We start from the raw sequence: 49,466 nt of genomic DNA, 5'->3' as shown, positions 1-49,466 counted from the left end.
CGACAGGGGCGGGTGGGCGGTGCGGGCCGACGCGATTGAACCGAGGCGGGGACCGGGAAGCACGAGCCGCGACATCCTCACGATCGCAGGAGGCAGTGTGGCCGAGCAGTCCGAGTTCACGATCCGTCAGCTTCTCGATCTCGCCGAGCGCTTCGACGTTCCCGAGGTGCAGCGTGAGCTCGTCGCCAGCGCCCGGTGGTGCGCGGGAATCATCGACTCGCTGTTCCAGGAGATCCCGTTCGGCGCCCCGCTGCTCTACGAGGTGGACGCCCGCTCTTCGCGTCCGGCCAGCCGCTACCAGTCGTCCTCCCACGCCGACTGGTGGATCATCAACGGGCAGCAGCGTCTGACCGCGGTGTTGGCCGCCTTTGGTCGGCGCCCGCCGTGGATCCCGCAGCGCAGATGGCTCATGCTCGGCGGCCCGGACCGGGAGGTAGCGGTGCGGTTCACGCTCATCGGCCAGTTCTCCTTCCACCCCTACAAGCCGGGCACGCCGCTGCAGATTCGGTTGGCCGACCTGCTGCAGGCCGCGGAAACCAGCACGGTGCAACGGCTGATCGTGGGCACGGGGGTGTACGACCCGCACCGGTACGTCGAACGCTTCGCCGCGCTGGCCCAACGGCTACTGGCGGTGCGCGTGAGGGTGGACTGGCTACGCGGGGACATGGACAAGGCTGTCACGGCGTTCATCCGGCACAACCAGGCCAGCGCCTCCAAGCGCCTGACCCCGGAGGAGTACAGGCTGGTGGCGCTGAGCATGACCTGCCCGGGACTGCAACGCGACATCATCGACCCTGCGGTGCACGCCGCCGCCCAGGCGGGGTTTCCGGCCGCGATCGGCCGCCCACGCATCGTCACCGTGATGGAGCACTTGCTGCCCCCGGGGGCGACGCGGGTTGCCAACCGCCGCCGCATCGACCCGGCGCGCATCGCCGACGCGGCCGCGCTGGCGGCGCAGGGGTGCGCCGCCACGGCCGACCTCTTGCACGCGTGCGGGATCACCGGCGATGAGCTGCTCTGCTCTCCCAGCGCGGTGGAGGTGCTGGGAGTGCTGTTCGCCCGGTTTTGCGACGAGGCGGCATGCGACGACTTCGCCGGGCGCTGGCTGGTGCACATCGCGGCCCGCGGCACCTACCACACGCTCGGCTCCAGGCATCGCGCCGATGCCCGTGCCGTCGCCGGCGCGGCGAATTACCGTGATGCGGTCGGTGCCCTCGCCTTGCAGGTTCCGGCTGGACCAATCCCGCCGTGGGACGAGAGCACGCTCCAACTCGGGGGGCGGGCTCGGGCCACCTGGGGTCAGCCGGGGACGCTATTCGCGCTGGCCAGCCATGCTGGTGTCGCGGGCAAGGTAACGGACCTCGGCGACCCCCATGTCACGATGAGCGATCCGCGGATGCGGCTGCGCCCCCTGTGGGCGGCTGAACCAGGGCGTCACCGGACGGTGGCCTGGTTGGCCTGGATGACCCCAGACACCGCGGCGGTTGTGGAGGGCGCGCGCGGGTGGGGGCGCGACGCCTACGACGCACTGGACTGTCCGGATGCAGCACTGGCTGCTCAATGCCTGGCCAGGCCCGTCCCGGCGCTGGACGTCGACGCCGAAATCGTGCGGCGCAGCGCCGCCATCCTTGAGATGGTCAACACCTTCCTGCGTGAGACCGAGCCGCTGCGCCGCGACGCGCGCGAAGCAGTTCCCGCGCAGCTGGCGGTCGCGTGACTGGCACCCGGCCCTGGCCCGCCCCGCTGATTCTGGTTAACGGCGGCGGCGCGACGATCGGGCGCAGGCTGGATGCTTGGCTTCGGGCGGTGGCCGCTGATCCACACGGGGCGGTCGCGACCCTGGCCGCAGGCTATGTCAGCTTCCATGGGCTTATGGTGCTGGGCGAGGCGGTGCAGGTCCTGATCGCGCGGGGCGTGCCGGTGCGCCTGCTGCTAGGCGTCGCCCCGACCGCCACCGCGCAGATCACGCTCGACGGGAGCGCCGATCCCGAACAGTTGGACCGCCTGCTGGCCGAGGGGCATCTCGCCCTACACGCTGAACTGGACGGCATCCCGGTGGACAAGGCGACGCGCGCGAAGCTGTCCCGTCTTCGCGCATGGCTATCCGACCCTCTGGTGACAACACGCCGCTACGAAGCAGAGTTTTTCCATTCCAAGGCCGTCGTGATCGAACCGGTCGACCGGCCGGTGGAGGCCGTGGTCGGCTCCTTCAACCTGACACGGGCGGGACTGCGCTCGAATGTCGAACTCGGAGTCAGCGCAGGGCGCGAGCAGGCGGCGGGGACGGCCAGGTGGGTGCGCGACTGGTGGAAGGCCGCTGCGCCGTACGACCTGGCGGGAATGATCAGCGAACGATTCGCGTATCTGCCCCCGGAACTGGTGTACCTGCGGATGCTGGCCGAGCGGTTCTGCGGGGAGATTGACGCGGGCGACTCGCGCCTGGGCCTGACCTGGTTCCAGTCTCTGGGAGTCGCCAAGGCGGCAGCCGTGATCGAGCGGCGCGGCGGCGTCCTGGTCGCCGACGAGGTCGGTCTCGGCAAGACCTACATCGCAGGCGAGCTGATCGACCGCGCCCAGCGCGCCGGGGAGGGCCCGGTCCTGGTGCTGTGCCCCGCGCATCTGAAGCGCAATGTGTGGCGGGCGAAGACCAACGAGTGGGGCCTCAAGGTGGAGCTTCTCAGTTACCACCAACTGCTGTGGCGGGGCATGAAGACGCTGCGATCAGGCGCCGCGTTCCCGACGTACGCGATGGTCGTGTGCGATGAGGCGCACTTCCTGCGCAACCGCCGCAACCTGACGCGCAAATGCTTCGACAAGCTGATGGGCGACCAGGAACACCGGCCGCGCACGGTGCTGCTGTCCGGAACTCCGGTCAACAACAAGGGCGCCGACTTGGCCGAGCTGATGCACCTGGCCGCGCCGGCTCCCATCGAGGACCGGGTGTACACCCCCGGATGGGCGCCGTGGCCGGGGCGGCGACTCTCGCAGCGCCAGATCCGTGAGCGCTGCTCCAAGGCGCTGACCTTGCAGCAACGCGAACTGCGCGAGCTGCACGAGGAGATCAACGACCTGGTGGTACGCCGCACCCGGCAATATGTGCGCGACGCGTGCCACGAAGGGATCGAGCGTCCGGCGTTCCCCGTGGTCAACTCCAAGCCTGTGATCTACGAGCTAGCCGACGCGGGCACGAACCTGTACTCCGCGGTGCTCGACGCGGCGGCGACATCCAAGGCTCTGAGCGACCCGCGCTTCGCAGAGGCAATGCGCGCCCTGCGCGGCCCGCAGGCTCTGTCCGCCCCGCTGGCACTGGCGGCTTACGCGCCGGGGCAGTACGCGCTCGACCCCCTGCAGGTGCCGTGGTGGGTCGAGGTGCTGTTGTGCCTGCTGCGCTGCACGCTGCTCAAACGCCTGGAGTCCTCGCCGGCGGCGCTGGCCGATACCGCCCGCAACATGGCCCGGCGCACGAAGAGCGCCTTGGTCGACCTGGATCGGGGTCGGGTACGCATCAGCGTGTCAATGAAGGAGATGCGGTTGCTGCGTGACCTGGTGCGCACGTGGATCGACGGGGCCGGGGACGAGCTGGACGGGCAGATCGGGCGCGACGAACTGGACGCACGCCTAAGCGACTTCCTTGGAGGCCAGGCCCGCTGCGGTCCCCAAGGCGGAATCCCCAAGGCCCGCTTCCAGCTGGCCACCCAGTATGACGTCCCTGCCCTGCGCCAGGCCCTGCAGCGCGATGCCGAGGCGCTCGAGCGGATCGTCGCGCTGGCTGAACAGGCCTGCCGCGATGACCCGAAGGCCGCCGCGTTCCTCAACCTGTTCGACGAGCTCGGCGGCAAGGTCGTGGTCTTCGCCAGCTCCCGGATCACCAGCGCGGACCTTACCGCCCGCATCGAGGCACACATCGCGGCGAGAGGCACGGTGCACCGCTACGCCGGACGCATCGCCAGTGTCGGGCGCACCGAACCAGTCTCGAAGAAGGAGCTGGCCACCGTGCTCGGCCACTTCTGCCCAGACACCGCTGCCGGAGTCCCGACCCGTCTTGGGCAGACCAAGCCGAAAGACCTCTACGACGTGCTGATCACCACCGACATCCTGTCCGAAGGGGTCAACCTCCAGCAGGCCAACGTGATCGTCAACTACGACCTGCCGTGGAACCCGACCCGGCTGGAACAGCGGCTTGGGCGTTTGGACCGGATCGGCTCGCCGCACGCTGTCATCGACTGCCATACCTTCCTGCCTGACCGGGCGTTGGACGCGTGGTTGTGCCTCATGGACAAGCTGCTGGAGAAGACTGCGGTCGCGGCCAAGCTGATCGGAGTGACTGCGGCGCTGTTGCCCGACGCCACCGTCAACATCATGAATTTCACGACCCTCATCGGATGGATTTACACGCCGCGCACCGAGAAGGCTTCCCGACCGCTGCCCATGATCGAGATGCAGCGGATGTGGCTGCAACGCGCCCGCATGATTCCCGCCCTCGCCGCCCGCCTTGAGCACCTGACCCCGTGGGCCTGCGCTGTGCACCCGCAGCCCGCCGACGAGCCGTTGGTGGTCTACTGTTTCAGCGTCGTCGGCACCGAGGCCGGGCCGACGATCACACTTTTCTGCCGGGTCTACGGCGGCGCACGGCGAGGGGCCACCCTCCTGGACACCGTCCGGTGTCTGGAAGCGATCCACATCGAGCCCGGCGACTGGATCGATGCCCACGCGGCAGGCACTGCACCCGCCGATACGCCACGACCGATCTCGGCAGCCGACCAGCAACTCGTCGACGACCTGCTCGAAGTGGCCCGCGACACCGTCGCGGGCACCTACCACGTGCCCGACCACGAGGCGTGCGAACGCATCAAGCTGGTCGCGTGGATCATGCGTCCCGGGAGGGATGCGTAGTGCCCCGTGGCTCTGCTCCTACAGGTCAGGTCGCGCGCCGTCGCCGCTAGCGGGCTCCAACTCGTACTCGAGCAACTGCGAGGGCCGCAGCCCCAGCCCGTCGGCGAGCTTGAACACGGTGAGCAGCCCGGCATTACGCCTGCCGTGCTCGATGTAGATCAAGCCGCGGAAACTGAGCTCAGCCCGCTCGGCCAACTCCTCAAGGCTCAAACCCCGCTCTTCGCGCAGCCTGCGGATATTCAGGCCGAATGCGTGAAGACGGGAGTCGGGAGGCGGGCTGTTCGACGGCACTTAGCGACTTGAACAGCCACAGAACACGCAAACCATGAACAGTTGTGCATAATCGCGATCACCAGTGAAGTGTGAAGGCTCAGATGCAGGCGCGACTCCGGATCGACGCAACGCGGTCTGTGGGCCTCGACCACACACTCCACGCACCGAATCCTCGAAGAAGTTCCCAGGGAGGTGCAAGCGTCATCGACGTTCTTGTGCCGCGTGCCGCTTTACTGGCCGCGGGGCCCTGGCCAGCGGCCCAGCGGGAGCCCGGGAGCGCTGTGAGAGACTTGCCGCCGTGGCGCAAGATTCTTTCGATATCGCGGTCATCGGCGCTGGTCCCGCCGGGTCCGTCACGGCGTACGCTGCCGCGCGGCGGGGCCTGCGCGTCGCGCTGGTGGACCGGGCGGTCTTCCCGCGGGACAAGACGTGCGGCGATGGAATCGGACCGGGCGCGGTGGAGGTGGTCTACCGCCTCGGCCTGGACGCGGTGTTCGAAGGCTGCACGCCCATCAAGGCCGTCACTATCTTCGGTCCGCGCGGCGAGCGCCTGGAGAGCGCCATCTCTCGCGGCGACGGGCACGCGGCCTACGGGCACGTCATCTCCCGCCTGGAGTTGGACGACCGGCTGGTGCGCGAGGCACTGGCGGCCGGGGCCGAGGACTTCACTGGGATGCGTTATATGTCCATGGTCACCACGCCGGATGCGCGAGAGGTCGAGCTGCGCGCCGCGGACGGGACGCTGCGCACGATTAGCGCCAGCCTGGTGGTGGGCGCGGATGGCGCGTACTCGCCGGTCCGCAAGGCCCTGACGGCCGGCGCGGATGACGGCGGGGCGAAGAAGAACCTGAGCTTCGCGATGCGCGCCTACGCCGAAAGTGAAGACTTCCGTCCGGGAGGCGCGTTCGGGCCGCGGCTGCTGTTCGAGTTCAGCCGGGACCTGCTGCCCAACTACGGGTGGCTGTTCCCGCTCGATGACGGGCGGGTCAACCTCGGGGTCGGCGGCCCGCTGGAGGTCCTGCAGAGCCGCGGCCTGGACCTTAAGGTGCTCATCGCGATGTTCGCCGACAAGCTGCGCGACCGCGGCATCCACCTCGGCGACCTGCACGACCAGCGCGCCCACCACCTGCCGCACATCGGCGGCCTGCCGAAGCTGACCTACCCGCGCGCGGTCCTGCTCGGCGACGCCGCCTCAATGATCAACCCGGTCAGCGGCGAGGGCATCGCCTACGCCGTGACCGCGGCCGAGCAGTTCGTAAACGCCCTGCCCTCGACGCTGGGCGACCGGGCGCAGCTCGCCGCCGCCCTGGCCGGGTTCGAGAGCGACTTCCGCCGACGCTACCGGGCCCACTTCGTCTCCAGCCGCATCTCGCTGCGCCTGCTGCGCAGCGAGCGGTGGGCCTCGATGCTGCTGAAAGCAGCCGAGCGCGACCCGCATATGCTGCAAGACGGCGTGGAGCTGCTGTTCGGCTTCGGCCGCATCCGCGCCTCCACCGTGGGACGCATCCTGCGCAACGGGCTGATCTGATATCAGGGTTTGACGACAGCAGGCACCGGTCACTTAAATAGCCGAGTGCTGATACAGGGGGTAGCCGGGGAGTCCGAGCAGCATCCGTCCGCCGCGCCGCTGGTCGGCTTCAGCCCGTTGGTGCGCGTCGCCCGCGCGATTCCGTGGGCACGTGTGGGGCGGGGCCGGCAGCGCGTGGCCACGTTCGCCGTGTTCGCGCTCGGCCCGGGCGCCGCGTTCTGGATCTGGTTCCTGCTCGAGGTGCGCCATAGCGTCGGCCACAACTCCCACGCCCTGGTCTACACGATGCCGCTGGCCTCGCTGTGGATCCTGCTCGGCCCGATGCTCATGCAGCAATGGGAGTTCGACCTCGAGGACCTGGTGGGCAGGCTGCGGGCGACCGCGGAAGCCGGCGGTTGGGACCTGAAAGCTGTGGAGAGCGCGGCACGCGGCGCCGATCGCGGTTACTACTGGTTCGTAGTACCCGCAACGCTCGCCGCGCCGGCGGCGTTCTGGATCGCCTATCCGCTGTATGAGTCAAGTCTGGCTTTGCGCGGGTTCGCGGAGCAGGCCACTGGTCTGGCGGTGATGCTGATCGTGGGCTTCATCAACAGCAACGGCATGTGGGCTGCATACAAATCGATTTCCGTCGTTCGGGCAGCGACCGGCAGCGCGGCGCCTGAGTGGCATCCGTTCGGCCCAAGCCGCGCGAATGGCTTGCCGGAGCTCAACCGGTTCTGCTGGTCGACGGCGGTGAAATTCAGCGTCGGCAGCGTGTTGCTGCCCTCGCTCTATGTCGTCCAGAGCCAGGTGCCGGTCGCCGCACAGGTGATCATTCTTGTGTTCGTCGCCCTGCTCGCAACTGGCGGCCTGGTGCTCTTCACTGTGCCCACCACTTGGCTGCGGAGGCTCGGGCGGGCACAGCGCCAGCGCGCCCTCGACACCCTGGCCCCGCTGCTTCAGCGCACCATGTCCGAAGCCGACGGCCTCGACGCGCAGACTCGCGCCGAACTGCAGCGCCGTTGGTACGCGCTCGACATCGCACTGCGGCTGCGCGCGGAGATAGCCGCCTTGGACCCGGTGCCGCTGCCCGGCTTAGTCACTCGCGCGGCCACCACCCTCATCCTGCCCGCACTGCTCACCGTCATGCAGATCGCTCTGACGACGGCGCTGTAATGCGGGACTGCCGAACGGATGAAAGGTTGCCGCTGCAGGCGCCCGCAAACCCCGAGTTTCACCACACCGGGCGGCCGTGCTCCTATCGTCCTACTAGTGTCGGTGCGTAGCGGTACAGTCGACACCCAGTCAGGGGTCAAACACAGGGTGGGGACGATCGATGCGCGCGGGCGAAACAACCTTGGCCGGGCTGCTGGAAGGCAAGAAGCAGTTCCAGGTGCCGCTATTCCAGCGTCCGTACTCGTGGAAGGAGCAGCAGCTCACCCAGCTCTGGAGCGACATTCTTGAACAGGCTGACCTCATTGCAGAGGGCTCCGCGGGCTCTGCCCACTTCCTCGGTTCCGTGGTGCACGCGCCCTCACCACAGCATTCGATGGGCTTTCCACATGCGCTGGTCGTCGATGGCCAGCAGCGGCTCACCACGCTCTCGCTGGCTCTCGCCGCTATCCGAGACCATGTCGCAAAGGCTGACGCCGCGTGGGCCCACGACATCTCGAACCGCTTCCTTGTCAACTCCCGTACCCAGGGATCTAACCTATTGCGCCTGGTCCCGACCCAGGTCGACCGCGCCGTGTACTCCGCGCACATCAACGGTATAGCCGCGCTCGACGACGATTCCCGAGTCGGCGCCGCCTATCGCTTCTTCCGCGCAGCGCTCGCCGCCACTGAGGACCCTGCAGACACGCACTCGATCCAGCACATTGAGGAAGCGATCACATCGCGCCTCACGCTCGTCGAGATCGCCGCAGGCACGGGGGACAACGTCTATCGGATCTTCCAGTCACTCAATAATACTGGCCTCGAACTTAGCCAGACCGACCTCGTGCGCAACTACGTGTTCATGCACCTGCCCACCCGTGGCGAGCATGTTTACGAGACACTGTGGACTCCGCTCCAGAAGAGCGTGAACGATCCGAAGCTGCTTGAAGACCTGATCTGGCTCGAACTCATCCTCTCAGGAGCCAACCGGGTGCGGCGCCAGGACGTGTACCGGGAACGGCAAGTTCGATTCGAACAGCAACCCGACACCGAAGACACATACGAGGATTGGGTCCGAGAACTGCGCAGGCGTTCCGTACACTACCTGACGCTGATCGATCCGAATCGTGAATCCGACGCCGCGGTGCGCGGCGCGCTCTGGCGCCTCCGTGCATGGGACGCGGACACTCCTGCGCCCGCGATCATGTTGTTGCTGGATCGCCGGGAGCGTGGCGAGGCAACCAGCGAGCAGGTAGCGAAGGCGCTCACGTACATCGAGAGCTTCCTGGTGCGCCGGATGATCTGCCGGGTGCCGCCCAACGGCCTCAACCGGATTTTCCAGGACCTGCCAGGTCAACTGCCTGCCGACATGCTGGTGGATGAGGGCGTGCGCAAGGTGCTCTCGGGTGAGCGGCGTTCATGGCCGGACGACGCGGAACTGCTCGACGCGATCCGCACAAAGCCGTTCTACCTGTACGGCCGCGGCCACCAGCGGCAGTTCGTGCTGCGCCGCCTGGAGGAGTCCTACGACCACCCGGAGCCGGTGGACTTCGTGACGGCGAAGCTGACCGTCGAGCATGTGCTTCCGCAGGGGGCGAGCAAGGAGTGGCTCGCAGTTCTCGCCGAGGATGCAATCGATGGGGAGACGCCGGCTGAGACCCACCGCAGGCTGGTGCACACACTCGGCAACCTGACCCTGACGGCACAGAACAGCGAGTTGTCCAACCATCCCTTCCAGCGCAAGCAGGACCTGTTCAAGGCCAGTCATCTGGAGATGAACCGGCGGATTGCGGAAGCACCCCGCTGGGGCGCCACCGAGATCGAGCAGCGGGCCAAGGTCCTGGCGCAAACCGCCTCGATCCTGTGGCCCTCGCCGGTCGCCGGAGTTGGGCGGGTAGAGCGCGGGCGTGACTGGTCGCTGCTGCATCAGGCGCTCGCGATCTTGCCACCTGGTGCATGGACCAGTTACGGCGATCTGGCCGCGCTTATCGGCTCGGCCGCGCAGCCCGTCGGAGCCCACCTTGCCCAGACGACCGGTGTCGCGAATGCGCATCGTGTCCTGACGTCCGACGGCAGGGTGTCTCCCGGGTTCCGGTGGATGGGTGAGGATCGTGGGAACGTCCTGGACATCCTGCGTGACGAGGGTGTGCGCTTCAACGGCAACGACGCCGCCGAGCCGAAGCAGCGACTCTCTGCGCCTGCGCTCGCGGCGTTGCTTGACCTGGGTGACGAGTCAATAAGTGAAAAGATGTCCTGATCAGTGTCCGGGGCGCGGGAGCGGGAGTTGACGCAGGTGAGCGCTGAACTGCTCGACGAGGCAGACGTGTTCTCGAACGATTCCAGCGTGCCGGCCGTCGGCCAGCTGGTGACGGTCCGTAATCGACAGTGGGTCGCGACCGCCGTGGAACGATCGTCGATCACGGCCGAAAAGCCGGGCAGCCCGCTGATCGCCGAGGCCCAGCACCTTGTTTCGCTGGTCAGTGTCGACAGCGATACGGGCGATGAGGAGCTGCGGGTTCTGTGGGAGCTGGAACCCGGCGCGGTGGCCCGCGAGCAGCATGTGCTGCCCTCCCCCGTCCAAGGATTCGACGACCCGGCGAAGCTCGATGCCTTCCTGGACGCGGTGCGGTGGGGTGCGGTCGCAACTGCCGACAAGACGGTCCTACAGGCGCCGTTCCGCTCCGGTGTGAAGCCTGAGGACTATCAGCTCGACCCGGTCGTGCGGGCGCTGCGGATGCCCAGGACAAATCTGCTGATCGCGGACGACGTCGGCCTCGGCAAAACGATCGAAGCCGGATTAGTGATACAGGAGCTGATGCTGCGCCATCGGGCCCGCACCATGCTGATTGTCTGTCCGGCGTCGCTAACCCTCCAGTGGCGCGACGAGATGCGCGACAAATTCGGCCTGGCTTTCCGTATTGTCGATGCGACGCTGCTCAAAGAACTACGCCGGTCACGGGGCCTGTACGCAAACCCATGGACGCATTATCCGCGGCTGATCGTGTCGATCGACTGGCTCAAACGGGACCGCCCGCTCGCGCTGCTGCGCTCGATCCTGCCCGCCACGCCCGAGTACCCGCGCGTCTTCGATCTCATGGTCGTCGACGAGGTGCACACCTGCGCTCCGTCAGGTATCGGCCAGTATGCCGTCGACTCGCAGCGCACCAGGGCGATCCGGGAGCTGGCCCCGCACACTGAACACAGGCTGTTCCTCTCGGCGACTCCGCACAATGGCTACCTAGAATCGTTCACCGCGTTGCTCGAGTTGCTCGACAACCAGCGATTCGCGCGCAACGTGCCGCCCTCGGAGGAGGCGAAGGCGCACGTCATGGTGCGTCGCCTCAAGCGGGATCTGCCGCCGGACTGGGCGGGCCGGCCCCGCTTCCCGGAACGGGACCTCGACCATCCGCTGGAGGTTTCCTACGGCGCTGATGCGCAGGCGGCGTATGCGGAACTCACCCACTACGCGCAGCTGCGCAAAGAGAGCGCCGGCACGGACAAAGCCGAGCAGGCGGCCACCGACTTCGTCGTCAAGCTGCTCAAACGCCGTTTCCTGTCGAGCCCGAAGGCGTTCGCGGAAACGGTCCAGGCGCATCTGGACACGATGACCGCACGTGAGACGCAGGAGGCCGACCAGCAGTACTCGCGCGGAGTGCGATCCATCGGTGAGCAGGTCCTCAGAACTTTGATCGAGCGTTTGGAAGAGACCGCTGAGGACGACGTGGCCTACTCCGAGGCCGCGGCTGAGGCGTTGACAGCTGCACGTCGGGTCGCGCCGCCTCTATCCGCTGCCGAGCGCGCGCTGCTGGAGAAGCTGCGTGACTGGGGCCTGAAGAACGCGGACAAGGCCGACGATAAGTTCGCGGCGTTCCTCGGCTGGCTGCGCGGAATCGTCCAGCCAGATGGAGAGCACTGGGACGGCGACCGTGTCATCGTTTTCACCGAGTACCGCGACACCCAGCGGTGGCTCTACGACCGGCTGGTCAACACCGCGCGCGTGCCGACCAATGTGATCGCACAACTCTACGGTGGCCAGGAACTCGAAGACCGTGAGGCCGTCAAGAACGTCTTCCAGGAGCCGCTGGACGCGGATCCGGTGCGGATCCTGCTCGCGACCGATTCAGCGAGCGAAGGTATCAACCTACAGAATTACTGCCATCGGGTGCTGCACTGGGAGATCCCGTGGAATCCGAACCGTCTGGAGCAGCGAAATGGACGCGTCGACCGCCACGGCCAGCGCGCCTCGAAGGTCGAAATCGTGCACTTCGTGCCCAGGAGCTGGGACCAAAACGGTGACGGTGAGGACACCGGCTTCGAGGACGGCACGATCGAGGACGCACTTGCGTTCCTCGGCGTAGCGGTGCGCAAAGTGGACCAGATCCGCACCGACCTCGGCAGCGCCGGTGAGGTGATCGCCTCGCAGGTCGAGCAGAAGATGCTCGGCCGCCGCACGAGCTGGCAGACCACCGACAAGGAGATCGCGGCCCGAGCCGGGAAGGCCGTGCTTAGGATCGAGCGAGACCTCGCGCACGATCTAGCGCAGGCACAGCAGCAACTAACCGAGTCGCGCACAGATCTACACCTGTCACCGGAGACGATCGAACGCGTCGTGCGCACGGCGCTGCGCCTCGCCCACAAGAAGGACCTGACCGACGCTGCAGCGCCGCGTGACGTGTCGGCACGCTGCTTCAAGCTTCCAGAGCTTCCCGCTTCGTGGGCGCAGGCCCGCAACGACGGCCTGCGCCACCCGGTCACCGGCAAGGAGCGACCTGTCACTTTTGACCAAGACTACGCTGGCCGCACTGACGTCGTCCTGCTTCACCTGGGCCATCGCCTCGTGGACATGTGCCTGCGACTGCTTCGCGCGGAACTATGGTCCCAGCACGGCCGCGGCGCTCGTCTGACGCGTGTCACTGCGCGCATCGTCCCCGGCGACCTACTTCGCACACCTGCTGTCATCGCACATGGCCGTGTTGTGATCACCGGCAACCGCGGCGTGCGTCTACATGAGCAGATCGTGCTCGCCGGTGGCCCCATAGAACTGGGCAGGCTCACCCAGAAGGACTCTGACACACTCGAACGATGGCTCTCCGCAGCGAATCAGTCCGTACCACCTGAACAGCTGCTCTCCCAGTTCGTCGACCTATGGCCGGTGCTGGAAAAACCGCTCGGCAAAGCACTCGCCACAGAGTCCAATCGCGTCGTCCGCAAGGAGAGCAAGATCCTCGACAGGCGATGCGAGGAGGACGTCACCGCCATGCGCGCAGTACTCACCGAACTGGAACGCTCCATCAGGGCCAAGCTCGACGATCGTCCGTACTGGGAGCAGGGCAGCCTCTTCACCGTCGACGACCAGCGCGAGCAGCTCAAGAGCGACCGAGTTGAGCTCGCCAAACGGCTGGATGCGATCCCGGCGCAACTGGAGACCGAGACCGCCGCGCTACGTCACCGCTACGCCGACCCGGTCGCTCGCCGTTTCCCCGTCGCGGTCACGTTCCTCGTCCCCGCTTCCCTTGCCACGCACGGAGCCGCCTGATGCCCCCGCGCGCCCGCGCCACCGTGTCGACGCTGCAGAACACCATCGACCAGCACGCCGAGTGGCTGAACCTACTGCGCCCTGACGGCCCCTTCATCTCCGCGAAATTCCTCGCGGACGCTTTCCCACAGGGTCTCGACACCGTCGAGACGCCATTGCGTACTCGGCTGCGGCAGGCGTGGGCGGAGCTTGAGGCTGACCCGGCGACGCTGAACCGCGCTTGGCAGCACCTGGTTCTCGACGAAGTGCTTGGCTACCGAGGCCAGGCGCTTCGCCAAGGCTCGATGCTTCCCCGGGAACTCACCGCCGGTGCCAACGCAGACGGCGGAACGGCTCCCGACGCGGTCCTCATGGGGCCGGCCGACCCGGCCACGGGTATGTCCGGACTGGCCGAACGGGCACTGATCTACCGCCGCCCCTGGAACGAGTCACTGACCCGCGCCGCCAAGGGCCTGCCGTCGCTCGCAGAGCAGGCCGCGCAGCTGTGCCGACGCCGCGCCATCCCGATTGCGCTGCTCACCAACGGCCGACTGTGGACCCTCGTGCATGCCCGCTCGAAGGAGCCGGCCACGGTCGCCGAGTTCGACGCTGACACATGGTTCGACGAGCCGATGATCCTACGCGCGTTCGTCTCATTGCTCGGCAGTAGGCATGCCGCCGCTTCCCCGAGAAATCGCGACGGCACGGACACAGACTCGCTCGCCGCGCTCTTCGCCAAGACCGCCGAAGACACCACCAGCGTCACCAAGACCCTCGGGCGCCAGGTCCGCGAAGCCGTCCAACTGCTGGTCGCGGAACTCTCCCGTCTTGACCGGGATTCATATGGCCAGATGCTCGCGGGCGTCGAGCCGCGCACCATCTACCGAGGCGCGCTGACCGTCATGATGCGCGTGGTGTTCCTGCTGTATGCGGAGGAGCAGAACCTCCTGCCGCTCGGGGACGAACTGTATGCGGACTCCTATTCGATCATGAATCTGTACGAACGACTAGACCTAGGCGACGGCGCCATCGCCGACCGCTGGCAGGCCGCCTGGCCAGCACTGCTGGCCACCTTCCGCGCCGTACACGGCGGCGCGCGGCACCCGGACATGTGGATCCCCGCCTACGGAGGTTCGCTCTTCGACCCGACCCGATTTCCCTGGCTGGAGAGCGTTGCGATCACCGACCGGGTCGTGTTCGCAATTCTCGACGCGCTCATCAAACTGAAGCGGACCAACGGGGATACCGTCACGTCGACGGAGCGATTGTCGTACAAGGGCTTGGACGTCGAGCAGATCGGGCACGTCTACGAGGGCCTACTCGAATACTCTGCGGTCCGGCTCGACGAGACCCACCTCGCGCTCAAGGGCAAGAAGCAGGCCGAAGCCAGCCTGGCCGCCCTAGAAGCGTGGCAAGTCGCTGGCAAACTTGACACGGAAGTTCGTGCGCTCGCCGGATTGACAGCACCGCAATACGCCAGGGCGCTTGCGATCCAGCCGACCGGCGCCGATACTGCGATGCTCGACGCGGCCTGCGACAACAAGGCGGAAATTGCAGCCCGCGTCCTACCGTATTTCGGGTTGCTGCGCGTCGATCTTCGCGGCGAACCGATCGTGCACCCGGCCGGAACGGTAATCATCGCGCAGGTGGGAGACCGCCGCGATACGGGGACGCACTACACACCCCGAGCACTCGCCGAAGAGATCGTGGTACACACGCTCGATCCGCTGTGCTTCTCGCCCGGCTCCCCGGATGGTCTTCCGCGGAACGCGGACGGAACGCAGCCAACTGAATGGTCCGTGCGCCCGGCCGAGGAACTACTCGCGCTCAAGGTTCTGGACCCGGCAATGGGTTCGGGCGCGTTCCTTGTCTCCGCCTGCCGGTATCTGTCTGAACGCGTCGTTGAGGCATGGGACCGAGACGGCTTGCCACGCGCGATCGACGACCGGCTCGGCGACCAGCGTGACGATCACGACGCGCGCCTGCTGGAGGCGCGCCGCATGGTGGCAGATCGATGCCTGTACGGGGTCGATATCGACGAGATGGCTGTCGAGCTCGCGAAGCTCTCATTGTGGATCGTAACGCTCGCGAAGGGCCGGCCTTTCAACTTCGTAGACCACGCATTACGCTGTGGCGACTCGCTAATCGGGTGCCTCACATCCGAACAGATCGAGGCGTTCCACCTGAAGCCCGCCGAAGGCCGCAGGCTGAACCACCGGCTGTCCGGCGAGATCGACAAAGTCACTGGGCCGCTGTTGTTGCGCGCAGCTGAGCTTCGTCGCCAGATCGAAGAGCACGAAGTCTTCGACATTCGCGACGCACGCGAGAAGGCTGCAAAGCTTGAGGAGGCCGACGCGCTGACTGAGCGACTGCGACTCTCTGCGGATGCCGTCGTGGGTGCAAAGCTCTCTACTGCATCGCTCAAGTCAGCAGACGCCTATAATGACCGCCTCGCCTCTATCGCGGATCTCGTTGAGAAGGCGCTAGGGGGGGATGTAGGCGCGGAGACCGCGGCGCGGAGGATCATCGATGGCTGGCTTCGCGGCCCACGTGAACGCCCGCGCGAAGCCCCACTGCGCCCGCTGCACTGGCCACTCGAATTCCCAGAGATCGTCGCCGACCCGCGCCGAGGCGAGCACCGCTTTGACGCCGTTGTCAGCAACCCACCGTTCATCGCGGGTACCGATATCGGCGGCAGAATTGGTAAGGACAGGCTGAGCTACATCGGCCAGGTGGTCGCCAATGGCTTCACATCTGGAGGTCGGGCCGACCTGTGCACGTATTTCTTATTACGCAATCTTAAAATTGCCCCAGCGCAGCGTACTGGAATCATTGCAGTCAATACGATCGCGCAGAATGATTCGAAAGAAGTGGGCCTTGACCGGATCGCTGCTCGCGGCTGGAGAATTTTTCGGGCAACCAAATCTCAACCCTGGCCTGGCGTAGCAAGCGTATATGTATCGCTAGTATGGTTGGGGAAACAAGGCACTGGCGAGAAAACTATCCTTGATGGCAAAGTGGTCGAGTCTATCTCCTCCAACTTGACTAGGCCTACGCGCGTGCCAGGTGCGCCTCATGGGCTAGCTGCCAATGCAGGAAAAGCTCCTAATGGATACCAAGTGCGCTCAACATTTGTGATTGACGCCGCACAGGCCCACGAACTCTTTGCGGCGGACAGTAAAAATAGGAGGGTCGTACTCCCATATCTGATTAATGATAATGTCAACAGCAACCCTAACTGCTCAGGAGACGAGTTCGCGATTGACTTTAACGATATGTCCATCGACGCAGCCAAAGAATTTCCTGACGTCTTCTCTCTTCTAGAGAGGAGAGTCCAACCGTCTCAAGACGACAGGAACCGTGCAGCTTCACGTTGGTGGCAACACCATCGCAGGCGCCCAGAGTTGCGCAAAGCGATCGCAGAGTTCCCTCGGGTCTTAGTCATCGGCCGCCATAGCAAGTATGGGTTGCCGTGTCTCGTTCCGAATGGGCAAGTATATTCCGATTCACTAGTCGTCTTCTGCGACCCAGACCAGATGGGACAGCTCGCGCTGCTCACGAGCACGTGGCACTTCAACTGGTGGACGGTTAAGGGCGAGTCGACACTCGAGGATCGACTTCGCTACACCCCTTCCGATGGATTCGACACATTTGCACGGCCAGAGTTGACACCGCGCATCAATATGGCTGGTGAAGCCCTCGATGACTTCCGCCGTAAGGTCCAGCTTGATTGCGATCTTGGCATGACCGATCTCTACAACGAGGTCCATAACCGGATCAATCAAGATGCCGCCATTCAACGTCTGCGTGAGATCCACGTCGAGATTGACGAAGCCGTCTCGGAGGCATACCTCCTAGACCCCCTCGCCAAGCACTTCAACTGGACACCGCTCGATCTGAACTACGGCTTCCACGAGACAACCCACGGTCTGCGATGGACCGTTGACCCCGACATCCAGGTTGAGATGAACGACCGCCTCCTCGAACTCAACCACGCCCGCTATGAGGACGAGGTCCGCCGCGGCCTGCACAGTAAAGGTGGGAAGAAGAACTCTGGCCCTCAGGAAGACTCCCTGTTCTGACCGAGGAGCGTGAAAAATCATGGCGCTGTTGAAGTTCGAGGATTCCTCGCACGCCGCCTCGAAGGCGGCAGATTGGCCGGACCTGGGCACGGTCGATTCACGGGGTGCTCGGCTCTTCGATGCGCGACCGGCCTATCGGCGACTTACCGTCGTCGCAGACGCCGAGCTAGTAGACGCAGTGGACAGCGACCCGTGGTCTCCAAAATACCTGCTCAACGGTCTGCTTACACACAACTTCGTCACGCTTTATCGATACGCCGACGATGGTCCCCCGGGAAACGTGCCGTGGCATGTGTTTCCCAATGGCGCAAAACATCCGCTTGGCTGGGTGCTCGCTGATGTCCAGGCGGCACACCAGGTGCGCAATATCATATATACAAATTCACCTCATTCTTTTACGTACACGGGAATTACTGGTAACCGAGTAGAAGCCGCTGAGCGGGACGTTAGCTCGACCGCCTACCGTTCGTTGCCTTCCGACGAGGCCCGTCGTCGCCGTGAGGCCGATGCCATTGCCGTGCTGGCCGCTGAGTGTGTGCAGGCCGACCTCTTCATTACCGAGCGTCCTTACCTGTTCGAGAACTCTGTAAGCAAGCAGCACGGAGTGACTGTTTGCTCGCTAGCCGATGCATTAGCGCTTGTCGGGCTCTACTTGAGAGCACAGAGTCAGTACGTGCTGATCCAGTCGCCGTCAGGAACATTCCCACTCGTGGGCAGTAAGCTCGGGTATTTCTGGGTGGGCGCTCGTGAGCTGTTGCCGGAGGTGTGGCGGTGGGGCGCAGCATTTGGACAGATCAAGAATGACGAGCTCCAGGGTTTGGCTCTTTCGGCTATTGAGCGCATTCGGAGAGCATTGATCAAGCGGGATGAGCTGAACATCTCGCTGCAGTCCTACCACGGCAACAATGCCGTGAGTGAAGTGATTACAGCGCTCGACGAACTGCTGGTTGGGTGCATGGGAGCGATCGACGTCACAGCTCGTGTCGCTCACGACGTGCTTGGAGTCTCAGGCAGGTCGAGCAACGCAGGTTGGCAGCGCTCTGGCTGGCTTCGGGACGTCGCGAGGGCCAACCAGTCGGTGGCCGACCTCGTCCAGCCTGGCGGCCATCAGGCGCATGTACTGAAGATCTTGACCGCGATGCGCAACACGGTTCATGCCGAGGTGCTTCAGGGAGCGATGCACCAGTCTGGCGATGGTTCACAGGAGCCGCTGGTCCGCCTGCCACCAGGCGAAGCGCAGGACATCGTCACCGCGATGGACGCGACGGGCGGGCGGGCCCATTGGGGTGTCAAGCAGGAGATCCAGTACGCCTCCTACGTCGATCCCCAACGCTTTGTTGAAGCGGCGTTGCCAGCGGTCATTGCGCTGCTCAACCTGATCATGAAGACTGTGCCGGTCGACAAGATGCCAGGCGTGCACCTGGCACCACAGGATTGTCTTCCACCAGCCGGGGACTCGTGGCAGAACTCCTTCGCTGAGCAGAAGCGGCAGAGCATCCGATGGCAACTGGGCCTCTAGCTTGAAGGTTGAACTCTCCAGGTAGACACTCCGTGCACTGTAAGCAAGTCCGCTAGTTGTCGTTGAACTCACAGTGACAGAAAATTTGTTCGATGTAGGGTGGTCCTATGATCAGCGTCGAGGAGCAGGCAGCGGTGGTCGCGCTGGTGCGACGCGGCGGCGCGCCTTGGCCCGAGATCGCCGAGCAGATCGCCGCGAAGGGCTCGGCCCTTGCGCTGATGAAGGAGGGGCTTGGCGAGGATAGGCAGGAAGCGCTCTTCGAAGTCCAGAATGACTCGAAGGAGCTCGATGCGGCGATCAATGACGTCCGTGCCTGGCAGAGCGAAGGCATGCGTCTGCTGACGGTTCTCGATCCGGACTATCCACTTAACCTGCGCCTCGTCCACCAGCAGCCCCCGTTCCTCTTCGCTCGCGGAGCTGTGACCGATGACGAACTGTCGGTCGCAGTCGTCGGTACGAGGCACCCAAGTGACCGAGGGGTTTACTACGCGACAGAGATTGCTCGGGGACTCGCTGAGCGTGGTGTAACGGTCGCTAGCGGACTAGCGCAAGGAATCGACACGGCGGCGCACACCGCGGCCCTCGCCGTCGGTGGGCGAACAGTTGCCGTGATCGGGACCGGGTTGCGTCGCTCCTATCCTGCGCAGAACGCCGGCCTTCAACATCAAATCGCCAACGAAGGGCTGGTGCTCTCACAATTCTGGCCGGACGCACCGCCCACCAAGCACAGCTTTCCGATGCGCAACGCAATTATGAGCGGATACTGTCTAGCAACGGTGGTGATCGAAGCGCTGGAACGGAGCGGTGCCCGCATGCAAGCCCGCCTCGCACTGGAACATGGCCGCCACGTCTTCCTCATGCGCTCACTCCTCGAACATGAATGGGCTCGCAACTATGCGAGTCGCCCGAACACCACGGTGATCGACAACGCGCAGCAGGTCTTCGACGAGCTTGAGAGCCTCCGGCCCGTCGTGACGGACGAGCTGACCTGGGCCTGATCTGATTCATGGCTACAGTCGCAGAGCTCACCGAGCCGTACGGAAGCTTCCTGATCCACCCGCTGAAGGCTGGGACAGGTGCATGTGCCGTATGCCGGACTGCGGTATCTGGGACCTACCCGCGGTGCTACCCATGCAACGAGGCGGCCAAGACCGCCGGTGCGCAGCTCGCTGACGTCGTCGTACCGATCAGCATCGCAGTTAAGGGCGAGCAACTCGCGACAGAGCTCTGGCGCTACAAGAACCAGTATGACCAGCACGCTCGCGCAGTGCTGCAGCTACGCCTCGCCGCCGTGCTCTGGCGCTTTCTCGATGGCCACGAGGCCTGCGTCGCGGACAGTGCGGGAGTACCCCAGTTCGACTACGTCACGGTGGTGCCCAGCACAAGCGGACGTGATGACCATCCATTGCGAGAGATCGTAGGCAAGATCGTCGGCCCAACCCGTGATCGGTACGCCGACCTTCTCATATCGAACCCCGAGCTTCCTCCGGATCGCGGCGTGCATCCCGACCGCTTTCTGCCCAATGAGGATGTGGACGTCACCGATGCCGCAGTCCTGTTGATCGACGACACCTGGACACAGGGCGGGCACGCGCAGAGTGCTGCCTGGACCCTGAAACAGGCCGGAGCGACACGCGTCGCAGTCGTCGTGATCGGCAGGCACTTCGATCCCTCCTTCCGCGATAACTCCAAATATCTGAAGGCAGCGCGAAGTGCCGGCTTCTCCTGGGACCAGTGCTGTGTCCACACCGCAGGGCCGTGGAAACGCCCGGTTGTCCCCACCGCGCCCTATCGTGGTGACCCATGAGCGACGACCTGCTGTCCATGAGCGCCGCGGACCCCATTCTGACCGTGCCCAGCGCGGGGGAGGTACGCGACGAGCTCGCTGACCTGGTCGTCAAGGATTTACTGGGACCGGTGGGGGGCGAGACCGAGGAAGTCCCTGATTCCCCTACCGATTGGTACGTACTAGGACGACTGGCGCCCAACGGCACTGCGATCATTCCCGAAGAGCAGGACGCCACCTTGGGGGACACCGAGGCTCCGGCGGCCGACGAGGGCTCGCTCGACGCGAACGCGCCGAATGTGCCGAGCCTTAGTCCGTCCTCGATCGGGTTCACCGCCCGTGTACGCGGCGACGCCGACCAGCTTGAGGTGGGCGCCAAGTGGGGACGCTATGTGCGCGGAGAATCGAGCGACCCGACCATCAACCGACCCGTTTGGATACGCAAACCGCACTCGGGCGGCACTGCCGTCAAGCTCGTGGAAGGATCTATCGCACCGGTTGAGCTTTCTGCCGACGATAAGAAGGTTGTCGTGCGCGGCCGCGTGCGGCGTTATGAGGGCGACTGGCTTGTCACGCTTTTTCTTGTAAACACCACGGAAGCAGATTCCAGCGCGGCAAGCCAATGGGTGTTTCAGGCCGAGTTGTGGGCGACCGGTGCGAATGGCGCGGCGGCGTTCCTTCCCCGGCACACGCCAGGCTCGGGCGGCGATGCCAACGACAGAGCCGAGCAGCAGACGCTGGCGATGGCTTACCGGTTCAGCCCTGAATTCGCCGTCGGACACGGGAGCGGCGTCCGGGCTACGGCGGCAGACGGCAATCCTATGGTGGCTCTCGAGGTCCGGTCGATGACGGTGCCCTGGTATGACGTACCGCAGACTGACGCGCCGTCCTACAAGGACGACGCCGACCTGCCCGAACTTGCTGATCTACTCACTGACATGAAGCTGCTCGCGGAGAGTAGTGCCGCAGAGCTGCGGACATCCCTCCTGCCGCTGGTCGAGGGATATCGGGCATGGATCGAGCGGGCCGCGGCGCGGATCGGGCAAGACGGGCAGCACCTCGGCGACTACGAGGATGAGGCACGCGACGCACTGGACGAAGCGCGAATCGCAGCGAACCGGATCGAAGAGGGTATCGACCTTCTGGCGGATGACGACGCGCTAGCTGCGTTCCGGTTCGCGAACAGTGCTATGCACCTGCAACGCATTCACACGCGAGCGGCGGCGCGCAGGCGCCGCGACAACGCGCTCGACATTGCCGAGGTAGTGGGCCAGGAGGACACGCCCGAAAACCGGTCCTGGCGACCGTTCCAGCTTGCCTTCCTACTGCTCAACCTCCCGGCCTTGACCGCACCAGCGCATCCAGAACGTGCGACCGGACCCGACGCATATGCGGATTTGCTGTGGTTCCCGACCGGTGGCGGAAAGACCGAGGCGTACCTCGGCTTGACGGCCTATACGCTCGCGATCAGGCGGCGGCGACCAGACCTCGGCGGCTACGACGCGAGCAATGGTGTCGCCGTCCTGATGCGCTACACCTTGCGGCTACTGACGATCCAACAGTTCCAACGTGCCGCGGCGCTGATCTGCGCCTGCGAGGAGCTGCGTCGCCGGGACGAGCAACAGTGGGGCTCGGTGCCGTTCCGCATCGGCCTCTGGGTGGGCGGCAAGGTATCGCCAAACACGACTGACGACGCTCAAGCCTGGGTTGCCGACGAGCGCCGGGCCGGCGGTCGGCCGAGCCGCCGTGCAGGCTCCCCGTACCAGCTTCCGAACTGCCCGTGGTGTGGGACAAGAATCGAAAAGGGGCGCGACATCGACGTCGACCCGATCGCTCGACGTACCTTCACCCGATGCCCAGACCTGCTGTCCTGCCCGTTCGGCGGCGCCGACCCTGGTGGTGAAGGCCTTCCTGTCGTTGTGGTCGATGAAGAGATCTACCGGCTCTTGCCAGCGCTGGTCATTGCGACTGTCGATAAGTTCGCGCAACTCGCTTGGAACGGGCGTACCCAGGCACTGTTCGGTCGGGCCGTACAGCACTGTTCACGCCATGGGTACGTCACACCGCAAATCGCCGATGAGGAATGGGAAGCCCGCAGCCACCAGGCCCAGGGACGCCATCCCGCGGCGGCGACCACCCCCGCGGCGGCTGTGCGACCACCTGACCTGATCGTCCAGGACGAACTACACCTAATCTCCGGCCCTCTGGGTTCTTTGACCGGGCTGTATGAGGCTGCAGTCGACCGGCTTGCCACATGGGAGTTCGCGCCGGGCCGCTCCGCGCGGCCAAAGGTGATCGCCTCGACCGCGACTGTGCGCCGGGCCGGGAGGCAGATCCACGCCTTGTTCGACCGGCGCACTCACGTGTTCCCCCCGCAGGGCCTCGAAGTCGGCGATAACTTCTTCGCCCGGCAGCGGCCCACCAGCACCCACCCGGGCCGTCGCTACGTCGGAATCTGTGCGCAGGGTGTGCGCACCAAGTCCACCATGATCCGCGTGTACGTAGCCGTACTCGGCGCAGCCCAGAAGCTACACGAGAAGTACGGCCGCCATCCGGTGACCGACCCGTTCATGACGCTTGTCGGATACTTCAACAGTCTGCGCGAACTCGGCGGCATGCGCCGTTCGGTCGAGGACGATGTCTCCACCCGCCTGGGCCGCATTGCCGAACGCGGACTGACCGCGCGCTACGACCCGCGGTTGGAAGAGCTCACCTCACGGCTCACCTCAGACAAGATCCCCGACATCCTCGAGCAGCTGGAACGCACTTTCCCCGCGGGCCGCGGTACACCGAAGCCGATCGACGTACTGCTGGCCACGAACATGATCGCGGTAGGGGTCGACGTGTCGCGGCTTGGCGTGATGGTAGTCGCGAACCAGCCGAAGTCCAGCGCAGAATACATTCAGGCAACCAGCCGTGTCGGCCGGGCCGCACCGGGTCTGGTGTTCACGGTGTTCAACTGGGCCAGACCGCGGGATTTATCACACTACGAGACATTCGAGCATTTCCATACTACCGCGTATCGGCACGTCGAGGCGCTGTCAGTGACGCCGTTCGCGGAGCGCGCAATCGATCGGGGGCTGACCGGGGTGCTCGTGTCACTGGCACGCAACCTGGAGTCTGACGACAATGGTAACCTCGGTGCGCAGACCTTTGACACGCGCGGTCGTACTGCGGACCACATCGTGCGCTACCTCGAACGCCGCGCCGGTGACGTCGCGACCGAGCGAGCTATAGCGACTCGAGTGCGCGAAGAGCTCGACAGCCTCCTCAGTTTGTGGGCACGCGAACAGCGGCGACCAGCCAGCCGGCTCGCATTCGACGTCAAGCGCAGCACCGACGACATCGTCTGCCTCCTGCACCGTCCGGATTCTGGAGCGTGGCGCCGCACCACTTGCCCCACGTCGCTGCGAGAGGTGGAACCTGGGATCCGTCTCGTTCTGAAAGCCAGCCCAGGACAATCGCACGACGACGATGAGCACCCGTACATCCCGCGTCCCGACGGCGGCAGTGAAGGCGACGGATCGTGACTGTCACGGCGGATCGTGCCCGCGCAGCCTCTGACCTGCGGGTTGGGGAGCTGCGCCCGAGTCAGTTGCTACACACCTACGGAATCGGCGCAATTGCGGATCTACCGAACTTGTCGGTGATGGTGCTTGGGCTCGACGACTGGGATCTCGACCACGCCGCCGTGATCCCGGAAGATCGACTGCTCACTGCGATCCGCAGCAAACTCGGTCGTCAAGTGCAAAACCTGCGGATGCCGCCGTATGTCCCGGAGGACCCAAGCGATTTTGCCGGAAATTGGACCCGGATCGGCGCACCGGTTGCCGTGTTCCCCAACTGGTTGCGGTGTTCCGACAACCGATGCAACCGGCTCGCCCCCGTCGACTCAGGCCTCTTCGACCTGGTGCCCAACGCTTTCGCCCCGGACCAGACTCGATACGTGCACAACTGCCGCGGCACCGGCCGGTCGCGGCCGACCGCGGTGCCTGCCCGGTTCGTGATGGCCTGCCCAGCCGGGCACGTCGACGACTTCCCCTGGATGTACTTCGTGCACCGAGGCGCTCCACATGGCACAGACCACACGCTGCGCCTGCTCGAACGCGGCACCACAGGCGAGGCGGCGAGCATCTTTGTTCAATGCTCCTGCGACGTCAACCCTCGATCCATGGCCGAGGCCATGGGCCAGCGCGGCGAGCGCGTCCTGCCCGCATGCCGTGGCCGCCACCCTCACCTCGGAGTCTTTGAACCCTGCGACGAGCAGAGCAGGACTATGGCCCTGGGTGCCACGAACGGCTGGTTCGCGATGCAACTGCGGGTCTTCAGCGTCCCCCGCGCTGAAGACCCCGTGGACAGCGCTGTCTCCGAACACTGGGCGGGTCTGCGAGTGCTGGCCGAGCTCCCGAAGGACAGCGCACGCTTGGTGCTGCCGACTCAGGTGATGTGGCCGCAGCTCGAACGATTCGGCGTTGACGCGGTATGGCAGGCCATCACGCGGCTGTACAACGCCGGCGGGGCAGCGCCATCAGTCGAACCGGATGTCCTGGACATTGCGGGACCAGAGTGGCAGGCATTCACTGGGCCCACCCTGGATCATCCCGACTTCAGTACCAGCAACGAGCCAGTACCGCCCGCACATACGGCCTGGCTCACCCAAGTACGCCTGGTCAAGCGGCTGCGGGAAGTCGCAGCGCTATACGGATTCAGTCGTATCGATGCACCCGAGTGGGGCGTCGCAACTGGTGGTGGATCGGTACGCGAGGAGAATCGCGCACCACTGTCTCCGGAGCCGCCTACCTGGGTGCCTTGCGCGGAGACGCGCGGTGAAGGGATCTTCCTGCGTTTCGACGAGCACCGGATCGCCGAGTGGGAACGGGACCCAGCCGTCCGACGCAGAGAAGCGCACCTCAAGCGGGCACACGAGCTCTGGTGCGCTCAACGCGGAGTCGAACCGCACTGGCCAGGCACGCGCTACGTGCTGCTGCATACCTTCTCCCACGTCCTGATTCGGGAATTCGCCCTCGAATGCGGATACGGTGCGGCCGGGATTGCGGAGCGGGTCTATGCACGCTCAGGGGACGAGCCGATGGCCGGGATTCTGCTGTACACCGCCGCGCCCGACAGCGAAGGCACACTCGGCGGACTGGTCACATTGGGCAGACAAGACCGGCTCGGTGCACTTGTCGACCAGGCACTCGACGCAGCCAGGCTGTGCGGCTCCGATCCGCTGTGCGCGGAGCACAATCCGACGATTCACGGCCGCTTGCACGGCGCAGCCTGCCACGCCTGCCTCTTCGCCGCTGAAACCTCCTGCGAACGCGGCAACCACTTCCTGGACCGCGAGGTGCTGGTCGAGACGCTCAGCGGACGTCCAGGCGGATTCTTCGGAACGTGACTATCTCCGGCGCTAAGGCGGGAAACCCACCGTCGCTCGCGGCTGCTATCGCGTCGCTGGCGGCTGACCTGCCAACGACGTATCGCGCCGCCTGGATCAGGGTTCTTCAAACAATCACGACGCCCGACGACCTGACTGCATCCAGACTGATTGCAGCGCACCCAGGAGCGGGGCTTGGTCCACGCGCAACGCTGCTGCTGGCCGCGTGGATGGCGACTGACCCGCTGCCCTCAGGACAGGCAGTGGCACTTGCCCTCGACTCGGCAGGAACCCGCTACGAGCATGACATTGCGATGAGTCGAGTCGACGTGGCCGTCTCGGGACCAGTTACCGACGCTGTCCCCGTCCGATTGACCGCGTCGGTCGCGGTCGACGTCATCCGTGCCGCGAAGCGGACGCTCCTCATCGTCAGCTACGCGGCGTTCGGCGTCCACGAGATCGAGCGCGAGATCATGGCTGCTGCCAACCGCGGTATCCGAGTCGATCTGGTCATCGAGACGGCCGTCGCCTCAGGCGGTCTATTGCACGGCTCAGCCGATGGTCGCGCCACCTTCCGGGACCTGCGGTTCCATCCCGACGTCCATTTGTGGCAGTGGAATCCAGAGCGCCGAGTCGGGCCCGGCGGACGCCGCGGAGCGATGCACGCCAAATTCATCGCAGCCGACCGGACGGCAGCGATGCTCGGCAGCGCGAACCTCACCGACAGCGCCCATACCGACAATTTGGAGATCGGTGTCGTGATCCACGATCCGGCGGCCGTCGGTCGCATCGTGGACCACTTCGCCGCGCTGATGCGCAAGGATGCCAAAGCGCTGTCCTTGTTGCCATGGTAGGAGGGCAGAGCGAAGGCAAAGTCGTTTGATCCCGGGCGGGATGCGGCGAGGAGCGGCAGGATCCTGGTTCGCTCGGCTGCGATATGTTCCAGTGTGCGTTTGATCTCGGTGACACCCGCGAGTCGGATCAGCCCGATCGCAAGATTGCGGAACATGGGGGTCAGTGCCTTAACTGGGTGCTCCAGTGCTGACGCAGCATGGTGACCAGGAGCCGGGCCTCGGCGGCGTAGGCCGACATGGGGTTCACTTCCGGCATCTACCGTCGAGCAGCAGGCGTGAGTCCCGCACACGCCAATCATTTCCCCAAAGGTCCGCACAACGGCCCTAGCCCCAACGACTGATCTAAACCGACAGTCTCAATCCCGACACTGGGCTTGACTAGTGAAGGGCGCAGATGGCGACCCTGCCCAGACTCAAGCCGCGCGAGTTCTACGACCTGGTGGTCGAGGTCGCCCTGATCCGGCCCGGCCCGATCCAGGGCGGGGCCGTGCACCCCTACCTGCGCCGCCGCCGCGGAGACGAGAAGCCGACCGCGCCGCACGAACTGCTGGAGAAGGCCCTCTCCCGCACCCTGGGCGTGCCGCTGTTCCAGGAGCAGGTGATGCAGATGGCCATCGCCGCGGCGAACTTCTCCGCCGCCGAGGCCGACCAGCTGCGCCGGGCCATGGGCTCCAAGCGATCCACCGAGAAGATGCTCGCCCTGCGCCGGCGCCTGATGTCCGGGATGGCCGCCAACAAGATCACCGGGGAGCTGGCCGAGGACATCTACAACAAGCTCGAAGCGTTCAGCTCCTACGGCTTCCCGGAATCGCACTCGATATCGTTCGCGTACCTCGTTTATGCGAGCTCGTACTTGAAGCGGTACTACCCGGCCGCGTTCACCACCGCTCTGCTCAACAACCAGCCCATGGGTTTCTACAGCCCCGCTTCGCTCATCAGCGACGCCCGGCGGCACGACGTGGCCATACGCGGCGTCGACGCCAACGCGTCCCGGTACAAGGCCGCCCTCGAACCGCCCACCCCGCAGGAGACCGCGGCGTATCGGCGCACCCATCCGCACTCCTCGCCGCACCCCCAGCCCGCGATCCGTCTCGGCTTCGCCTCCGTGCGCGACCTCGGCGCGAAGGCGGCCGAACGCGCCGCCGCCGAACGCGACGAACACGGCCCGTACCGCGGCCTGGAGGACTTCGTGCGCCGCACCGCCCTGCCACGCGCCGCACTCGAAGCCCTGGCCACCGCCGGCGCGTTCGGCTGCTTCGGTCTCACCCGCCGCGAAGCCCTGTGGCGGGCCGGCTCGCTGGCCGGGACCACCGAGGCCCATCTGCCCGGCACGTCAGGCGCCGAGCGCGCCCCCGCCCTGCCCCCGATGACCGCGGTGGAACAGACCTTCGCCGACCTGTGGGCCACCGGCACCAGTCCTGACTCCCACCCCATCGCCCACGTGCGCGCCGAACTCGACGCCACCGACCACACCCGTATCGCCGACCTCGATGACCTGCCGGACCGGCGCCTGGTACGCGTCGCCGGGATCGTCACCCACCGCCAACGGCCGCCCACCGCGGGCGGTGTCTGCTTCCTGTCGCTGGAGGACGAGACCGGGCTGGTCAACATCGTCTGCTCGCCCGCCGTCTGGGCGAAATACCAGCGCGTCGGCCTGGCCCACGGCGCCCTGCGCATCACCGGTCATCTGGAACGCTCCGACGGCCGCGGCGGCGCCCTCAACATCGTCGCCGGACGCCTCGCCCCGCTGCGCGTCGCCGCCCAACCCGGCAACCTGCGCGGACGCGACTTCCGCTGAAGCGGCCGGCGAACGCATCCTCACGCGTCCCGTCCGTACGCGTCCCGTCCGTACGTGACCTGCGACCTTCCGGTGCCGAAGTACCCTGCGTTTCTCTTCAAACGCCGGACGACCACCGCGTGCCGTGGGACGATCAACCTCAACAAGGTGGGCTCGACTGGGGGATCAGATGCGCTGGCGTTCCTTGGAGACTGACTCGGGCTGGATCGCGGCCGCCGCCGTGTGCACCCTGGTGGCGGCTTTCGCGTTTGATCACGCCACGCCGGGCTTCCTGAACATCCGCGACATCGACGATCTCGCTCGCGGCGCGTTCGCGCCGCTGCTGTTGCTGACGCTCTCGCAAATGCTCTTGTTGCGCGTCCATCGCCTCGAACCGGCCTTGATCGGCGTCTCAGGTCTGGTGGGGACACTGGCGGTGTACTGGAACGCCAGGCACGGTGTGCCGTTCGGATACGCGGTGGCCCTCTCGCTCGCGGTCGTGATCGTCGTCTTCGCCGTGGTCAACGGGCTGCTGTCGGCGTCACTCACCGCACCGGCCGCACTTGCCGTCTCCGTGGGGTGTTCCTGAGCACGACCGTGATCTCCGCCGTGGTCATCGGAACCCAGGGAGTCATTTCGGTGTCCACGAAAGGTGAGTTCGCCCGGCTGGAGCAGGAGAATGCAGGCGGCCTTCCGGCCGTCGCGATCATCGCGCTCGTGGTCTGCGCGATCGTCGGCCTGATCTCGCTTGCGACGGGCGCCAAGCAGCGCACCGGCTTCGCGAGGCGGCGCGCATGGATCGGACTCTACGCCTGCGCCGCGCTGCTCTCCGGCATCGCGGGGATTCTGACGGCGATCAATCTGCAAGGGGTCACTGCGACAGGGGACGCGGCTCTCCAGGAGGGAGAGGTGATCGCCGCTTTGCTGGTAGGCGGCGCGAGCCTGTACGGCAGCCGCGGCGGGGTGGCCTCGGCGTTCGCCGGTTCGGCCTTCGTGGCCGTCATGCCTGGGGCATCTCATCGACCGTACACGGACCGATGACGGCCTACTGGATCTTCGCGGCGTGGGGCCTGGCCGCCACAGTCTGCTTCCTGCTCGACTACTTCACCCGCGAGCGCGCCGACGCGCCGCCGGCGACCTGACTCACGTCACGGTCCACGCCGGCCGCCGCCGGGCGAGGAATCAGCCCTCGTGGTTCCCGGCGGCGTTCGCGCAGCGGTGCGATCAGGACGGTTCGACGCCCCAGACGAGCGTCCCGTCGACGTAGACGGTGATGTGCGGCGAGTCCTGGAAGGCGCTGTTCGTTCCGTAGCTGAAGTCGTTGGTCTGGGTGAAGCTGCTCCAGTCGGTCTTGTTGAAGCGAAGCTGGATCTGTCCGGTGGATGCCCCGGCGTTGAGGGTTCCGGCGCCGGAGGTGAATCCGACTTCGAGGTATGCGTCGGCCTCGTTGAGCGGCGCGCTCAGGTTCACCACGTTCTCCGTGACGTTCGCGCAGCCGATCACGGCGTAATCGCAGGTCGCCGCATACGTTGTGGCCCCGTTGTCGTGGGTGAACCAGTACCGGACCCTGACATGGGACAGGCTCACCGATGCCGCGGCGGTGTTGACCAGTTGCACGACCGGCTGGATGCCGGTCACCTGCGGCGCGGCGGAAGTATCAAGGTACTGTGACTTCGGGCCGGTGGTCACGGGGGCCGCGCAACCGTAGCCGGCGGCCGTGCCGCAGCCGAATGACGTGCTCCAGCCGAACTCGTCGGAGCCGGTCTGATAGGCCGAGACGAACCACATCTTCGTGCCGTCCGACGGGTCCTGCACGGCGTCGTAGTAGTCGCCGTACCGCTCGCCGCTGGTTCCTGATGTCGCGTCGGACTGCGCCATGCTGGCGTACCAGGTGGGGCCGGCCGCGCCCGCCGAGGGTTCCGTCGCGGAGTTCGAGTACAGGTAGGAGTCGTAGAGGTTGCCGGCCGCGTCGACGCCGACCGAGCCGAGCAGGTGGTCCTCGACCGCAGGCTGACCAGAAGAGCTCTGCGTCAATTGGCCGTTGGTCAAGTCGTACACGTCACGGTACGTGCAGTACCGGGTCGCGTAGGAGGCACAGCCCTGCTGGCCTGAGAAGGCCATCACCTGGTGCCCGTCGCTCGTGCGGCTCTCCATCACGGCATTGATGACACCGGTGCCGAACAACTGGGCGTCCGCGGTGCCGCCGGGGATGACCGGGTTCGCGGAGGGCAGCGCGGGTGCGGTGTCGGCGCCCGCGAAGGTCGCGGTCACCGTCGGGGCGGCGGCGGTTCCGGAGACCTTCAGCACGTCGAACCCGCAGCCGAGGTCGGAGCAGCCGTTGCCGACGAAGTAGCCGTCCGCCGTCACGCTCGCGGAGTTCTGATACACCGCGGCCTTGTGGGTGAAGCGCCGCTGCGAGCCGTTCGGGATCGTCGGCGATACTGGGGCGTCGAGCGTTCCGGACAAGGCATCGGCCAGGGGATAGACGTACAGCACGTCCGAATCGCCGGTGTCCGGGCCGCCGTAAACCATGAGTTTGTCCGTGGTGGCCAGCGGCTTCGGCGCGTCGAGGAACGGCATGCCGGTCTGCGCCTGCCCGATCCAGCGGTACCAGGCGCCCGTGGGGTCAGAGGTCTGCGAAATCGCGACCGAGACTCCGTAGTCCGCGGCACCGTTCGTCCCGTTGGTGCAGGTGAACACCCAGCGCTGGTTCACCGGAAGGTACTGGATCTCGGTGTCGCCGCAGTTGTTCGCGCCGGCCGCGGTGCCGAGGAACGCCTGCACGCTCTCGCTCAGCAGCGGTGCGGACGTGTTCGTCTTGGCCCACATCGCGATCTGCGAGTTGACGACCTCGACGATGTCGCTGCGCCCGACGGCTATGTTCGGGTCGCCGGGGGCCTTGCCGCCGTCGCCGGAGATGCCGGAGGCCGCGTGTGCGGCTCCGGCGAACGCCATGGCCTGCAGGAGGATCGCCGAACCGGCGATCAGGGCAGGCAGCCGGCGCCGCGGACGCGGCGCGTTCGTGTTCGGTTCTTGTTCGGTCAGTGTTCTGACGTGCGTGGTTCCGAAGCGCACTGCGAACCTCTCGCCCGGTGGATCTGCTCGATCAGTCCTGCCCGGCGGTCGGCGCCGCGGAAGCGTGGGCTGATCCCTTGCGCTTCAGGAGATCAGGCGGCGCTGCCGTTGCCCTGCCAGAGCTCTGTCAGAACTCCCGCACCGCAGCGGGCGGTGCGGCCGAGCACGAACCGGCGCACCGGAGTGAGCAGCCGATAGGAATAGCGCTCGCCGTGGCGCTGGGTCTGCACAAGGCTGTGGTCCACCAGGCCGCCGAGCAGTCCGGCCACCTCCTGCCAGGTCGGCGGCGTGCACGCGACCGCGCGCTCGGCCTCCTCCAGGGTGAACGGCCCGTCGAAGGCGGCCAGCGCGCCGAGCAACCGCTGCGCCGGCCGGGTCAGCAGGTCGTAGCTCCACTCCAGCGTCGAGTCGAGCCCGCGCTGGTGCGGCAGCCCGGCGCCGTTCGGCGCGACCAACAGCCCCCGCTGCCAGCCGACGCGCCGCAGCAGCGTCCGCAGCGACATCGTGCGCAGCCGCGCGGCCGCCAACTCCACCGCGAGCGGAAGGCCTTCCACCGCCCGGCACAACTCGGCCACCGCCTCCGGGTCGGTGCTCAGATCGAGGCGCGGCAGGTGCCCCGAGGCACGCAGCCGCAGCAGCCGCGCCGCGGAAGCCGGTTCGAGCGGCGGCAACTCGACCACCGCCTCGCCGCCAAGGCCCAACGGGCGTCGCGAGGTAGTCAGAATACGAATTCCGGGGCACGAGCGGGTGATCTGGTCCACGAACCGGCCGCAGTCGGCGGCAACGTGTTCGGCGTTGTCCAGGACGAGCAGCGACTGCGTCTCCTTGAGCGCTGCCGCCGGCTGCCCCGGTCCGCGGACCTCCAGCGCCGCGCACACGGCCGCGACGATGCGCGCGTAACCCTCATCCGTGGCCGGGCGCCGCGGTTCCATGGGCGGCAGGTAGCCGAGTTCGACCACTGTCACGCCGTCGGGGAACCCGGGGGCGACCCGGCTGGCCGCGTTGAGCGCCACCGCGGTCTTGCCTACACCGGCCGCCCCGACGAGGGTCACCACGCGCTGATCGAGCACCGCGCGTGCCAGGCCGTCGATCTGCTCACCGCGGTCGATCAAGCGCTGCGACGGCGGTCTGAGGCCGCGCCAGGTCGTCAGCGCGGCGCAGTCCGCGTGCCGCCGCGCGGACTGTGTCTGCGCTTCGAGTGCGGGTCGGCGTCCGGGTACGGGTCCGAGTTCGGGTCCGGGTCCGGGTACGGGTCCAAGCCCGGGTCCGGGTCCGAGTACGGATTCGGGTACGGATTCGGGCCGCAGAATCCGCAGGTGCAGGTCGCGCAGCCAGGCGCTCGGTCCTATCCCCAGCCCCTCGCGCAGCGCGCTGTCCAGGCTCTCGTACGCGGCCAGCGCCTCCACCTGACGGCCACTGCGGGAGAGCGCGAGCATGAGTTGGCCAACCAGGCGCTCACGGAACGGCTCCGCGCGCACGAGCGCGGGGAGGACCTCCACGAGCAGCGCGTGCCGCCCGGTGCGCAGAAACAACTCGGCACGTTCCTCCTGCAGCGCCAGGTGCTTCTCGGCCAACCGCGCCGCCTCGTCAGCCAGCACGGGCGAGTCGACGTTGCCGAGCGGTCGCCCGCGCCACAGTCCCAGCGCCTCCTGCAGCGCGTCGGCGGCCTCATCGAGCGCCCCGCGGGCCCTCGCCGCGGCAGCCGTGTCAGCGAGCTGATCCGAGAGCGACAGATCGAACCGTGCGGCGCGCGCGTTGAGCCGATAGCCGCCAGGGAGGCTTTCGAGCACATCCGGGCCGAGCAGGCGGCGCAGCCGCGAGATCGCGCTGTGCAGCGCGGCGCGCGGTCTGGCCGGCTGGCGCCGCGCCCAGACGATCTCGCCGAGCCGGTCGGCCGAGACGACGTCGTCGGCCGACAGCAACAGCCCCGCCAGCAGGGTCACCGCGGTGCTCGCGCCCATCGGTACCGGCTGACCGCCGCTCAGCAGCTCGACCGGGCCGAGGACGCGGAATTCCAGATCGGCCATGGCCTTCCCCCGCCCTGGATCCCTCGACAAGATCCCGACGGACTCAGCTTAACCGGTTATCGCGCTGTCCAGAGCGCCGACCGGCGCGCCCAGCGGGCATTTGGCGGCAGAAAGCTGACATCAACCTGACTGGTAGGCGAATCCCGCGCGACGATCGGTAGTCCCTACCGTGCAAGACATACCGGGTACCGCCGCGCCGGTCGGGTCGGTAACGTGCCGTCGTGCTTCAGCGATTGATTCCCCGGACCGACGGTGGGTAACGCATGCCCGTGCAGAAACCCGCATCCGGCAGCCCGGCCGCGATAAGATCCCTGCTTCATCGTGCCGCCGCTGCCGCCGCGGCGGCACGCAGCCTGCTGGAAGACGACCGGCGCGCGCAGCAGGCCGTGCGCGAGGCGTACACCGCGCTGCACTCGGCCGCCGTGCGCGACCGCCTGCGCGCCACGCCCGTCGAAGAGCTCAAGCAGATCGTGCCGCGCCTACCCGTCGCGAAGCTGACCCGAGCCGGATTCACCGACGTCGAGGCGATCCTGAGAGCCGGTATCGAGCGCATCGAACAGATCCCGGGCGTCGGCGAGCAGGCCGCGGCGCAGGCCGTGGCGGCCGCGCAGCGGATCGCGGAGGGAGTCGAGCAGGACACCCGGATCTCCACGGACCTGGATCCGGACGACGAAAAGGGCGCGGCGCTGCTGGCCGCGCTGCACCGGATGCAGAACGCGCAGAGCGCCGCCGACCGCGCGCGCGAACCGGCCCGCACGCTCGGCGACCAACTCGGTCGGCTGATATCCGCGGCCGGTCCGCTGCGCGGAAGGCTGCGCCGCACGTTCGTCGGCGCGCGCCGGCGCGAGGACGCGCGCGCCGCCGTGGCCGAGCTCGAGCAACTGCTGGAGGCTCCCGAGACCCAGCGCGACCTCAAGCGGATCGAGACCGCGGCCCGGCGGCTGAACGCGCGCAGGCCCCGGCCCACCACCATCCGCCGCGACTTCGAGAAGCGCGCCGCCGAGTACTTCGGCACCCTCGCGCGGATCGTGGGGGTGCGCGAGGACGCGCAGGCCGCGCGCGGATTCATCCCCGAGGACCTGGCCGCCGAGATCGACAAGCAGCACCTTGACACCCGTCATCTGCGGGTGTCGCTGCGCGGCTACCAGCAGTTCGGGGCGCGCTTCGCCCTGGCCGGACGCCGGGTGATAATCGGCGACGAGATGGGCTGCGGCAAGACCGTCGAGGCGGTCGCCGCGCTCGCGCACCTGCGCGCCGAGGGCGAGCGGCACTTCCTGGTCGTGTGCCCGGCCAGCGTGCTGATCAACTGGATGCGGGAGGTGCGCGGCCACAGCACTCTGCGTCCCTATCGGCTGCACGGCGCGCACCGCGACGAGATGCTGCTGGCCTGGGCGGCGTCCGGGGGCGTCGGCATCACCACGTTCGAGACCGTGCGCTCGCTCACCCTGCCGCGGGTCAGGATCGCGATGCTCGTGGTCGACGAGGCGCATTACGTGAAGAACCCCCACACGCAGCGCTCGAAGGCGCTGGCGGACTGGACCCGCCGGATCGAGCGGGTGCTGTTCCTGACCGGGACGCCGATGGAGAACCAGGTCGAGGAGTTCCGCAGCCTCGTCGGCTACCTGCAGCCCGGTCTGGTCGACGAGGTCGACGGGATCGACGCGATCGCCGGATCCAAGGCGTTCCGCCGCGCCGTGGCCCCGGCGTATCTGCGCCGCAACCAGGAGGACGTGCTGGCCGAGCTTCCCGAGATGACGCGGGTGGACGAGTGGGAGGAGTTCGGCCCGCAGGAGGCGGCCGCGTATCGGCAGGCGGTGGACGAGGGCAACTTCATGGCGATGCGCCGTGCCGCGTACGCCGCCGCGACCACGCAGGGCTCGGCGAAACTGCGGCGCCTGGTCGAGATCGTCGACGAGGCCTGCGATTGCGGGCGCAAGGTCGTGGTGTTCTCCTACTTCCGCGACGTGCTCGACATCGTGTGCGCGGCGCTGGGCCCGAGGGCCCTGGGGCCGCTGACCGGCTCGATGCCCGCGCCGCGCCGGCAGGAGCTGGTGGACAGCTTCGCCCAGTCCGCCGCGCACCCGGTGCTGGTCAGCCAGATCCAGGCCGGCGGCGTCGGGCTCAACATCCAGGCCGCCTCGGTGGTGATCCTGTGCGAACCCCAGGTCAAACCGACGCTCGAGACGCAGGCGATCGCCCGCGCGCACCGGCTCGGCCAGGTGCGCAAGGTCCAGGTGCACCGGCTGCTGGTGGCCGACAGCGTGGACGAGCGGATGCTGGAACTGCTGGAAACCAAGACCGAGCTGTTCGACGCCTACGCGCGGCGCAGCGAGATCGCCGAATCCTCTCCCGGGGCCCGCGACCTGGCCGAGCCGGTGCTGGCCCGGCGGGTCGTGGACGCGGAGCGCGAGCGGCTGGGCCTCGGCGTGGCGGGCTGACCGGGCGCCGGGGCGACCGCCCCCCGGGGCGCGGGAGGCGGCGACCGGCCGTCAGCGGCTTTCCGGGCGGGCGCTTACCTCAGCGGCAGCCGGAAGGTGCCGATGATCACCGTGGATCCGACCACGGACGGGGTGATCGCGCCGAGCACCTGCTCGTAGGTGAGCGAGTCGCCGGGCAGCGTCGCGGTCGACAGCGCGTAGAGGGTGAAGATGTAGTGGTGGGTCTGCCCGTCGGCCGGCGGGCAGGGTCCGCCCCAGCCGACCACGGGGATGCCGTTGACGTCCCAGCTGGTCGAGCCCTGGGTGTACTGGATGACGCCGTGGCCCTCCAACTCGTGCGCGGCGCCGGGGATGTCGTAGACCACCCAGTGGTGCCAGCCGCCGGACAGCGGCGCGTCCATGTCGTTGACCAGCAGCGCGTAGCTGCGGGTGCCGGCGGGCGGGTTGACCCAGTTCAGCTCGGGGGCGAGGTTGCGGCCGTAGCAGCCGGCCTCGGCGGCGTACTGGCCGCCGAACTCGGTCCACACCGGCAGCGGGCCGCCGTCGCGGAAATCGGGGCTCAGCAGGGTGAACGGGGTCGGCCTCGCCGGGCCGGGCGCACCGGCCGTGGCGGAGGAAGTGGCGGCCGCGGCCGCGGCCGAGCCCGCGCCGCCCGCGCCGCCCGCGCCGACGAGCGCGACCAGGGCGGCGACCGAAATCAGGGTTCGACGGGACCAGCGCCGGGGCGAGGTGAGAACGCGCACGGGGACCTCCGGATTCTGCCATGCCTCGGGGACCGGCCCATCAAACTCTGAACCCTGATACGTGTCAAGCGTGGTGGCCGCGCGGCGGCAGCCGACGCGCCGTATCCTCGCGTCATGGGCCGCACGATCGTCTTCCTGGTCTTCCCGGACTTCCAGATCCTCGACCTGACCGGACCGCTGGAGGTCTTCTCACAGGCGCAGCGGATGCGCCCGGGTTCGTACACGACGCGGGTGACGGCGCTGGAGCCGGGGCCGGTGACCGCGAGCTGCGGCCTGCCGGTGCTCGCCGAGACCGCGGACGCGTTCCGCCCCGAAGCAGCCGAAACGGCCGACGCGGCGACCGGGACGACTGGGACGACTGGGACGGACACGCTGATCGTGGTCGGAGGGCGCGGCACACGCGTGGCAGCCCAGGACGGTCAACACTCCGCGTGGATCGCGCGAACAGCGGCGCAGGCGCGCCGTACCGCCTCCGTGTGCTCCGGTGCGTTCCTACTCGCGCAAGCGGGTCTGCTGGACGGGCGCAGGGCCACCACGCACTGGCAGGCGTGCGCCGAACTGGCCGAGCGGTTCCCCGCGGTGACGGTCGACCCGGAGCCGATCTTCGTGAACGACGGTCCGGTGTGGACCTCCGCCGGGGTCACCGCGGGCATCGACCTGGCGCTCGCGCTCGTCGAAGCCGACCACGGCGGCGCACTGGCCCGCGCGATCGCCCGGCAACTGGTGGTGTTCGTGCAGCGGCCGGGAGGGCAGAGCCAGTTCTCCGCCCAGCTCGCGGCGCAGCGCCCGGCCCGCGAGCCGCTGCGCCGGTTGCAGACGTACATCTCCGAGCACCCGGACGCCGACCTGTCGGTCACCACCCTCGCGGCGCACGTGGGCATGAGCGAGCGGCATTTCGCCCGGGTCTTTCGAACCGAGACCGGCATCAGCCCGGCAGCGCACGTCGAAGCGGTCCGGGTGGAGACCGCGCGGCGGCTGCTTGAGACGACCGCGGACGGGCTGGACCGGATCGCGCGGGTGGCCGGGTTCGGGACCGTGGCGACGATGCATCGAGCGTTCCGGCGCAGCGTGCACGTGACCCCGGGAGATTACCGGGCCAGGTTCCGCGAGCGGTCGGCGGCGCGCGATCCGCGGTGATGGCCGAATCCGTCACAAGCATGACCTTGCCGCCATCGCGGCGCTGCCACCAGGCTGGCTGCATGAGAATCGTGATTCCGCTCTTCGCCCATTTCACCGCCCTCGACGCGATCGGGCCCTACGAGGTGCTGCAAAGGCTGCCGGGCGCCCAGGTCACCTTCGCCGCGAAGGAGCGCGGCGTCGTGCGCACCGACAGCGGCGTGGCCGGCCTGCACGCGGACGCCACGCTCGACGAGGTCGACGCGGCGGACATCCTGGTCGTGCCCGGCGGACCGGGAACCAGGGCACTGATACGCGACGAGGAGGCGCTCTCCTGGGTGCGCGCGATCCACGAGACGACGCGGTGGACGACCTCGGTGTGCACCGGCTCGCTCGTACTCGCCGCCGCCGGGCTGCTGGACGGTCTCGACGCGACGACGCACTGGGCCGCCGTGGAGACGCTGGAGAAGCTCGGCGCCCGCTACACGCCCGAGCGGGTCGTGCGGCGCGGCAAGCTCGTCACGGCGGCCGGCGTCTCCGCCGGCATCGACATGGCGCTGGCCCTCGCCGCCCTGGCCGCGGGCGAGCAGGTGGCCAAGGCCCTCCAGCTCGCCGTCGAGTACGACCCGCAACCGCCGTTCGACGCCGGATCGCCCGCGAAGGCCGGGCCGCAGGTCGTCGCGCTCTTCGCGGCGCTGCGCGGCTGAGCGGACGCGCGAAACCGGAACTGAGCGGGCGGGCGGGCGAGCCGAGCCGGGGCGCGGGTGAACGCCGTTCCGAGCCGCAGCGGGGTCGGGCAGCGACTCGGAACGGCATCGCGACAACGCCCAACGCGAGGAGGGCGCCGCCGTATAGGGGACCGCCGGCCCACCCATTGAGTCCGGCGATGCGGCACGCGGAAGCTGTCCGCGGCATGCGGCCGACCCCCCGATCAGCCGCGCCCCACTTACCCTGCCGGTCGCCGACGGGAAACGACAGGGCTTGAGGGTGGCGGAAACCTGCCGTGGCGTAACCGCGCCATCCGCGACGCGCAACCGAACCGCTCCGGACCGTTGAGCTGCGCGGTCTCCTCAGCCCAGGGCGTGTTCGAGCGGGCGTCGTCCGGTCAGGACCTGGCTGTAGTGCCCGAGAAGCTCGTCACATACCGAAGCCCAGGACCGGGTGAGTACCGCTTCGCGTGCTTTCGCGCCGTACCGCGCGCGCAGCGCGGGGCTGGCGACGAGTTCGGCGACACGGCGCCTGAGTTCGTCGGTGTCGTCGGGTGCGAACAGCAGCCCGGTGTGCTCGTGGCGCACCAGATCCAGCGGGCCGCCGACCGCGGGCGCGACCACCGGCACGCCCGAGGCCATGGCCTCCTGCACGCACTGCCCGAAGGTGTCGTCCGCTCCGGTGTGCACGAACACGTCGAGCGACGCGTACGCGGCGGACAGCGCCTGTCCGCTGAGGAATCCGGGCAGCGCGGCGCTCGGTATCAGTGCGCGAAGACTCGGGGCGGCCGGCCCGTCGCCGACCGCGACGATCCGCACCTTCGGCAGGTCCGCGAGGCACGCCAGCAGGTGCACCCGCTTGTCCCCGGCGAGCCGGCCGACGTAGCCGACGAGGACCTCTCGGTCGCCGAGCAGCCACTCGCGCAGCGTCTGGTCGCGGTGCGCCGGATTGAACCGGGCGGCGTCCACGCCGCGGGCCCACAGCGCGAGCCGCGGCACGCCCTGCGCGCTCAACTGCTCGTAGCTGGCCCGCGAGGGCACCAGTGTGATGTCGGCCTGTCGGTGGATGTGCCGGATCCAGCTCCAGATCATCGCGTCGGTGCCGCGGAAGCCGTACGCCCGCGCGAAGCCGGCCACGTCCGTCTGGAAGACCGCGACACACGGCACGCCGAGCCGTCGGGCCGCCCGCGCCCCGGCCGCGCCCAGCGCTATCGGGGAGGCCAGATGCACCAGGTCCGGCCCGAACTCGCGCAAGAGCCTTTCCACGCGCCGGGTGGGCAGCCCGAGCTTGAACTCCCGGTATCCGGGCAGCCCGACGCCGGGCACCGCCACCACCGGGAAACCGGCGTAGACGGACGGACCGGGGCGGGGCGCGACGACCAACGCGTCGTGGCCGTGCGCCGCGAGGTGTTCCAGGATCCGGCCGACGGTGTTGGTGACTCCGTTCACCTGCGGCAGGAACGATTCGGTGACTACTGCGACCCGCATATCGAACACGGTGCCCGGCGGGGTTTGCTGCCCGGTGACCGCAGCGCGGTCGACGGGCGAACTCTGCCCGGAGGATCGGTGCACGGCACGAGGGCGCGTGACCGCACACGAGTGATTCCGCCCGGGGCGTGCACGGGGAAGCCTGCGGGAATGAGCCATAGGGTGATCACGGTTCGTATTGGCATCGCGCGGAGGGTAAGGGGGGCGGTTTGACGGACGAGACGGCGCTCTCAGCCATGCCGGTGATCGAGGCCGCACCGGCGCAGCCGACCAGCCCCGCGCAGCCTTCTGAGCAGATGCCGCGCACGCAGCACGGCTCACCGCCGCGGATCACCGCCTTCAGCGAGTTCGCGAGGGTCCTGCGAACCCGCCCCGACTGGTTGTACGGGCTGCTGTGCAGCTGGGCGCTCGGTTTGGGCACCTTCGCGTTCCTGCTGGCGTTCACCAGGCCGGACCTGGCCCATCCGATGAACGCGGTGGTGGTCCCCGTCATCCTGACGGCGGTGGCCGACGGCTCGCTGACCAACCAGCTGGCCGCCGAGCCGCGATGGGCCGCGGACCTGCTGCGCTCCGGGGCCGATCCGGGCCGGATCCTGCTGGCGCGCAACCTGCTGCTCGCGGTGTGGGAGCTGTTGTTCGTCGCGATCGTCGTCGCGCTCACGGTGCGGCTCGGGCACAGCGCGGCCTGGGTGCGACCCGCCCTGCCGCAACTGGCGGTGCTGCCGATCGCCTCGATCGCGATCGGCAACCTGGCCTCGGTGTTGATGCCCTGTCCGTTCATGCGGATGAGCAAGCGTTTCCAGGCGGTCGGCACTTGGGCGCGCTGGACCATCTACATCGCGATCCCCTGGGGCCTCAGCTCGGTCGCGCTGGCCATGTGGGCGCTGCCGGTGTACCTGGAATGGCGGTGGGAACCGCGTGTGGTCACCCATGTCCTGGACCTCAAGCACTACGCGCCGACGGTGCAGCACGCCGCGCACACGTACATCATGATCTGGGTGGTCATCATCCCGCTGTGGCATCTGACGGTATGGCTGATCTCGCTGCGGCTGGCCCAGACGCTGGCCCGCATGCGCAAACAGGGCCTGATCAAGCTGATGGAACGGCATCTCGACCTGAACGCGCGGCTGCCCGACCTCTCCTTTCACGCGGCCGCCCGCCAGTTGCCGCGCCGGATCCGGGAGATCCCCAAGGACCTGCGCGGCGAACTGGGCCTGCTCGGCTCGGGCCTGCTGGAGGCGACCGCCACCGCGGCCAGGTTGTGGGTCCCCTGACACCCGGAACGGGACGAAAACACCCGCCGTACTGACATCCGCGGTGCCGATGTGCCAGGCTGGCGTCCGAACAGAGGCGGCAGGGAAGAGACCGGACGGGTGAGACGGAGCGGGAGCGGCGATCAACGGCTGATCCCCCGGGACGGCAGGCTGCTCGCCGCGGCGACGGTGCTAGCGCTGGGCGTCGCGGCGATCGGGGTGCGCGCGGCCGCGGGCGCCGCGTTGCGCAGCAACGACGGCCTGCCCACCGGGGCCGCCGTCGGCCTGGCCCTGCTCTTCGCCGGCGCGGCCCTGGTCACCGCGGCGAAGTACCGGCTCCACGTGCGTACGACCGAGGTGCCCTCGAACGCTCTGGACAGGCTGCGCCAGGCCACCGTCGCGGTGCTTTTCGCCGGCGCGGTCCTCGTGCCGTTCGCGCTGATCCTGCTGCGCCGGCCGGACGACGGCAAAGGCGTCCCGCCATTTCAGGCGACACCCACACCCACCTTCCTGCCGGGGTCCGCGAGCCCGGGCCCGGCCCGCAGCGGCGCGACCCGGCACCCGGTGCGCTCCTTCTCCTTCGACCTGTCGGGTTTCCTGGTGGCGTTCGCAATCGTCATCGGGGTCGCACTGCTGGTTCTGCTCGTGTTGCTCGCCGCGCGGCTGCTTCGCGGGCTGCCGCTGACCGGACCGGTGCAGTCCTCGCCGCCGGCCGCGGTCTCCGGCGGCGAGGACGAGGCGCTGGCCGACGCTTTGCTGGCCGGCCGCGGCGCGCTCGACGGGGAGGACGCGCGCACCGCGATCATCGCCTGCTACGCCGCGATGGAGGAATCGCTGGCGCAGGCCGGCGTGGCACGCAAGCGCGCCGACAGCCCCTTCGACCTGTTGCGCCGCGCCGCCTCCCGCGAACTGCCCGGCGCGGGCACCCGGGACGCCGTGACGCTGACCGAACTGTTCCGCGAGGCCCGCTTCTCCTCCCACCCGATGACCGCGCGCCATCTCGAAACCGCACGACGGGCGCTCGACTCGGTCACAGACGCGCTGGCCGAACGCACCGAGCCGGGCAGCGGGGACGCGCCGCGAACGGACACGCACACGCAGACCCGGGTGGTGAGCTGATGGACGTAGTGCGCCGAGAGCCCGGCGGGCACCGGTTCGGCCCGGCTGTCCTCGCCTTGCTGCTGCTGGCCGGCATGGCCGTCGCGGCCGAGGCGTTGCTGGCGGTCGCCGGCGGCCCGGGCGCGGCAGCCGTGGGCGCGGCCGCGGTCGTCATCATCGCGCTGCTGGTCGCCCGGTACGTGGCGGGCGCGGAGGCGATCGACGGCTCATATCGCAGACCCCTGCGACTGGTGCAGCAGCGGGAGCCGAGCATGCAGGGATGGGCGACGGCGGTGGAGTCGGCGCGCGAATCAGCGGCCGGCTACGAGCGGGTGCTGCGCCCCCGACTGGAACGGCTGTACGCGGTGCGCCTGGCCGACCGGCACGGCGTCTCGCTCTATCACGAGCCCGAGCGCGCCCGGGCCCTGGTCGGCGCGGACGTGTACGCGTGGATCGACCCGCGCCGCCCGGTGTACTCGGGCCCGCTGCCGCCGCGCCGTACGCTGGACCGGCGCGCGCAGAGCGCCAACTACCCTCCGCCGGTGCCGGATGTCGTCCTGCGGGCGCTCGTTCAACGCCTCGAAACGCTGTGAGAGGCCTCTGGATCGGTTCCGGATGTAACGACACGACAGCCAGCCAGCCACAGGATGCCAAGCTCTTGAGACTACACGGTGTCGGGCACGAGAAGGAGATTGCGCGCTCGGGCCCGATCCGAAAGCCCTCGCAGACCTCCCCGCGGGGAGCAACGGGTGACGATGAGGAGCACGAAGCCTTGGAGAACGCAGTGAAGACATCCGCCGCGACGGCAGCCGGTCCGCAGCCGGCGCACGCGGCGGGCAGTGGCGCGGGTCCGGTCGCCGTGCCCGCGGGCCTGACGCCGGCGCAGACCGGGCAGCGCGCGCACGCGGTACTCGACGAGGTCGCCAGGGCGGTGGTCGGCAAGCGTCCCGCGCTGGAGCTGGTGCTGCTCGGGGTTCTGGCGGGCGGCCACGTGCTCATCGAGGACCTGCCCGGGCTCGGCAAGACGCTGCTGGCCCGGTCCTTCGCCACCGCGCTGGGGTTGGAGTTCACCCGAATACAGTTCACCCCGGACCTGCTGCCCTCGGACGTGACCGGCGCGCCGTTCTACGACCAGCGCTCGGGCGAGATGCTCTTCCGGCCCGGCCCGGTCTTCACCCACCTGCTGCTGGCCGACGAGATCAACAGGACCCCGCCGAAGACCCAGGCCGCGCTGCTCGAGGCGATGGCCGAGGGCCAGGTGTCGGTGGACGGGGCGACCCGGCCGCTGCCCAGGCCCTTCGTGGTGATCGCGACCGACAACCCGATCGAGTACGAGGGCACGTACGCGCTGCCCGAAGCGCAGCTTGACCGGTTCCTGCTGCGGGTGCGCATGGGCTATCTGCCGCCCGCGGACGAGACCGCGATGCTGCGCAGGCGCCTGGACCGCGCCGAGCCCGAGGCGGTGCTGCGCGCCCTGACCGACCCCGCCGAGGTGCTGGCGATGCGGGCCAGCCTGGAGGCGGTCGAAGTGGACGACGACCTGCTCGGCTACATCATCGGCCTGGTCACCGCGACGCGGAAGCACGCGCAGATCCAGGTCGGCGCCTCGCCCCGCGGCGGACTGGCGCTGGTGCAGCTGGCCCGGGGCCGGGCCGTGCTCGACGGCCGCGACTTCGTGACGCCCGAGGACGTCAAGGCCGTGGCCGTCCCCGCCCTCGCGCACCGCATCACCCTGCGGCCGGAGCTGTGGGTGCGCCGGATCAACGCCGACGACGTCGTGCAGGGCATCGTCGACTCGGTCGCCACACCGCGCACGGTCCCGCAGCCGTGATCGCGCACGGCGGCGAGGCAACGGACAGTGCGTCCGCCGCTGCCGTTCGCCGCGCGCTCGACGGCCGGGAGTACTCAGCCGACCCCGCCGCCCCGCCGACGGCGCCGACCCGGCGCTGGCGGCTGAGCGAACGGGCGCTGCGGCTGAGCAGCGTGGCGCTGACCGCGGCGGCGCTCGCGCTGATCACCGGCCGGGCGTGGCTGCTCGCGCTCGCCGCGGGTCCGGCGGTGCTGCTCGCGCTCGGCGCGCCGGGCTCCACCCGGCCGACCCGGCTCGGCGCGCAGGCCGCCGTGCCGGTCCGCCGCTGCTTCGAGGGCGAGCCGATCACGGCGCGGGTCGAGCTCGCCTTCGACGGACTGGCCGGCTGGATCGACCCGGGCCTGGCCCCCGGTCCCGGCGTCGAGCTCACCGGGGTCGAGGTGTCGGGCCCCTCGGTCACGTTCTCGTTCGCCGCGCGGCGCTGGGGCCGCTGGACGCTGGGCACCGCGGACATCGACCTGCACGACCTCGGCGGGCTCGCCCGCCGGACGGTGCGCGTGGAACTGGGCGAGGTCGACGTCTACCCGCTGCCCGCCGAAAGCGGCCTGTCTCCCGTCCCGGCGCGGCTGCCGCAACGGCTCGGCGAGCACACCGCGCGGCACCCGGGCGAAGGCTTCGAGTTCGCCGGCGTGCACCCGTACGCGTGGGGAGAGCGGCAGCGGCGCATCCACTGGCCGTCGACCACGCGGCGCGGCGCGATCCAGATCACCAGCTTCGCGGCCGAACGCGCGACCGACGCCGTGGTGCTGCTCGACGCGTTCGGCGACCTGCGCGACCCGGGAACCGGCCGCTCCACGCTCGACGACTCGGTACGCGCCGCGGCCGGCATCGCCCGCGCCTACCTGCGCAGCCACGACCGCGTCGGCATCGTGTCCGTCGGCGGGCGGCTGCGGTGGCTCCAGCCGGGGACAAGCGGCGGCCATCTGTACCGGATCATCGAGACTGTGCTCGAAGTGCGCCGCGACCTCGGTTACCACACCCCGGTGATCGACCACGTCCCCGCACCCGCGCTGCCGCACGGCGCGCTCGTCTACGCGATCACGCCACTGGCGGATGACCGGATCCTCGACCTGTTGCGCGACCTCGCCGAGCGCGGCAACCCGATGGTCGTGGTGGAGATCCCGACCGGGGAACCGAGGGCGGAGCCGGAGGACGAGGCGGCCGGGTACGCGCTGCGGCTGTGGCGGCTGGATCGTCAGGCGCTGCACTTCAGCCTGGTGGAACGCGGGATCCCGGTGGTCAGCTGGGATGGAACGGGAGAACTGGATCTGGCGCTGGCTCCGCTGCTGCGCTCCCCGGTACGAGGCAGGCAACGATGAACGCGGCCGGATCGGGACGTGAAGACGACCACGAATACGCCGCGCCGGGCCGCCGCCGCGGTGCGTCGCCCCACCGCGCGGTACTGCTGCTCGGCGTGGCCCTGGTCTCGGCCGTCGCCGATCCCACGCGGCTGGCCGGGCGCGGGCCGGCGGGCTGGCTGTGCTTTGCGGCCGCAGTGGTCGCGGCGATCTGGGCCGCGCCGGCGGTGGCGCGCCGTCCGATCGTCGCCTCGGCCCGGCTCGGCAGCCGGCTGGTGCGCCACCGAAACAGCGCGTTCGCCGTCGGCTGCACGATCGTGGCGGGATTCAGCGATCCCCCGGTGTGGTTGACGGCGCTCGACGCGGTGCTGCTGTCGGCGTACCTGCTCGCCGTGGACGCCGTCGCGGCCGGACCGGTGGGCGTCAGGCAACTGCGAGACCGCACCGCGGCGCTCGCGGCGCCGGCGGCGATCGCGGTGGTGCTGCTCGCGGCGCGCTCCCCGGTGCACTCCGGGGCGGTTTGGGGCCGGATCGTGGCCGCGCTGGCGTTGGCCGCGGCCGCAGCGGCCGCGGGCGCCGCGTTGTGGATCCGGCAGGCGGCCGCCGCGGCGGCGTCCCAGCCAGAAGGGGAATCACGCAGCGGATCCGCCCGGCATCGATAGCCCGCGTCCTACGGTCAGCGTCCAAGAGGACCGATACACGACCAGGCACGATCAGTGCACTGAGAAGCCGCCGTCCACGAACAGCAGTTGACCGGTTACGTACGCGCAGGCGTCCGAGGCGAGGAAGAGTGCCACGCCCCGGAAGTCCTCCGGCAGCCCGTTGCGGCCGGCCATGGTGCGCGAGGCGAGCGCCTCGACCCTCCGCGGCTCGGAAGCGGCGGCCGCGGTGAGCGGCGTGACGACGAAGCCGGGCACGACCGTGTTCACGCAAACGCCGCGCGGCGACCACGCCTCCGCCTGCGAACGGGTCAGTCCGGCCAGACCGGCTTTCGCGACCCCGTAGACGCCGCTGTCGCCGAACGCCGAGACGCTCTGCTGCGAACCGATGTTGATGATCCGCCCCCAGCCGCGCTCGGCCATCCGCGGGCCGAAGCGCTGGCCCAGCTGGAACGGGCCGGTGAGGTTGGCCGCCACGATCCCGTCGTAGTCGTCGAGGCTCTGCTCGCCCAGCGGCGGGCGCGGGTTGATCCCGGCGCAGTTGACCAGGATGTCGATCTCGCCGACCAGGCGCACCGCCGCTTCGGCCGCCTCGGCCAGGCGCGCGCGGTCGGCCACGTCCGCGGACACCCAGTCCGCCTGCCCGCCCTGCTGCCGTATGCGCCGCGCCGCCGCCGCGAGCTTCTCCCGGTCGCGAGCCAGCAGCACCGTGCGCGCCCCGGCCGACGCGATCGCCTCGGCCATCGCGCCGCCTATGCCCGAACTGCCGCCGGTGACCAGCGCGGTACGCCCGGTCAGGCTGAACAGTTCATCGAGGACTCGCATCGGTGGTCGCAGGCGCGGTGTCCTTGCGGATCCGGTTCCTGCGTCCCCTTTCAAAGCGGCCGTCCCTTTTCGATTCGGCTTCAATTCGGCGCCGCCCGTCAGGCCTGCTGCGCGTCCTGCCACGACGGCTTGCCGGCGGCGCGCTCGGCCAGCGCCCGCAACCCGCGCACCGCCTTGTCCCGGTCTTCCGCCGCATACACCGCCGAACCGGCCACGAACACGTCCGCTCCCGCCTCCGCGCACCGCTCGATCGTCTCGGTCGACACGCCGCCGTCCATCTGCAACCAGACCTGGCCGCCGCGCCGCTCGATGGCCCGCCGGGCACGGCGCACCTTGGGCAGCACGCCGTCGAGGAACCGCTGCCCGCCGAACCCCGGCTCTACCGACATGATCAGCACCATGTCGAGCTCCGGCAGCAGGTCCTCGTAGGGCTCGATCGGGGTGGCCGGGCGCAGCGCCATTCCCGCCCGGGCGCCGGCCGCGCGCAGCGTGCGGGCCAGCCGGATCGGCGCGGCGGCGGCCTCCACGTGGAAGGTCACCGAGCCGGCCCCGGCCTCGGCGTACGCGGGCGCCCACCGGTCGGGGTCCTCGATCATCAGGTGGCAGTCCAGCGGCAACGGCGAAGCCTTGAGCAGCGCCTCGACCACCGGCAGGCCGAGGGTGAGGTTGGGCACGAAGTGGTTGTCCATCACGTCCACGTGCACCCAGTCGGCGGCCTGCGAGACAGAGGCGACCTCGTCGGCGAGCCGGGCGAAGTCGCTGTTGAGGATCGAGGGCGAGATCTGGACCGTCATGGCGCCATTGTCGCCTACCGCGGGGACCGGGCACACGGCCGGCCCGGGATGATGGGTCGGTGGACGTACGCGCGATCTCCCCGGCCCTGCTGGTCGAACGGCTCGCCGACCAGGTCGCGGCGCTCGCCCCGGGGACATGGGTCCGGGTGGCGCTCGACGGGGCGCCGGCCGCGCGCCCGGGCGACCTCGCCCGCGACCTGGTGGACCCGCTGCGGGTGCGAGGCCGCGCGGCGCTGCGGGTGTCCGCGGAGGACTTCTTGCGTCCGGCCTCACTGCGGCTGGAGTACGGCCGCACCGACCCGGACGTCTACTACGACGGCTGGCTCGACACGAAAGCACTGGTCCGCGAGGTGCTCGGTCCGCTCGAACCAGGCGGCAGCGGCCGGGTGCTGCCCGCGCTGTGGGACGCCGAACGGGACCGCGCCAGCCGCCATGAGTACACGAGACTCACGCCCGGCGGCGTGCTGCTGCTGGACGGCGCGCTGCTGCTCGGACGGGGCCTGCCCTTCGAGTTCACCGTGCACCTGTGGCTGTCCGCCGCCGCGCTGGCCCGAAGGACGGGCCCTGACACCGCGTGGACGCTGCCCGCGTTCGCGCGATACGAACGCGAAGCGCAGCCGCTGATCCGCGCGGATGTCGTCGTGCGCGTCGACGATCCGCGGCATCCCGCGCTGGTCCAGCAGCTGTGAGCGTGCGCAGTACCGTGGAGACAGGGCGAGCCGCGTCCGGCCGCCTGACGGATATCGCAGGAGGCTGAGCCGAAATGTCCGAGAGCGGGACGCCCGTCTCCCCGGGCCGCGAGCCCTCCGCCGGCGCGCGACTGGTCGCGGTGGGCAGCGACGAGCGCACCGCGTCCACGGACGCGGCGGTCGCGCACCTTGGCGCGCGCGGCCTCGACGTCCTCGTCGCCGGGCCGCTGGCGGGCCGAAGCGCCGACTGGGTGCAGGTGGCCCGGGAAGTGGGCCGCGCGGTGGCCGAAGGGCGAGCCGAGAGGGCCGTGCTGTTCTGCTACACCGGCACCGGCGCTTCGATCGCGGTGAACAAGGTGCCAGGCGTGCGCGGCGCGCTGTGCGTCGACGCGGAGACGGCCCGGGGCGCACGGCGCTGGAACGACGCGAACGTGCTGGTACTCAGCTACCGATTGGCGACCGAGACGCTGGTACGCGAGATCATCGACGCGTTCCTGGACACCCCGGCAGACCCCGCGCAGGCGGCCACGATCGATCAGCTACGCGAACTCGAACGCGCCGCGCGGGACGCCGAAGGGTCGTCCCCGGGCTGACCGGCGGGCCCGGCCCGGCCCGGCAGCAGGATCTCGCGCGGCAGGGCGGGAGGGG

Annotated in this window: 34 protein-coding genes; 27 read left to right on the top strand and 7 right to left on the bottom strand. The window is 68.5% G+C overall.

Annotated elements, in window-relative coordinates:
* Positions 1 to 1,717 (top strand): DUF262 domain-containing protein (locus KGA66_RS13675; protein ID WP_211468428.1); only part of this gene is annotated, 1,717 nt, incomplete at its 5' end.
* Between the two features lie 89 nt (positions 1,718 to 1,806).
* The gene (locus tag KGA66_RS13670; RefSeq protein WP_211468426.1) at positions 1,807 to 4,893 is read left to right on the top strand and encodes an SNF2-related protein; all 3,087 of its coding nucleotides are present in this window, start codon (positions 1,807 to 1,809) and stop codon (positions 4,891 to 4,893) included.
* 18 nt (positions 4,894 to 4,911) lie between these two features.
* On the opposite strand, the gene KGA66_RS13665 is transcribed toward KGA66_RS13670, so the two are convergent.
* Entirely contained in the window at positions 4,912 to 5,184 is a 273-nt protein-coding gene (locus KGA66_RS13665; protein WP_211468424.1) for a helix-turn-helix domain-containing protein, read from the bottom strand.
* Between the two features lie 280 nt (positions 5,185 to 5,464).
* Here KGA66_RS13665 and KGA66_RS13660 point away from each other — a divergent pair, with 280 nt between their 5' ends.
* The 14 genes from KGA66_RS13660 to KGA66_RS13595 all read left to right on the top strand — a co-directional run bounded on the left by KGA66_RS13660 (position 5,465) and on the right by KGA66_RS13595 (position 29,779).
* Positions 5,465 to 6,694: an NAD(P)/FAD-dependent oxidoreductase gene (locus KGA66_RS13660; RefSeq protein WP_211468422.1), complete on the top strand. Its 1,230-nt coding sequence runs from the start codon at positions 5,465 to 5,467 to the stop codon at positions 6,692 to 6,694.
* Between the two features lie 9 nt (positions 6,695 to 6,703).
* The gene (locus KGA66_RS13655; RefSeq protein ID WP_211468420.1) at positions 6,704 to 7,849 is read left to right on the top strand and encodes a hypothetical protein; all 1,146 of its coding nucleotides are present in this window, start codon (positions 6,704 to 6,706) and stop codon (positions 7,847 to 7,849) included.
* Between the two features lie 160 nt (positions 7,850 to 8,009).
* Positions 8,010 to 10,085 carry a GmrSD restriction endonuclease domain-containing protein gene (locus KGA66_RS13650; protein WP_211468417.1) on the top strand — a complete coding sequence of 692 codons (2,076 nt, stop codon included), beginning with the start codon at positions 8,010 to 8,012 and terminating at the stop codon, positions 10,083 to 10,085.
* Between the two features lie 36 nt (positions 10,086 to 10,121).
* Positions 10,122 to 13,364: a DISARM system SNF2-like helicase DrmD gene (drmD, locus tag KGA66_RS13645; RefSeq protein ID WP_211468416.1), complete on the top strand. Its 3,243-nt coding sequence runs from the start codon at positions 10,122 to 10,124 to the stop codon at positions 13,362 to 13,364.
* Positions 13,364 to 17,425, top strand: coding sequence for an Eco57I restriction-modification methylase domain-containing protein (locus KGA66_RS13640; protein ID WP_211468414.1), 4,062 nt, complete (start codon positions 13,364 to 13,366; stop codon positions 17,423 to 17,425). The genes drmD and KGA66_RS13640 overlap by 1 nt, the downstream gene beginning before the upstream one ends.
* Before the next feature lie 19 nt (positions 17,426 to 17,444).
* Positions 17,445 to 18,944, top strand: coding sequence for a hypothetical protein (locus KGA66_RS13635; RefSeq protein WP_211468412.1), 1,500 nt, complete (start codon positions 17,445 to 17,447; stop codon positions 18,942 to 18,944).
* 107 nt (positions 18,945 to 19,051) lie between these two features.
* A complete protein-coding gene (locus KGA66_RS13630; RefSeq protein ID WP_211468410.1) occupies positions 19,052 to 19,942 on the top strand; it encodes a DNA-processing protein DprA in 891 nt (296 codons plus the stop codon).
* Between the two features lie 8 nt (positions 19,943 to 19,950).
* Positions 19,951 to 20,751: a phosphoribosyltransferase gene (locus tag KGA66_RS13625; RefSeq protein ID WP_211468408.1), complete on the top strand. Its 801-nt coding sequence runs from the start codon at positions 19,951 to 19,953 to the stop codon at positions 20,749 to 20,751.
* Positions 20,748 to 24,260 carry a DISARM system helicase DrmA gene (drmA, locus tag KGA66_RS13620; protein WP_211468406.1) on the top strand — a complete coding sequence of 1,171 codons (3,513 nt, stop codon included), beginning with the start codon at positions 20,748 to 20,750 and terminating at the stop codon, positions 24,258 to 24,260. Before KGA66_RS13625 ends, drmA begins: the two co-directional genes overlap by 4 nt.
* Entirely contained in the window at positions 24,257 to 26,128 is a 1,872-nt protein-coding gene (gene drmB / locus KGA66_RS13615; protein WP_211468404.1) for a DUF1998 domain-containing protein, read from the top strand. The genes drmA and drmB overlap by 4 nt, the downstream gene beginning before the upstream one ends.
* On the top strand, positions 26,125 to 26,961 hold the full coding sequence (gene drmC, locus KGA66_RS13610) for a DISARM system phospholipase D-like protein DrmC (RefSeq protein ID WP_211468402.1): 837 nt from the start codon (positions 26,125 to 26,127) through the stop codon (positions 26,959 to 26,961). Before drmB ends, drmC begins: the two co-directional genes overlap by 4 nt.
* A gap of 394 nt (positions 26,962 to 27,355) precedes the next feature.
* The gene (locus tag KGA66_RS13605) at positions 27,356 to 28,759 is read left to right on the top strand and encodes a helix-hairpin-helix domain-containing protein (RefSeq protein WP_211468400.1); all 1,404 of its coding nucleotides are present in this window, start codon (positions 27,356 to 27,358) and stop codon (positions 28,757 to 28,759) included.
* Positions 28,760 to 28,991: 232 nt separating this feature from the next.
* Complete coding sequence (locus KGA66_RS13600) at positions 28,992 to 29,327, top strand: hypothetical protein (RefSeq protein WP_211468398.1); 336 nt, start codon at positions 28,992 to 28,994, stop codon at positions 29,325 to 29,327.
* Between the two features lie 8 nt (positions 29,328 to 29,335).
* Complete coding sequence (locus KGA66_RS13595; protein WP_211468397.1) at positions 29,336 to 29,779, top strand: ABC transporter permease; 444 nt, start codon at positions 29,336 to 29,338, stop codon at positions 29,777 to 29,779.
* A 183-nt stretch (positions 29,780 to 29,962) separates the two neighbouring features.
* Here the strand turns inward: KGA66_RS13595 and KGA66_RS31595 are convergent, their stop codons facing one another.
* Together KGA66_RS31595 and KGA66_RS30995 are read right to left on the bottom strand one after the other, a co-directional pair.
* Positions 29,963 to 31,813, bottom strand: coding sequence for a cellulose binding domain-containing protein (locus tag KGA66_RS31595; protein ID WP_211468395.1), 1,851 nt, complete (start codon positions 31,811 to 31,813; stop codon positions 29,963 to 29,965).
* A gap of 92 nt (positions 31,814 to 31,905) precedes the next feature.
* A complete protein-coding gene (locus KGA66_RS30995) occupies positions 31,906 to 33,840 on the bottom strand; it encodes an AfsR/SARP family transcriptional regulator (protein ID WP_211468393.1) in 1,935 nt (644 codons plus the stop codon).
* A gap of 263 nt (positions 33,841 to 34,103) precedes the next feature.
* Here KGA66_RS30995 and KGA66_RS13580 point away from each other — a divergent pair, with 263 nt between their 5' ends.
* The gene (locus tag KGA66_RS13580; protein ID WP_211468391.1) at positions 34,104 to 36,278 is read left to right on the top strand and encodes a DEAD/DEAH box helicase; all 2,175 of its coding nucleotides are present in this window, start codon (positions 34,104 to 34,106) and stop codon (positions 36,276 to 36,278) included.
* A gap of 74 nt (positions 36,279 to 36,352) precedes the next feature.
* Here KGA66_RS13580 and KGA66_RS30100 read toward each other — a convergent pair whose 3' ends face one another.
* On the bottom strand, positions 36,353 to 37,021 hold the full coding sequence (locus tag KGA66_RS30100) for a YbhB/YbcL family Raf kinase inhibitor-like protein (protein WP_211468389.1): 669 nt from the start codon (positions 37,019 to 37,021) through the stop codon (positions 36,353 to 36,355).
* Positions 37,022 to 37,135: 114 nt separating this feature from the next.
* Between KGA66_RS30100 and KGA66_RS13570 the strand changes: the two genes are divergently transcribed.
* On the top strand, positions 37,136 to 38,158 hold the full coding sequence (locus tag KGA66_RS13570; RefSeq protein ID WP_211468387.1) for a GlxA family transcriptional regulator: 1,023 nt from the start codon (positions 37,136 to 37,138) through the stop codon (positions 38,156 to 38,158).
* Between the two features lie 62 nt (positions 38,159 to 38,220).
* A complete protein-coding gene (locus tag KGA66_RS13565; protein ID WP_211468385.1) occupies positions 38,221 to 38,844 on the top strand; it encodes a DJ-1/PfpI family protein in 624 nt (207 codons plus the stop codon).
* Between the two features lie 363 nt (positions 38,845 to 39,207).
* Here the strand turns inward: KGA66_RS13565 and KGA66_RS13560 are convergent, their stop codons facing one another.
* Entirely contained in the window at positions 39,208 to 40,332 is a 1,125-nt protein-coding gene (locus tag KGA66_RS13560) for a glycosyltransferase family 4 protein (RefSeq protein ID WP_211468383.1), read from the bottom strand.
* Positions 40,333 to 40,541: 209 nt separating this feature from the next.
* On the opposite strand from KGA66_RS13560, the gene KGA66_RS13555 reads away from it, so the two are divergent.
* The 6 genes from KGA66_RS13555 (at position 40,542) to KGA66_RS13535 (ending at position 46,513) form a co-directional block, all read left to right on the top strand.
* On the top strand, positions 40,542 to 41,606 hold the full coding sequence (locus KGA66_RS13555) for a hypothetical protein (RefSeq protein ID WP_211468381.1): 1,065 nt from the start codon (positions 40,542 to 40,544) through the stop codon (positions 41,604 to 41,606).
* A gap of 99 nt (positions 41,607 to 41,705) precedes the next feature.
* Positions 41,706 to 42,704 (top strand): DUF4129 domain-containing protein, encoded by a 999-nt coding sequence (locus KGA66_RS31590; protein WP_211468379.1) that lies wholly within the window; start codon positions 41,706 to 41,708, stop codon positions 42,702 to 42,704.
* Complete coding sequence (locus tag KGA66_RS30090) at positions 42,704 to 43,276, top strand: hypothetical protein (RefSeq protein WP_246507736.1); 573 nt, start codon at positions 42,704 to 42,706, stop codon at positions 43,274 to 43,276. Before KGA66_RS31590 ends, KGA66_RS30090 begins: the two co-directional genes overlap by 1 nt.
* 266 nt (positions 43,277 to 43,542) lie before the next feature.
* Positions 43,543 to 44,514, top strand: coding sequence for an AAA family ATPase (locus tag KGA66_RS13545; protein ID WP_369015870.1), 972 nt, complete (start codon positions 43,543 to 43,545; stop codon positions 44,512 to 44,514).
* A complete protein-coding gene (locus tag KGA66_RS31585) occupies positions 44,511 to 45,872 on the top strand; it encodes a DUF58 domain-containing protein (protein WP_211468375.1) in 1,362 nt (453 codons plus the stop codon). Before KGA66_RS13545 ends, KGA66_RS31585 begins: the two co-directional genes overlap by 4 nt.
* On the top strand, positions 45,869 to 46,513 hold the full coding sequence (locus tag KGA66_RS13535; protein WP_211468373.1) for a hypothetical protein: 645 nt from the start codon (positions 45,869 to 45,871) through the stop codon (positions 46,511 to 46,513). Before KGA66_RS31585 ends, KGA66_RS13535 begins: the two co-directional genes overlap by 4 nt.
* 51 nt (positions 46,514 to 46,564) lie before the next feature.
* Here KGA66_RS13535 and KGA66_RS13530 read toward each other — a convergent pair whose 3' ends face one another.
* Positions 46,565 to 47,335, bottom strand: coding sequence for an SDR family NAD(P)-dependent oxidoreductase (locus KGA66_RS13530; protein ID WP_211468371.1), 771 nt, complete (start codon positions 47,333 to 47,335; stop codon positions 46,565 to 46,567).
* Between the two features lie 98 nt (positions 47,336 to 47,433).
* Positions 47,434 to 48,129: a ribulose-phosphate 3-epimerase gene (gene rpe, locus KGA66_RS13525; protein WP_211468369.1), complete on the bottom strand. Its 696-nt coding sequence runs from the start codon at positions 48,127 to 48,129 to the stop codon at positions 47,434 to 47,436.
* Positions 48,130 to 48,188: 59 nt separating this feature from the next.
* Between rpe and KGA66_RS13520 the strand changes: the two genes are divergently transcribed.
* Positions 48,189 to 48,818, top strand: a complete 630-nt coding sequence (locus KGA66_RS13520; RefSeq protein WP_211468367.1) for a nucleoside/nucleotide kinase family protein — start codon at positions 48,189 to 48,191, stop codon at positions 48,816 to 48,818.
* Between the two features lie 74 nt (positions 48,819 to 48,892).
* The gene (locus KGA66_RS13515) at positions 48,893 to 49,411 is read left to right on the top strand and encodes an RpiB/LacA/LacB family sugar-phosphate isomerase (RefSeq protein ID WP_211468365.1); all 519 of its coding nucleotides are present in this window, start codon (positions 48,893 to 48,895) and stop codon (positions 49,409 to 49,411) included.
* Positions 49,412 to 49,466 lie beyond the last annotated feature (55 nt).

The organism is Actinocrinis puniceicyclus, from assembly GCF_018283645.1.
Taxonomy (GTDB): domain Bacteria; phylum Actinomycetota; class Actinomycetes; order Streptomycetales; family Catenulisporaceae; genus Actinocrinis; species Actinocrinis puniceicyclus.
This window is presented reverse-complemented; position numbering and strand designations above follow the sequence as displayed.

Coding starts and splice junctions, on each gene's coding strand:
- KGA66_RS13625 (WP_211468408.1), top strand. CDS start 19,951: ATGGCTACAGTCGCAGAGCTCACCGAGCCGTACGGAAGCTTCCTGATC.
- KGA66_RS13635 (WP_211468412.1), top strand. CDS start 17,445: ATGGCGCTGTTGAAGTTCGAGGATTCCTCGCACGCCGCCTCGAAGGCG.
- KGA66_RS13515 (WP_211468365.1), top strand. CDS start 48,893: ATGTCCGAGAGCGGGACGCCCGTCTCCCCGGGCCGCGAGCCCTCCGCC.
- KGA66_RS13605 (WP_211468400.1), top strand. CDS start 27,356: ATGGCGACCCTGCCCAGACTCAAGCCGCGCGAGTTCTACGACCTGGTG.
- rpe (WP_211468369.1), bottom strand. CDS start 48,129: ATGACGGTCCAGATCTCGCCCTCGATCCTCAACAGCGACTTCGCCCGG.
- KGA66_RS13580 (WP_211468391.1), top strand. CDS start 34,104: ATGCCCGTGCAGAAACCCGCATCCGGCAGCCCGGCCGCGATAAGATCC.
- KGA66_RS30995 (WP_211468393.1), bottom strand. CDS start 33,840: ATGGCCGATCTGGAATTCCGCGTCCTCGGCCCGGTCGAGCTGCTGAGC.
- KGA66_RS13640 (WP_211468414.1), top strand. CDS start 13,364: ATGCCCCCGCGCGCCCGCGCCACCGTGTCGACGCTGCAGAACACCATC.
- KGA66_RS13570 (WP_211468387.1), top strand. CDS start 37,136: ATGGGCCGCACGATCGTCTTCCTGGTCTTCCCGGACTTCCAGATCCTC.
- KGA66_RS13530 (WP_211468371.1), bottom strand. CDS start 47,335: ATGCGAGTCCTCGATGAACTGTTCAGCCTGACCGGGCGTACCGCGCTG.
- KGA66_RS30090 (WP_246507736.1), top strand. CDS start 42,704: ATGGACGTAGTGCGCCGAGAGCCCGGCGGGCACCGGTTCGGCCCGGCT.
- KGA66_RS13560 (WP_211468383.1), bottom strand. CDS start 40,332: ATGCGGGTCGCAGTAGTCACCGAATCGTTCCTGCCGCAGGTGAACGGA.
- KGA66_RS13650 (WP_211468417.1), top strand. CDS start 8,010: ATGCGCGCGGGCGAAACAACCTTGGCCGGGCTGCTGGAAGGCAAGAAG.
- drmA (WP_211468406.1), top strand. CDS start 20,748: ATGAGCGACGACCTGCTGTCCATGAGCGCCGCGGACCCCATTCTGACC.
- KGA66_RS13535 (WP_211468373.1), top strand. CDS start 45,869: ATGAACGCGGCCGGATCGGGACGTGAAGACGACCACGAATACGCCGCG.
- KGA66_RS13565 (WP_211468385.1), top strand. CDS start 38,221: ATGAGAATCGTGATTCCGCTCTTCGCCCATTTCACCGCCCTCGACGCG.
- KGA66_RS13630 (WP_211468410.1), top strand. CDS start 19,052: ATGATCAGCGTCGAGGAGCAGGCAGCGGTGGTCGCGCTGGTGCGACGC.